Origin of the sequence: Haloarchaeobius iranensis, assembly GCF_900103505.1 — an archaeon.
Classification (GTDB): Archaea; Halobacteriota; Halobacteria; order Halobacteriales; family Natrialbaceae; genus Haloarchaeobius; species Haloarchaeobius iranensis.
In genome coordinates this window covers 111,004-165,820 of the sequence record NZ_FNIA01000006.1, presented here as the reverse complement: position 1 = coordinate 165,820, position 54,817 = coordinate 111,004, and the positions used below count along the sequence as shown (strand labels likewise).

Annotated in this window: 60 protein-coding genes and 1 pseudogene (2 of these 61 running past the window's edge); 36 read left to right on the top strand and 25 right to left on the bottom strand. The window is 69.4% G+C overall.

Annotated elements, in window-relative coordinates; genetic code table 11:
• The 9 genes from BLT27_RS07190 to argF all read left to right on the top strand — a co-directional run.
• Window positions 1-910, top strand: partial view of an argininosuccinate synthase gene (locus BLT27_RS07190; protein WP_089732368.1) — the 3' portion only. It extends 359 nt beyond the left edge of the window; only the last 910 of its 1,269 coding nucleotides appear in the window; its start codon lies off the left edge, out of view; its stop codon occupies window positions 908-910.
• Window positions 885-2,438, top strand: coding sequence for an argininosuccinate lyase (argH, locus tag BLT27_RS07185; RefSeq protein WP_368086027.1), 1,554 nt, complete (start codon window positions 885-887; stop codon window positions 2,436-2,438). The genes BLT27_RS07190 and argH overlap by 26 nt, the downstream gene beginning before the upstream one ends.
• A 194-nt stretch (window positions 2,439-2,632) precedes the next feature.
• Window positions 2,633-2,797 (top strand): lysine biosynthesis protein LysW, encoded by a 165-nt coding sequence (lysW, locus tag BLT27_RS07180; RefSeq protein WP_089732366.1) that lies wholly within the window; start codon window positions 2,633-2,635, stop codon window positions 2,795-2,797.
• Window positions 2,798-2,854: 57 nt separating this feature from the next.
• Window positions 2,855-3,739: a lysine biosynthesis protein LysX gene (gene lysX, locus BLT27_RS07175; RefSeq protein ID WP_089732425.1), complete on the top strand. Its 885-nt coding sequence runs from the start codon at window positions 2,855-2,857 to the stop codon at window positions 3,737-3,739.
• Window positions 3,739-4,863 carry an N-acetyl-gamma-glutamyl-phosphate reductase gene (gene argC, locus BLT27_RS07170; RefSeq protein WP_089732365.1) on the top strand — a complete coding sequence of 375 codons (1,125 nt, stop codon included), beginning with the start codon at window positions 3,739-3,741 and terminating at the stop codon, window positions 4,861-4,863. The genes lysX and argC overlap by 1 nt, the downstream gene beginning before the upstream one ends.
• On the top strand, window positions 4,864-5,739 hold the full coding sequence (locus BLT27_RS07165) for an acetylglutamate/acetylaminoadipate kinase (RefSeq protein ID WP_089732364.1): 876 nt from the start codon (window positions 4,864-4,866) through the stop codon (window positions 5,737-5,739).
• Complete coding sequence (locus BLT27_RS07160) at window positions 5,740-6,873, top strand: aspartate aminotransferase family protein (RefSeq protein WP_089732363.1); 1,134 nt, start codon at window positions 5,740-5,742, stop codon at window positions 6,871-6,873.
• Window positions 6,870-7,973, top strand: a complete 1,104-nt coding sequence (locus BLT27_RS07155) for a [LysW]-lysine hydrolase (RefSeq protein WP_217639104.1) — start codon at window positions 6,870-6,872, stop codon at window positions 7,971-7,973. The genes BLT27_RS07160 and BLT27_RS07155 overlap by 4 nt, the downstream gene beginning before the upstream one ends.
• Complete coding sequence (gene argF, locus BLT27_RS07150) at window positions 7,970-8,905, top strand: ornithine carbamoyltransferase (protein ID WP_089732362.1); 936 nt, start codon at window positions 7,970-7,972, stop codon at window positions 8,903-8,905. The genes BLT27_RS07155 and argF overlap by 4 nt, the downstream gene beginning before the upstream one ends.
• 3 nt (window positions 8,906-8,908) lie before the next feature.
• On the opposite strand, the gene BLT27_RS07145 is transcribed toward argF, so the two are convergent.
• Complete coding sequence (locus tag BLT27_RS07145) at window positions 8,909-9,091, bottom strand: hypothetical protein (protein ID WP_089732361.1); 183 nt, start codon at window positions 9,089-9,091, stop codon at window positions 8,909-8,911.
• A 314-nt stretch (window positions 9,092-9,405) separates the two neighbouring features.
• On the opposite strand from BLT27_RS07145, the gene BLT27_RS07140 reads away from it, so the two are divergent.
• The 4 genes from BLT27_RS07140 to BLT27_RS07125 all read left to right on the top strand — a co-directional run bounded on the left by BLT27_RS07140 (window position 9,406) and on the right by BLT27_RS07125 (window position 11,776).
• Window positions 9,406-9,651, top strand: a complete 246-nt coding sequence (locus BLT27_RS07140; protein ID WP_089732360.1) for a DUF8001 family protein — start codon at window positions 9,406-9,408, stop codon at window positions 9,649-9,651.
• Window positions 9,652-9,700: 49 nt separating this feature from the next.
• Window positions 9,701-10,081: a helix-turn-helix domain-containing protein gene (locus BLT27_RS07135; RefSeq protein WP_089732359.1), complete on the top strand. Its 381-nt coding sequence runs from the start codon at window positions 9,701-9,703 to the stop codon at window positions 10,079-10,081.
• 68 nt (window positions 10,082-10,149) lie between these two features.
• Window positions 10,150-11,409 carry a threonine synthase gene (thrC, locus tag BLT27_RS07130; RefSeq protein WP_089732358.1) on the top strand — a complete coding sequence of 420 codons (1,260 nt, stop codon included), beginning with the start codon at window positions 10,150-10,152 and terminating at the stop codon, window positions 11,407-11,409.
• A gap of 88 nt (window positions 11,410-11,497) precedes the next feature.
• A complete protein-coding gene (locus BLT27_RS07125) occupies window positions 11,498-11,776 on the top strand; it encodes a hypothetical protein (RefSeq protein WP_089732357.1) in 279 nt (92 codons plus the stop codon).
• A 58-nt stretch (window positions 11,777-11,834) separates the two neighbouring features.
• On the opposite strand, the gene serA is transcribed toward BLT27_RS07125, so the two are convergent.
• The 3 genes and pseudogenes from serA to BLT27_RS07110 all read right to left on the bottom strand — a co-directional run.
• On the bottom strand, window positions 11,835-13,418 hold the full coding sequence (gene serA, locus BLT27_RS07120) for a phosphoglycerate dehydrogenase (protein ID WP_089732356.1): 1,584 nt from the start codon (window positions 13,416-13,418) through the stop codon (window positions 11,835-11,837).
• A gap of 177 nt (window positions 13,419-13,595) precedes the next feature.
• Window positions 13,596-13,889, bottom strand: coding sequence for a DUF424 domain-containing protein (locus tag BLT27_RS07115; RefSeq protein WP_089732355.1), 294 nt, complete (start codon window positions 13,887-13,889; stop codon window positions 13,596-13,598).
• A 2-nt stretch (window positions 13,890-13,891) separates the two neighbouring features.
• Window positions 13,892-14,617 (bottom strand): annotated as a pseudogene (locus BLT27_RS07110) (tetratricopeptide repeat protein); the annotation flags it as partial.
• 121 nt (window positions 14,618-14,738) lie between these two features.
• Between BLT27_RS07110 and thpR the strand changes: the two are divergent.
• The 8 genes from thpR to BLT27_RS07070 all read left to right on the top strand — a co-directional run bounded on the left by thpR (window position 14,739) and on the right by BLT27_RS07070 (window position 20,221).
• Entirely contained in the window at window positions 14,739-15,293 is a 555-nt protein-coding gene (gene thpR / locus BLT27_RS07105) for an RNA 2',3'-cyclic phosphodiesterase (protein ID WP_089732353.1), read from the top strand.
• A 99-nt stretch (window positions 15,294-15,392) separates the two neighbouring features.
• On the top strand, window positions 15,393-15,545 hold the full coding sequence (locus BLT27_RS07100; protein WP_089732352.1) for a 50S ribosomal protein L39e: 153 nt from the start codon (window positions 15,393-15,395) through the stop codon (window positions 15,543-15,545).
• Complete coding sequence (locus tag BLT27_RS07095) at window positions 15,545-15,823, top strand: 50S ribosomal protein L31e (RefSeq protein ID WP_089732351.1); 279 nt, start codon at window positions 15,545-15,547, stop codon at window positions 15,821-15,823. The genes BLT27_RS07100 and BLT27_RS07095 overlap by 1 nt, the downstream gene beginning before the upstream one ends.
• Window positions 15,824-15,830: 7 nt before the next feature.
• Entirely contained in the window at window positions 15,831-16,496 is a 666-nt protein-coding gene (locus BLT27_RS07090) for a translation initiation factor IF-6 (protein WP_089732350.1), read from the top strand.
• A 239-nt stretch (window positions 16,497-16,735) separates the two neighbouring features.
• The gene (gene rpl18a, locus BLT27_RS07085; protein ID WP_089732349.1) at window positions 16,736-16,912 is read left to right on the top strand and encodes a 50S ribosomal protein L18Ae; all 177 of its coding nucleotides are present in this window, start codon (window positions 16,736-16,738) and stop codon (window positions 16,910-16,912) included.
• A complete protein-coding gene (gene pfdA / locus BLT27_RS07080) occupies window positions 16,909-17,376 on the top strand; it encodes a prefoldin subunit alpha (protein ID WP_089732348.1) in 468 nt (155 codons plus the stop codon). The genes rpl18a and pfdA overlap by 4 nt, the downstream gene beginning before the upstream one ends.
• Before the next feature lie 6 nt (window positions 17,377-17,382).
• Window positions 17,383-18,546 carry a signal recognition particle-docking protein FtsY gene (gene ftsY, locus BLT27_RS07075; protein ID WP_089732347.1) on the top strand — a complete coding sequence of 388 codons (1,164 nt, stop codon included), beginning with the start codon at window positions 17,383-17,385 and terminating at the stop codon, window positions 18,544-18,546.
• 265 nt (window positions 18,547-18,811) lie between these two features.
• Window positions 18,812-20,221, top strand: coding sequence for a signal recognition particle protein Srp54 (locus BLT27_RS07070; protein ID WP_089732346.1), 1,410 nt, complete (start codon window positions 18,812-18,814; stop codon window positions 20,219-20,221).
• A 15-nt stretch (window positions 20,222-20,236) separates the two neighbouring features.
• Here the strand turns inward: BLT27_RS07070 and BLT27_RS07065 are convergent, their stop codons facing one another.
• Window positions 20,237-20,575 carry a hypothetical protein gene (locus tag BLT27_RS07065; protein ID WP_089732345.1) on the bottom strand — a complete coding sequence of 113 codons (339 nt, stop codon included), beginning with the start codon at window positions 20,573-20,575 and terminating at the stop codon, window positions 20,237-20,239.
• A gap of 142 nt (window positions 20,576-20,717) precedes the next feature.
• Between BLT27_RS07065 and BLT27_RS07060 the strand changes: the two genes are divergently transcribed.
• Entirely contained in the window at window positions 20,718-21,434 is a 717-nt protein-coding gene (locus tag BLT27_RS07060) for a class I SAM-dependent methyltransferase (protein ID WP_089732344.1), read from the top strand.
• Between the two features lie 44 nt (window positions 21,435-21,478).
• The gene (locus BLT27_RS07055) at window positions 21,479-22,453 is read left to right on the top strand and encodes an ornithine cyclodeaminase family protein (RefSeq protein WP_089732343.1); all 975 of its coding nucleotides are present in this window, start codon (window positions 21,479-21,481) and stop codon (window positions 22,451-22,453) included.
• 323 nt (window positions 22,454-22,776) lie between these two features.
• Here the strand turns inward: BLT27_RS07055 and surE are convergent, their stop codons facing one another.
• A complete protein-coding gene (gene surE, locus BLT27_RS07050) occupies window positions 22,777-23,625 on the bottom strand; it encodes a 5'/3'-nucleotidase SurE (protein ID WP_089732342.1) in 849 nt (282 codons plus the stop codon).
• Window positions 23,626-24,190: 565 nt separating this feature from the next.
• Here surE and BLT27_RS07045 point away from each other — a divergent pair.
• From BLT27_RS07045 to ligA, 4 genes are read left to right on the top strand one after another with little or no spacing between them, the layout of a single operon-like run.
• The gene (locus tag BLT27_RS07045; protein ID WP_089732341.1) at window positions 24,191-24,769 is read left to right on the top strand and encodes a magnesium transporter; all 579 of its coding nucleotides are present in this window, start codon (window positions 24,191-24,193) and stop codon (window positions 24,767-24,769) included.
• A complete protein-coding gene (locus BLT27_RS07040; RefSeq protein ID WP_089732340.1) occupies window positions 24,770-25,327 on the top strand; it encodes a magnesium transporter in 558 nt (185 codons plus the stop codon).
• A gap of 42 nt (window positions 25,328-25,369) precedes the next feature.
• Window positions 25,370-26,428, top strand: coding sequence for a hypothetical protein (locus BLT27_RS07035; RefSeq protein WP_089732339.1), 1,059 nt, complete (start codon window positions 25,370-25,372; stop codon window positions 26,426-26,428).
• A gap of 46 nt (window positions 26,429-26,474) precedes the next feature.
• A complete protein-coding gene (ligA, locus tag BLT27_RS07030) occupies window positions 26,475-28,565 on the top strand; it encodes an NAD-dependent DNA ligase LigA (RefSeq protein WP_089732338.1) in 2,091 nt (696 codons plus the stop codon).
• Between the two features lie 43 nt (window positions 28,566-28,608).
• Here ligA and BLT27_RS07025 read toward each other — a convergent pair whose 3' ends face one another.
• The 6 genes from BLT27_RS07025 to BLT27_RS07000 form a co-directional block, all read right to left on the bottom strand.
• Window positions 28,609-29,472, bottom strand: coding sequence for an ABC transporter permease (locus BLT27_RS07025; RefSeq protein WP_089732337.1), 864 nt, complete (start codon window positions 29,470-29,472; stop codon window positions 28,609-28,611).
• Entirely contained in the window at window positions 29,469-30,380 is a 912-nt protein-coding gene (locus BLT27_RS07020) for an ABC transporter ATP-binding protein (protein ID WP_089732336.1), read from the bottom strand. Before BLT27_RS07020 ends, BLT27_RS07025 begins: the two co-directional genes overlap by 4 nt.
• A gap of 102 nt (window positions 30,381-30,482) precedes the next feature.
• A complete protein-coding gene (locus BLT27_RS07015) occupies window positions 30,483-31,331 on the bottom strand; it encodes an ABC transporter permease subunit (protein WP_089732335.1) in 849 nt (282 codons plus the stop codon).
• Complete coding sequence (locus tag BLT27_RS07010) at window positions 31,328-32,308, bottom strand: ABC transporter ATP-binding protein (protein ID WP_089732334.1); 981 nt, start codon at window positions 32,306-32,308, stop codon at window positions 31,328-31,330. Before BLT27_RS07010 ends, BLT27_RS07015 begins: the two co-directional genes overlap by 4 nt.
• 158 nt (window positions 32,309-32,466) lie before the next feature.
• Window positions 32,467-32,730, bottom strand: coding sequence for a DUF7967 family protein (locus BLT27_RS07005; RefSeq protein WP_089732333.1), 264 nt, complete (start codon window positions 32,728-32,730; stop codon window positions 32,467-32,469).
• 354 nt (window positions 32,731-33,084) lie between these two features.
• Window positions 33,085-34,353, bottom strand: coding sequence for a tRNA(Ile)(2)-agmatinylcytidine synthase (locus BLT27_RS07000; RefSeq protein WP_089732332.1), 1,269 nt, complete (start codon window positions 34,351-34,353; stop codon window positions 33,085-33,087).
• A 181-nt stretch (window positions 34,354-34,534) separates the two neighbouring features.
• Between BLT27_RS07000 and BLT27_RS06995 the strand changes: the two genes are divergently transcribed.
• The gene (locus BLT27_RS06995; protein WP_089732331.1) at window positions 34,535-35,536 is read left to right on the top strand and encodes a transcriptional regulator; all 1,002 of its coding nucleotides are present in this window, start codon (window positions 34,535-34,537) and stop codon (window positions 35,534-35,536) included.
• A gap of 3 nt (window positions 35,537-35,539) precedes the next feature.
• On the opposite strand, the gene BLT27_RS06990 is transcribed toward BLT27_RS06995, so the two are convergent.
• The 3 genes from BLT27_RS06990 to BLT27_RS06980 are packed head-to-tail and all read right to left on the bottom strand — an operon-like array spanning window position 35,540 to window position 37,566.
• Window positions 35,540-37,117, bottom strand: coding sequence for a bifunctional N(6)-L-threonylcarbamoyladenine synthase/serine/threonine protein kinase (locus BLT27_RS06990; RefSeq protein ID WP_089732330.1), 1,578 nt, complete (start codon window positions 37,115-37,117; stop codon window positions 35,540-35,542).
• Window positions 37,118-37,252, bottom strand: a complete 135-nt coding sequence (locus tag BLT27_RS06985) for a 30S ribosomal protein S27ae (protein WP_089732329.1) — start codon at window positions 37,250-37,252, stop codon at window positions 37,118-37,120.
• 2 nt (window positions 37,253-37,254) lie between these two features.
• Window positions 37,255-37,566: a 30S ribosomal protein S24e gene (locus BLT27_RS06980; protein WP_089732328.1), complete on the bottom strand. Its 312-nt coding sequence runs from the start codon at window positions 37,564-37,566 to the stop codon at window positions 37,255-37,257.
• Window positions 37,567-37,780: 214 nt separating this feature from the next.
• On the opposite strand from BLT27_RS06980, the gene BLT27_RS06975 reads away from it, so the two are divergent.
• Complete coding sequence (locus BLT27_RS06975) at window positions 37,781-40,234, top strand: methyl-accepting chemotaxis protein (protein ID WP_089732327.1); 2,454 nt, start codon at window positions 37,781-37,783, stop codon at window positions 40,232-40,234.
• On the opposite strand, the gene BLT27_RS06970 is transcribed toward BLT27_RS06975, so the two are convergent.
• The 7 genes from BLT27_RS06970 to BLT27_RS06940 all read right to left on the bottom strand — a co-directional run bounded on the left by BLT27_RS06970 (window position 40,231) and on the right by BLT27_RS06940 (window position 45,333).
• Window positions 40,231-40,773, bottom strand: a complete 543-nt coding sequence (locus BLT27_RS06970; RefSeq protein ID WP_245707649.1) for a GTP-dependent dephospho-CoA kinase family protein — start codon at window positions 40,771-40,773, stop codon at window positions 40,231-40,233. The two genes, BLT27_RS06975 and BLT27_RS06970, sit on opposite strands and share 4 nt — an antisense overlap.
• Window position 40,774: 1 nt before the next feature.
• Window positions 40,775-40,972, bottom strand: a complete 198-nt coding sequence (gene spt4 / locus BLT27_RS06965) for a transcription elongation factor subunit Spt4 (RefSeq protein ID WP_089732326.1) — start codon at window positions 40,970-40,972, stop codon at window positions 40,775-40,777.
• Window positions 40,973-41,542, bottom strand: a complete 570-nt coding sequence (locus tag BLT27_RS06960) for a DNA-directed RNA polymerase (protein WP_089732325.1) — start codon at window positions 41,540-41,542, stop codon at window positions 40,973-40,975.
• Between the two features lie 4 nt (window positions 41,543-41,546).
• A complete protein-coding gene (locus BLT27_RS06955; protein WP_089732324.1) occupies window positions 41,547-41,933 on the bottom strand; it encodes a type II toxin-antitoxin system VapC family toxin in 387 nt (128 codons plus the stop codon).
• 3 nt (window positions 41,934-41,936) lie between these two features.
• Window positions 41,937-43,172: a translation initiation factor IF-2 subunit gamma gene (locus BLT27_RS06950; protein ID WP_089732323.1), complete on the bottom strand. Its 1,236-nt coding sequence runs from the start codon at window positions 43,170-43,172 to the stop codon at window positions 41,937-41,939.
• 66 nt (window positions 43,173-43,238) lie between these two features.
• Window positions 43,239-43,445 carry a hypothetical protein gene (locus BLT27_RS06945; RefSeq protein WP_089732322.1) on the bottom strand — a complete coding sequence of 69 codons (207 nt, stop codon included), beginning with the start codon at window positions 43,443-43,445 and terminating at the stop codon, window positions 43,239-43,241.
• A 55-nt stretch (window positions 43,446-43,500) separates the two neighbouring features.
• Window positions 43,501-45,333, bottom strand: coding sequence for an SLC13 family permease (locus BLT27_RS06940; protein ID WP_089732321.1), 1,833 nt, complete (start codon window positions 45,331-45,333; stop codon window positions 43,501-43,503).
• A 101-nt stretch (window positions 45,334-45,434) separates the two neighbouring features.
• Here BLT27_RS06940 and BLT27_RS19675 point away from each other — a divergent pair, with 101 nt between their 5' ends.
• The 5 genes from BLT27_RS19675 to BLT27_RS06920 all read left to right on the top strand — a co-directional run bounded on the left by BLT27_RS19675 (window position 45,435) and on the right by BLT27_RS06920 (window position 48,605).
• On the top strand, window positions 45,435-45,602 hold the full coding sequence (locus tag BLT27_RS19675) for a hypothetical protein (protein WP_175526409.1): 168 nt from the start codon (window positions 45,435-45,437) through the stop codon (window positions 45,600-45,602).
• Between the two features lie 41 nt (window positions 45,603-45,643).
• On the top strand, window positions 45,644-46,615 hold the full coding sequence (locus BLT27_RS06935; protein WP_089732320.1) for a DUF5787 family protein: 972 nt from the start codon (window positions 45,644-45,646) through the stop codon (window positions 46,613-46,615).
• 216 nt (window positions 46,616-46,831) lie between these two features.
• Complete coding sequence (locus BLT27_RS06930; protein ID WP_089732319.1) at window positions 46,832-47,728, top strand: winged helix-turn-helix domain-containing protein; 897 nt, start codon at window positions 46,832-46,834, stop codon at window positions 47,726-47,728.
• 187 nt (window positions 47,729-47,915) lie between these two features.
• The gene (locus BLT27_RS06925) at window positions 47,916-48,104 is read left to right on the top strand and encodes a hypothetical protein (protein WP_175526408.1); all 189 of its coding nucleotides are present in this window, start codon (window positions 47,916-47,918) and stop codon (window positions 48,102-48,104) included.
• Between the two features lie 261 nt (window positions 48,105-48,365).
• Window positions 48,366-48,605, top strand: a complete 240-nt coding sequence (locus tag BLT27_RS06920) for a hypothetical protein (RefSeq protein ID WP_089732317.1) — start codon at window positions 48,366-48,368, stop codon at window positions 48,603-48,605.
• Window positions 48,606-48,638: 33 nt separating this feature from the next.
• On the opposite strand, the gene BLT27_RS06915 is transcribed toward BLT27_RS06920, so the two are convergent.
• Window positions 48,639-49,463, bottom strand: coding sequence for an MBL fold metallo-hydrolase (locus BLT27_RS06915; protein ID WP_089732316.1), 825 nt, complete (start codon window positions 49,461-49,463; stop codon window positions 48,639-48,641).
• A gap of 99 nt (window positions 49,464-49,562) precedes the next feature.
• Between BLT27_RS06915 and BLT27_RS06910 the strand changes: the two genes are divergently transcribed.
• The gene (locus BLT27_RS06910; protein WP_089732315.1) at window positions 49,563-49,928 is read left to right on the top strand and encodes a hypothetical protein; all 366 of its coding nucleotides are present in this window, start codon (window positions 49,563-49,565) and stop codon (window positions 49,926-49,928) included.
• Between the two features lie 12 nt (window positions 49,929-49,940).
• On the opposite strand, the gene BLT27_RS06905 is transcribed toward BLT27_RS06910, so the two are convergent.
• A complete protein-coding gene (locus tag BLT27_RS06905) occupies window positions 49,941-51,281 on the bottom strand; it encodes an ATP-binding protein (RefSeq protein ID WP_089732314.1) in 1,341 nt (446 codons plus the stop codon).
• Between the two features lie 48 nt (window positions 51,282-51,329).
• Window positions 51,330-53,687, bottom strand: a complete 2,358-nt coding sequence (locus BLT27_RS06900) for a flippase activity-associated protein Agl23 (RefSeq protein ID WP_175526407.1) — start codon at window positions 53,685-53,687, stop codon at window positions 51,330-51,332.
• A gap of 189 nt (window positions 53,688-53,876) precedes the next feature.
• Here BLT27_RS06900 and BLT27_RS06895 point away from each other — a divergent pair, with 189 nt between their 5' ends.
• A protein-coding gene (locus tag BLT27_RS06895; RefSeq protein WP_089732313.1) for a thiolase family protein crosses the window boundary here: on the top strand, window positions 53,877-54,817 show its 5' portion. It continues 250 nt past the right edge of the window; only the first 941 of its 1,191 coding nucleotides appear in the window; it begins with the start codon at window positions 53,877-53,879; the stop codon falls past the right edge of the window.

Sequence of the window (54,817 nt, the reverse complement as noted above, 5' to 3'; positions counted from 1 at the left end):
CTGTACCGGCATCGCTCACGGCTGTACGGGCAAGGGCAACGACCAGCTCCGCTTCGAGGCAGTCTGGCGCGACTCCGACCTCGAGGTCATCGCGCCGGTGCGCGAACTCGGGCTCACTCGCGAGTGGGAGCAGGAGTACGCCGCCGAGAAGGAGCTGCCCGTCGAGGGCGGCAACGAGGGCGACTGGTCGGTCGACACGAACCTCTGGAGCCGCTCGGTCGAGGGGAAGAACCTCGAGGACCCGAGCTACCAGCCGCCGGAGGACATCTACGAGTGGACCGACGCGCCCACGGGCGAGACGACGACCATCACCGTCGAGTTCGAGCAGGGCTACCCCGTCTCGGCGACCACGGCCGACGGCGAAGGCGGCGAGCTCGATGCGGTCGAGCTCATCGAGTTCCTCAACGAGTACGCCGGCGCGTACGGCGTCGGCCGCACGGACATGATGGAGGACCGCATGCTCGGCCTGAAGGTGCGTGAGAACTACGAGCACCCGGCCGCGACGGTGCTGCTCACCGCACACGAGGCGCTCGAACAGCTCGTGTTCACCGCCGACGAGCGCGAGTTCAAGCCCCAGGTCGAGCACCAGTGGGCGAAGAAGGCCTACGAGGGGCTCATCGACGCGCCCATCATGAAGTCGCTGAACGCCTACGTCGCGGCGAGCCAGGAGAACGTGACCGGCACGGTGACGGTGAAGCTCCAGGGCGGGACGGTCCGCCCGGTCGGTCGCGAGAGCGAGCACGCCGTCTACTCCGAGTCGGCGGCGTCGTTCGACACGGAGACCGTCGACGGCATCGCACAGGCGGATGCGACGGGCGTCGCCAAGTACCACGGCTTCCAGGCCCGCCTCGCCAACGCGGGCGGCACGGACGAGGACGAGACAGATGTCGAACTCACCGCGGACGACTGAGATGGCCGGCTTCGGCGGCGACGACGGCGAGTTCACCCTCGACGGCGACGACGGCGACAGCCTCGGCGGGAGCGACGGGACCGCGGTCCGCGGCGACCGCTTCAGCGGCGGCCCGGCCCGTGGCTTCCTCTCGTCGCTCGCCGCCGACGAGCGCATCTTCGCGGCCGACGTGGCCGTCGACCGCGCGCACGTCGTCATGCTCGCCGAACAGGACGTCATCGAGGACGACATCGCCGCCGAGATACTCACCGCGCTGAACGTCGTCGAGGTCGAGGGCCACGCGGCCCTGCCCGCGGGCGAGGACGTCCACGAGGCCATCGAGACGGCCGTCGTCGAGCAGGTCGGCCCCGACGGCGGGAAGATGCACACCGCCCGCTCGCGCAACGACGAGGTGGCGACCTGCATCCGGTACCGCCTGCGCGAGGACCTCCTCGACGCGGCGACGGCGGTCTGTGACCTGCGTGCCGTGCTGTTCGAGGCCGCCGAGGCGCACGCCGAGACGACGATGCCCGGCTTCACGCACCTGCAGCACGCCCAGCCGACGACGGTGGGGCACTACCTGCTGTCGTACGAGTCGGCGCTGGCGCGCGACACCGAGCGCCTCCTCGACGCCTTCGAGCGCGTGAACCGGTCGCCGCTCGGCGCGGCCGCGTTCGCCGGCACGCCCTTCGACGTGGACCGCGAGCGCACGGCCGAGCTGCTCGGCTTCGACGAGGTCATCACGAACGCGACCGACGCCGTCGCCGCCCGTGACTTCCTCGTGGAGTCGGCGGCCGCGCTGGCCGCGCTCGCGACCACGCTGTCGGGGCTCGCGGAGGACGTCGTCCTCTTCGCGAACCAGGGCTACCTCGAACTCTCGGACGACTACTCGTCGACCTCCTCCATCATGCCCCAGAAGAAGAACCCGGACACGTTCGAGCTCGTCCGCTCGGTCGCGGGCGACGCCTCGGGCAGTCTGACGGGGCTGCTGACGACGCTGAAGGGGCTGCCCCGCGCGTACAACCGCGACCTGCAGAACGCGACGCCGCACGTCTGGGCGACGGTCGACGCCGTCACCGAGGCGACCGAGGTCGCGGCGGGCGGGGTCGCCACGGCGACGTGGAACGAGGAGACGCTGGCCGCGGAGGCCGGCTCGAACTTCTCGACCGCGACGGGCGTCGCCGACCTGCTCGCGATGGCCGGCCTGCCGTTCCGCACGGCCCACGAGGTCGTCGCGACGGCCGGCGAGCTCGCGAGCGCGGCCGGCACCGAGCCCGACTACGCCATCATCGACGAGGCGACCGAGCAGACCCTCGGCGAGTCCATCGCGGCGTACGTCGAGCGCGAGGCGGTCGAGACGGCGCTGGACCCGGCCGCCAGCGTGACGATGCGCGACTCGGCCGGCGGCCCCGCACCCGACGCCGTCGCCGACGCGCTGAACGAGGCCGAGCGCTCCCTCACCAGCGACCGGGCGGTCGTCGAGGGCATCGCCGAGGGTATCGCCGCCGCCCACGACGAACTCACCGCAGAGGTGACCGACCATGTCTGAGCACGACGCCGCGGTGGCCCCACGCCCACCACTGCCACCAGTCCCCCGACGGGGACGACATATTTAGAACTCGATAGTAGAAACCGGGTTCACACGTTATTGGTCGCTTCAAACCAGTTAGAGGCATTGCTGGTTTTGTAAATTATTTTGTAGGTTCGGAATCTTTAAGTGATGTCGGGCTCGAACGTCAGGTGATGACAGAATGCGTCGAATGCGGGGCAGCACTGTCCCTGCACGAGGACCTCGAAGCCGGAGAGATCGTCGACTGTACCACCTGCGGTGCCGAGCTCGAAGTGATCGACACCGACCCCGTCACGCTGGACGTGGCGCCCGAGCTGGCCGAGGACTGGGGTGAGTAGGATGACGGGGCTGGCACAGGCACTCCCGACGCTGGACTGCGGGTCGAGGTGGGCGGCGTGAAGGTCGGACTGCTCTACTCGCGCATCCGCCGGGACGAGAAGCTCCTGCTCGCGGAACTGCGCGACCGCGACCACGAGGTCGTCAAGATCGACGTGCGGAAACAGCAGTTCGACCTCCACGAGGCCCCCGACTCGTTCGACGGGCTGGACGTGGTGCTCGACCGCTGTATGGCGACCTCGCGGAGCCTCTACGCGACGCAGTTCTGCGAGGCGTACGGCATCCCGGTCGTCAACGCGGCCGAGACCGCCGACATCTGCGCGGACAAGGCGAAGACGAGCCTCGCGCTCGCCGACGCGGGCGTCCCCACGCCCGACACGAAGGTCGCGTTCACGACCGACGCCGCCCTCGAGGCCATCGAGTCGTTCGGCTACCCCTGCGTCCTCAAGCCGGTCGTCGGCTCGTGGGGTCGCCTGATGGCGAAGGTCGAGTCGCGCTCGGCCGCCGAGGCCATCCTCGAACACAAGTCGACGCTCGGGCACTACGAGCACTCGGTGTTCTACGTCCAGGAGTTCGTCGGCAAGCCGGACCGCGACCTGCGCGTCCTCGCCACCGACGGCGAGCCCGTCGCGGCGATGGCCCGCTCGTCGGACCACTGGCTCACGAACGCCGCGAAGGGCGCGGACACCGAGGAGTTCGACCTCGACGACGAGGTCTGCGACCTCGTCCAGCGCGCCAGCGACGCGGTCGGCGGCGGGCTCCTGGGTGTGGACCTGATGGAGACCGAGGAGGGCGGCTACACCGTCCACGAGGTCAACCATACCGTCGAGTTCAAGTCGCTCAACGACGCGACCGCCGTCGACGTGCCCGCGACGGTCGTCGACTGGCTGGAGTCGGTCGTGGAGCCCGGCCTCGACACGGATGCGGCGGAGGTGACGGCGTAGTGGGGACCACCGCTGCGGCCGACGCCGACGCCGAGACGGAGACCGTCACCGCGGGCGTCGTCGGTGGCTCCGGCTTCGCCGGCGGCGAGCTCCTGCGGCTGCTCGACGGCCATCCGAACGTCGAGCTCGTGCAGGCGACGAGCCGCGAGTACGCCGGCAAGTCCATCGGCGGGGTCCACCCGAACCTCCGCGGGCGCGAGCTGCGCTTCTCGGAGCCCTCGGCGCTCGAATCCGTCGACGTGCTGTTCACCGCGACGCCCCACGGCATCACGATGGAGCACGTCGAGGAGTACACGGACGCCGCGGACCTGCTCGTCGACCTCTCGGCGGACTTCCGCCTCGCCACCGAGGGACAGTACGACGAGTGGTACGACGGCCACACGGCCCCCGAGTACCTGGAGGTGGCCGAGTACGCGCTGCCCGAGCTCAACCGCGAGAACCTGGGGGACGCGGACATCATCGCCTCGGGCGGCTGCAACGCGACGGCGACGCTGCTCGGGCTGAAACCGCTCGCAGATGCCGGCGTCCTCGGCAGCGAGGCGCAAGGCGCCTCGGATACGTCGAGCGGCGGTGAGCCGCGAGACGGCGCGGACGTCGTCGTGGACGTGAAGGTCGGCAGCAGCGAAGGCGGCGCTGGCGGCGGCGCGGCCTCCAGCCACGCCGAGCGCTCGGGCGTCGTCCGCCCGTACGCGCCGACGGGCCACCGCCACGAGGCCGAGATCGAGCAGTGGCTCGGGCTCTCCGTCTCCTTCACCTGCCACGCCGTCGACATGGTGCGGGGCGCGAGCGCGACCTGCCACGTCTTTCCGGATGGACCGGTCTCGAAGAAAGAGCTCTGGACGGCCTACCGCGGCGCGTACGAGGCGGAGCCGTTCGTCCGGCTCGTCGCCGGCGGTTCCGGGTCGTACCGCTACCCCGAACCGAAGGCCGTCGCCGGGACGAACTACGCCGACGTGGGGTTCGAGCTGGACCCCGGCAACGAGCGCGTCGTCGTGTTCTCGGCCATCGACAACGTGATGAAGGGCTCGGCCGGGCAGGCGGTCCACGCCGCCAACGTCGCGCTCGGCTTCGAGGAGACCGCCGGACTCGAGTTCGCGGGGCTGCACCCCGTGGGGAGTCCGTAGATGTCGGTTGTGGTCAAAGTCGGCGGTGCGCGTGCCGTCGACCCCGAAGGCGCGCTCGCCGACGTAGCGGACCTCGTCGAGTCGGGCGAGGACGTCGTCGTCGTCCACGGCGGCTCGACCGCGGTCGACGACACCCTCGAATCGCTCGGCATGGAGCCCGAGTACGTCGAGACGCCCGGCGGCGTCGTCGGGCGCTTCACCGACGCGGACGCCGTCGAGGTGTTCCAGATGGTGCTGCCCGGCAAGCTCAACACGGGGCTCGTCGAGTCGCTCCAGAGCGAGGGGGTCGACGCGGTCGGGCTCTCGGGCGTCGACGGCGGCCTGCTCGAAGGGCCGCGCAAGTCCGCCGTTCGCGTCCTCGAAGACGGGAAGAAGAAGATCCGCCGCGGCGACCACTCCGGCACCATCGAGTCGGTGAACGTCGACCTCCTCGAGACCATGCTCTCGGGCGGCTACACGCCCGTCGTGACCGTCCCGATGCTCGGCGCGGAGGGCGACGGCACGTACACCGCGGTCAACGCCGACGCCGACCGCGCCGCCGCTGCGGTGGCTGGCGCACTCGGCGCGGACCTCGTGGTCCTCACGGACATCTCCGGGGTCTACGCGGACCCCGACGACGAGTCGACCCGCATCGACACCGTCGAGACGGCGGCCGACTGGGACGCCCTCGAAGCCGCGGCGGAGGGGTTCATGACCCGGAAGGTGCTCGCGGCCGAGGAGGCACTCGACGGCGGCGCGTCCTCCGTCGTCGTCGCCACCGCGAACGCCGACGCGCCCATCCAGTCCGCACTGGCCGGCGACGGGACGACGCTGCTGCCGAGTGCGCTCGGTGACGACACCGATGCCGACGCCGACGAACCGGAGGTGAGTCAGTAGATGCCCACCGACTTCGTCTTCTCGCGCAAGCCCATCACCATCGAGCGCGGGGAGGACGTGTTCCTCTACGACGACTCGGGCACCGAGTACCTGGACGTGGGCGCGAGCTACGCCTGCGTGCCCGCCGGCCACGGGCACCCCGACGTCGTCGAGGCGGCCCAGTCACAGCTCGCCGACCTCACCTACGTCCAGGGCTCGTACCCGACGAGCGCCCGCGACGAGCTGTACGAGAAGCTGTCGTCGGTCGCCCCGCCGGGGGTGGAGAACGTCTGGCTCTGTAACTCCGGCACCGAGGCCAACGAGGCGGCGCTGAAGTTCGCCCGTAGCGCCACTGACGGGACCAAGTTCGTCGCGACGAAGAAGGGGTTCCACGGCCGGACGATGGGCGCGCTGTCGACCACCTGGAAGCCCAAGTACCGTGCGCCGTTCGAACCGCTGCTCGACGACGTGGAGTTCGTGGACTACGGCGACAGCGAGGCCATCCGCGAGGCCGTCGACGACGAGACGGCCGCGGTCATCCTCGAACCCGTCCAGGGCGAGGGCGGCGTGAACCCCAGTACCACGGAGTTCCTGCAGTCCGCCCGCGAGGCGACGGCGGACCACGGCGCGGCGCTCGTCTTCGACGAGGTACAGACCGGGCTCGGTAGAACGGGGACGTTCTGGGCCTGCGAGGCCGCGGGTGTCGTCCCCGACGTGGTGACGACGGCGAAGGGACTCGCGAACGGGCTTCCCATGGGGGCGACGCTCTGTACCGACTGGGTCGCCGAGGACGCCGGCCCACACGGCTCGACGTTCTCCGGTGGGCCCGCCGTCTCCGCGGCGGCGACGGCGACGCTCGACACCATCGTCGACGCGGACCTGCCCGGGCAGGCGGCCGAGGTGGGCGAGTACCTCGTCGACCGCCTCTCCGAGCTGCCGGTGCGGGACGTGCGCGGCGAGGGCCTGCTCGTCGGCGTCGAGATCGGGCGCGGCGCGAACCGCGTCCTGCGCGACCTCGCGATGAACCACCAGGTCCTCGCGCTGCCGGCGGGGCGGACCGTCGTGCGCCTGCTCCCGCCGCTGACGTTGCGAAAGCGCCACGCCGACGAGGTCGTCGGGGCGCTCGAAGCCACGCTGGAGGTGACGGAGGCGTGAGCGACGCGGCCGACGGTGGCGGGGTCTCCGACGCCGCCGCGCGGGAGCTGCTCGAATCCATGGTCGCCATCCCGTCGCCGACCGGCGAGGAGCGCGCGGCCGCCGAGCACCTGCGCGACTTCCTGCGGGACCACGGCCGCGAGGCGTGGCTGGACGACGTGGGCAACGTCCGCGCGCCGGCCGACGACGCGGTGCTGCTGACATCCCACGTCGACACCGTCCCGGGCGACGTGCCCGTGGGCATCGATGGCCCGGACGAGACCGACGACCCCGTGCCCTGGGGCGGCGACGACGAGGCACCCCAGGATGCCGCCGTCCTCCGGGGCCGGGGAAGCGTCGACGCGACCGGCCCGCTCTGTGCGATGGCCGTCGCGGCGGTGCGGACGGGCGTCTCCTTCGTCGGCGTCGTCGGCGAGGAGACCGACTCCCGGGGCGCGCGCCACCTGGTCGCGGAGCGCGAGGTACCCGACGCGGTCGTCAACGGCGAACCCTCGGGCTGGGACGCCCTGACGCTCGGCTACCGCGGCTTCCTCGCCGGGACCTACCGCGTCGAGACCGAGGCGGGCCACACGTCGCGCCCGGAGCTAAACGCCATCCAGCACGCGATGGCGTGGTGGAACCGGGTCGAGGCCGCGTTCGACAGCCCGGACGATGCCGTCTTCGAGTCGGTGACCGCAAAGCCCGTGGACGTGTCCGGCGGCGTCGCCGACGACGGGCTCTCCGTCGCGGCGACGGTCGACGTGCAGTTCCGCATCCCGCCGGGCAGCAGCGCCGAGGAGATACGCGAGGTAGTCGAGGCCGAACTCGACGCGGGCACCGTCGAGTGGCGCGACGCCATCCCGCCCGTGCTCGACAGCCCGCGCAGCGCGGTCGGGCGAGCGTTCCGCGTCGGCATCCGAGAGCGAGGGGGCTCCCCTCGCCTCCTCAAGAAGACCGGAACGGCCGACGTGAACCTGTTCGCCGGCGCGTGGGACTGCCCGATGGCCACCTACGGCCCGGGCGACTCGGCCCTCGACCACGCACCGGACGAACGCCTCGCACTGCCCGAGTACGACCGCGCCATCGCGGTCCTCGAGACCGTCTGCGACGACCTGCAATGAGCACACACACCGACGTGACATCACCGAACCCAGCACAGCCACCGAAGCACTTCCTCACCGTCGACGACCTGTCGGCGGCCGAGCTCCAGTCCGTGCTCGACCTCGCGGCCGAGTACAAGCGCGCCGTCGAGGACGGCGAGCCCCACGGCGAACTCGGCGACAAGACCCTCGCGATGCTGTTCGAGAAGCCGTCGACGCGAACCCGCGTCTCCTTCGAGACGGGGATGACCCAGCTCGGCGGCCACGCCGTCTTCCTCGGGCCCGAAGACACCCAGCTCGACCGCGGCGAACCGGTGAAGGACACCGCCCGCGCGCTCTCGGGCTACGTCGACGCGATCATGGCTCGCGTGTTCGACCACGACGACCTGGCCGAGCTGGCGGCCTACGCCGAGGTGCCGGTGGTCAACGGCCTGACCGACGACGCGCACCCGTGCCAGACGCTCGCCGACCTGCTCACCATCAAGGAGCTGTTCGGCGGCTTCGACGACGTGACGGCGGCGTGGGTCGGCGACGGCAACAACGTCGCCAGTTCGTTCGCCGTCGGCTGTGCGATGGTCGGCATCGACCTCACCGTCGCCTGCCCCGAGGGCCACGGGCTGGCCGACGAGGTGCTCGAGGCGGCAGCCGAGGTCGGGACCCCGCCGACGGTGACGACCGACCCGGCGACCGCCGTCGCTGACGCCGACATCGTCTACACCGACGTCTGGGTGAGCATGGGCGAGGACGACGACAAGGTCGACGACTTCGACGGTTTCACGCTGAGCGAGTCGCTGCTCGACGGCACCGACGCGAAGGTGATGCACTGCCTGCCGGCGGTCCGCGGGCAGGAGATCACCGAGGAGACCATCGAGAGCGACCGGTCGGTCGTCTGGCAGCAGGCCGAGAACCGGATGCACGCCCAGAAGGCGCTGCTCGCGACGCTCGTCGGGTAGACCTCAGTCGTGGCGGTGGGGCCACTGGCTGGTCTCGACGAAGCTCGTCGACCCACAGACAGCGCACTCCGTCGGGGATTCGTACACGTGGTCGCCGCCGTCGATGTGTTCGGCGACGGTCCCGGCGTACACTATCTGGCAGTCAGCACAGACGTACAGCTCCGGCCGCTCCGGTGAGTGTGCCATACAATAGCTTGGCACTCTGGATAGATATATATGTGGTCTGATAGCTCCGGTAAAGAATGGGGGGTCGGTCCCGGTCGTGTGCTGCCGGGTCGACGCCGTCGTCGCCTCCCCGCTCCCGGTCGACCGGGCCGGCACGATTGTTGAACCCCGCTCACCGGTTCGCGGTCGCTCGGTTCTCCGACGCCACGAGGGGGCCAGTCAGGCCGAACACACTGCCGGAGACGACGCGGGCGGCAGGGCTCATCGCGTCCGGGTGCGGTCACGCCGACCGCGAGGGAAAAGAGCGAAGGTGTCGAAGCGAGCAGCTAGACACGATGACAGAGCCGCTCCGCGCCCGCGCCGGCGAGCTCGAGACCGACGAGATACTCGCCGCCCTCCGGGAGGGACGCCGCGTCCGTATCGTCACCGAACTGCTCGGGTCGGACCACGAGGTGACGCTCAGGCACGACGGCACGATCTTCTACTGCGACACGCCGACGACGCTCCACAAGCACGAGACCGAGGACGAGATGCGGCAGTGCATCGAGAACCAGGGCTACGCGCCGACGCGGGAGGAGTAGCCGGGTCGAGGTGGGTAGCCTTTAGGTCACACCGGCCGTGCGTTCGCCCATGAGCGACGCCTCCCCCGACGACCTCGGCGACCTGCTCGAACAGCCCGAGCCGGGCTTCCGGCAGGTGATGAGCTGCGTCTTCGGCATCCACGAGCACGAGACACGCACGTACCTGCTGCTGCTCGACCAGCCCGGCAGCACCGTCGAGGAGCTGGCGAACCAGCTCGAACGCGACCGCAGCAACGTCAACCGCTCGCTCTCGACGCTGCTCGACCGGGGGCTCGTCGAACGCGAACGCAGACTGCTCGACTCCGGCGGCTACGTCTACCAGTACACCGGCGTCGAACTGCCCGAGGCGAAGGAGATGCTCCACGGGGCGCTCGACGAGTGGACCGAGCACGTCCACGGGGTCATCGAGACGTTCGACGGCGACGCCTGAGCCCGCGAATTCGGCATCACTTCGCACGAACCTGCGCCTTTTTCCCCGCGTAGCGCCACCCCCCCATAATGAGTTCGCTCTCGCTCTCGGCCGAGGCTCCCTCGGCACCGCCGGCCGCCGTCGACGGCGTCTGGCTCGAATGCATCGACTGCGGCGACGCCTACGCGCCGTTCGACTCCGTCCGCTACACCTGTGACTGCGGTTCGCTGCTGGAGGTCCGCTACGAGGACCTGCCGACCTGGGACGACTTCGCCGGTCGCGGCGTCTGGCGCTACGCGGCCGCGCTCCCGTTCGCGGAGGGCGTGAGCCTGCCCGAGGGCGACACCCAGTTCCACCGCGTCCCACGGCTCGAGGACGAGGTCGGCGTCGAGAGCCTCCGTGTCAAGCACGAGGGGATGAATCCCACCGGCTCGTTCAAGGACCGCGGCATGACCGTCGGCGTGCGGACCGCCCAGGCGCTCGGCGTCGGTCGGCTCGCCTGTGCCTCGACGGGCAACACCTCCGCCGCGCTCGCGGCCTACGGCGCACGCGCCGGGCTGGAGACGCTCGTGCTGCTGCCCGCGGGGAAGGTCGCCGCGGGGAAGGTCGCCCAGGCCAGCCTCCACGGCGCGCGCATCCTGGAGGTCGACGGCAACTTCGACACCTGCCTCGACATCGTGCAGGACCTCGCCGAGCGGGGCGAGGCGTACCTGCTCAACTCGCTCAACCCGTTCCGGCTGGAGGGCCAGAAGACCATCGGGCTGGAGATACTGGAGGCGCACAGGGCGGACTACGGCGAGTACCCCGACCGCATCGTCCTGCCGGTGGGCAACGCCGGCAACACCGCGGCGCTGTACAAGTGCTTCCGCGAGCTCGTCCAGGCGGGCGCGATGGACCGCGACGAGGTGCCGAAGCTGACCGGCGTGCAGGCCGCCGGCGCGGCCCCGATGGTCGAGGCCGTCGAGGAGGGGAACGACGAGACGCGGCGCTGGGACCACGTCGAGACGGTCGCGACGGCCATCCGCATCGGCAACCCGGTCAACGCGCCGAAGGCCCTGCCCGGCATCCGCGAGACGGGCGGCACCGCGGTCGCCGTCGAGGACGACGCCATCACGCAGGCCCAGCGCGACCTCGCCGGCGAGGGTATCGGCGTCGAACCCGCCTCCGCGGCGAGCCTCGCCGGTCTCCGCAAGCTGCGCGAGCGCGGCGACGTGAGCGCCGACGAGCGCGTCGTCTGCCTCACCACCGGCCACCTGCTGAAGGACCCCGACGCGGCCGCCGCGGCCGGTGCCGACCCCGAGCCGGTGCCCGGCGACACCGCCGGCGTGCTCGAGCATCTCGGGAGCTGACCGGGACCACTTTCACCCGCCAGTCAGACGGCCGTCGGTCGGGAGTCTGCCGCCGATTTTTGTACCGTGTGACCGTAGCATACTGTCCGTGTCCCGAAACGCCCAACCCGACCCGTCGTCGGCCCAGTCGCGGGCGGAACCGACCGACGAGCGCGACACCGACCACACGCCGACCGACCCCGCGGCGTTGCGTGCGCAGGTCGCGCTCCTCGAACGAGACCTCGAAGCGCGCGAGTCGCAGGTGAACGCGATGCGGGAGCGGTACGAGACCGCGCTCGCTGCCCGCGACCGCGACGAGGACCGCGAGCTCCGCACCGACGGCGGGCGGACGCTCGTCGACCGGCTCAGGCACGCGCTGTCGCTGTAATTCGGCGTCGTTCCGAGAAGGGGGTGTCGTCAGTGGCGGGTCATCTGTTTCCGGTCGCTCAGTCGTCGTCGAGCACGATCTGGCGCACCTCGATGATGCGCTCGTCGGCGAGCAGTGCTTCCATGGCCGCCTCCGGCACCTCGCCGTCGACGTTGTAGACAGTCAGCGCCTCGCCGCCGATCGTCTCGCGGGCGTTGAACATCCCGGCGATGTTGACGTCGTGGTCGCCCATGACGCTCCCGATGAGACCGATGACGCCCGGCTCGTCGGCGTTGCGCGCGACGACCATGCGCCCGTGCGGGATGGCGTCGACGCGGTAGCCGTCGACGCGGACGATGCGCGGGTCGTCGCCGGCGAACAGGGTGCCACAGACGGACACCTCGCGGTCGCCGTCGGCGACCTTCACGGTGACGAGGCTCTGGAAGTCCTCGGCCGAGCGGGTCTTCGACTCGGTGACCTCGACGCCGCGCTCCTCGGCGATGCTCGGTGCGTTGACCGCGTTGACGTGCCACTCCAGCGGCTCGAACACGCCCTTGAGCGCGCTCGCGGTGACGAAGTCGACGTCCTCCTCGGCGATGTCGCCCTGGTAGACGACCTCCACGTTCGAGATGCGGTCGTCGAGGAGCTGGGCGGCGACCTTCCCGGCGGTCTCGGCCAGTCCGATGTAGGGCTCGACGCGCGGGAACGCCGTCTCGTCGATGGAGGGGGCGTTCAGCGCGTTCATCACCGGCTCGCCGGCGAACGCGGCGACGACCTGCCCGGCCGTCGAGGTCGCGACGTTCTCCTGTGCGGCCTCGGTGCTCGCGCCGAGGTGGGGCGTGACGACCACGTCGTCGACATCGAGCAGCGGGTTATCCTCGCTCACGGGCTCCTCCGCGAACACGTCGACCGCCGCGCCGGCGACCACGCCGTCCTCGACTGCCGCGGCGAGGGCGGGCTCGTCGACGACGCCGCCGCGGGCGCAGTTGACGACGTACCCACCTTCGAGCTGGGCGAGCTCGGCCTCGCCGATCATGCCCTCGGTCTCGTCGGTCAGCGGGACGTGGACGGTGAGGAAGTCGGCGCGCTCGAGACAGCCGTCGAGGTCGACCAGCTCGGCCCCGAGCTGGTCGGCGCGCTCCTCGGAGATGTACGGGTCGAACGCGACGATGTCCATGCCGAGCGAGCCGCACTTCTTCGCGACCTCCTGGCCGACGCGGCCGAGGCCGACGACGCCGAGGGTCTTGCCGTTGACCTCGGTGCCGAGGTAGTCGCCCTTGGCCCACTCGCCGCCCGTCAGGCGGATGTGTGCCTGCGGGATGGAGCGGGCCGTGGCGAACGCCATCGCGACCGTGTGCTCGGCGGCCGCGCGGACGTTCCCCTCGGGTGCGTTCGCGACGATGACACCGTGGTCGGTGGCGGCGTCGATGTCGATGTTGTCGACGCCGATGCCGGCCCGCCCGACGATGACGAGCTCGGGGGCCGCCTCGAAGACGGCCTCGGTGACCTCCGTTCCGGAGCGGACGACGAGTGCGTTCGCATCACTCACTGCCTCCAGCAGGTCGTCGCCGGAGACCTCGTACGCCGTCTCGACCTCGTGCCCCGCGTCGCGGAGCACGTCCAGACCCGCGTCCGCGATGGGGTCCGTTACGAGAACCTTCATGCCGCAAGCAACCAGCCCGGCCGGGTTAACGTTTCCTCTAGCGGCCCGCGTTGCGCCGCTGTGCGGGACGTTCTCGGGGAACAGGGACCGGGGCCGACCGCCGGTCGGGTAAGCCGACGCTACCCGTGGCGGGCGGGCGTCCATGGTCGGCACGAACGGGAGCGGTCTGTCCCCGTCCTACCCGAGCCGCAGGAGCTGGGCGTGGAGCGTGTCCTCGATGGCCAGCACGTTCGCCTCCTCGACGATGCCGGCGTCGATGGCGACGGTGACCGAGCGCTCGCCGACGATGTTCGCGACGCTGGCCCGGCGCAGGCTGTCGACCACGGCCGCCTCGTCGACCTCGTCGCCGGCGTAGAACTCCTCGGAGACGGTCAGCGAGAGCTCGCCGTCCTCGAACGTCTCGCCGAGTACGTCCGGGTCGCAGACGGAGACGAGCAGTCCCTCCTCGGTCCGTCGCTCGTTGAGAATCATCCGTCGACGAGTTCCTGCTCCTGCTGCCGGCGGATGGCCTCGGCCTCCTCGGCGATCTCCTCGGCCTCCTGATGTCTATCGAGCTCCTCCAGCGCGCGAGCCTTCTCCTCGAGTACGTCCGCGGTCCGCATGTCGAGGCGGATGGCGTTGTCGAGCGCGTTGAGCGCGTCCTCGGCGAGGCCGCGCTCGAGCAGGAAGAAGCCCCGGTTGTACCACGCCTGTGCGAACCGCGAGTCGAGCTCGACGGCCCGCTCGGCGTGCTCGAGCGCCTGGGAGACGTCGCCGGACTCCCACAGCGCGTAGGCGAGGTTCGTCTCGGCGGAGGCGGCGTGCTCGGAGTCGTCGTCGATGTGCAGCGCCTCGCGGTACGCGCCGATGGCGGCGTCCCACTCCTCCATCTCGGCGTGGGCGACGCCCTTGTTCACCCAGCCCTCCTGCTCGACGAGCTCGTCGTCGGCGAAGCGCGCGGCGCGCTCGAACGCGTCGGCGGCCTGTTCGTGGCGGTTGATGCCCATGTAGTTCAGGCCGACGTCGATGAGCGCGTCGGCGTCGACGTTGCCGCTGTCGAGGTTCTCCCGGTCGAGCATGTCTGTGACGACGCGGGAGTCGACGGGGTCGACCTTGCTCGGGTCGACGCCCAGCTCTGGGGGGTCGAGGTCGAAGCCCTCGTACGGGTCGGAGAAGCCCTGACCCTCGGAGAACTCGTGCGTTCGGTCCTCGTCAGTCATACACCGCGGTTGGCGGTCCGGACGGGTAAGGGTTGCGACGTGCGGACCGGGCGAGAACCCGCTCTCTGCTTGCGATTGAACGGAGGATAGTTTCAAGTCGCAGTCGGGCATCTGGTGGGTCATGCGACTGTTTGTCAGTGTCGATCTCCCCGACGACCTCGCCGACGACGTGGCCTCGGTGCAGGAGCGGTTCGGCGAGGTCTCCGGCATGGACCCGACGGACCCCGAGAGCGTCCACATCACGCTCAAGTTCCTCGGCGAGGTGAGCGAGGCCCGTCTCGGGCGCGTCGAGGATGCCGTCGCCGCCGGCGTCGACCGCGCTACCGTCGAGCCGTTCGAGGCGACGTTCGGGGGACTCGGCGTCTTCCCGTCGCTCGACTACATCAACGTCGTCTGGCTCGGGCTCCGCGACGGGGGCGACGACCTCGTGACGCTCCACGAGGGCATCGAGGCCGAGACGACGGCCATCGGCTTCTCGCCGGAGGCCCACACGTTCACGCCGCACGTCACCCTCGGACGGATGCGACACGCGGGCGGCAAGGAGCGGGTCCAGGAGCTGGTCCGCGAGACCGACCCCGCCGCCGGCTCGATGCACGTCGACGAGATTCGCCTGACGGAGAGCACGCTGACCGACGACGGGCCGGAGTACGAGACCGTCGCGCGGTTCCCGCTGTAGCCCTCCGACGCGGCGGCGATCGGGCCCGGACCGCCCGGTCACGCGTCGCGGCCCGAAAAGAACAACACTATAAACGCGGACGGGGTATCTGCGGGCACTATGGGTAAGAAGTCGAAGGCGAAGAAAAAGCGCCTCGCCAAGCTCGAGCGACAGAACAGCCGGGTGCCTGCATGGGTCATGCTGAAGACCGACATGGAGACCCAGCGCAACTACAAGCGCCGGAACTGGCGGCGTAACGACACCGACGAATAATGAGCGCGAACGACTTCGAGGAGCGCGTCATCACCGTGCCGCTCCGCGACGTGAACGCGGAAGCGAAGCACAAGCGCGCCGACAAGGCGATGTCCCTCATCCGGGACCACCTCGCGCAGCACTTCAGTGTCGACGGCGACGCCGTGCGCCTCGACCCCTCGATCAACGAGGCGGTCTGGTCGCGCGGTCGCAAGAAGCCCCCGAGCAAGCTCCGCGTTCGCGCCGCCCGCTTCGACGAGGACGGCGAGTCGATCGTGGAAGCCGAACACGCGGAGTAACGAAGCCGTGCTACGGACCGCGTTCGCCGGGTCTCCCTACGTCGGCGTCTTCGCGCGGGCCACCGACACCTGTCTGCTGTGTCGCCCCGACCTCGACGAGTCACTCCAGAGCCAGCTCGCCGACGAGCTCTCGGTGCCGGCCATCCCCACGAACGTCGCCGGCTCCTCCACCGTCGGCGCGCTCGCCACGGGGAACTCCAACGGCCTGCTCGTCACCAGCCGCATCCGCGACAACGAGCGCGAGCGCCTCGAGGACGCCATCGACGGCACGCTCGGCGAGCTGCCCGGGCGGCACAACGCCGCCGGCAACATCGTCCTCGCGAACGACACCGGCGCGTACGTCCACCCGGACCTCCCGGACGACGCCGTCGCCGTCGTCGAGGACACCCTCGACGTGCCCGTCGAGCGCGGCGACCTCGCCGGTGTCAGGACCGTCGGCACCGCCGCCGTCGCGACGAACAAGGGCGTGCTCTGTCACCCCAAGTCGACCGACGCGGAGCTCGACGCGCTCGAGGACCTGCTCGGCGTCCCGGCCGATGTCGGCACCGTCAACTACGGCGCGCCGCTCGTCGGCTCCGGCCTCGTCGTCAACGACAACGGCTACGTCGCCGGCGAGGACACGACCGGCCCCGAACTCGGGCGCATCGAGGACGCGCTCGGGCTCGTGGACTGAGTTTCGGCGTTTCTGCCGTCGACTTCGCTCGGGCGTTTACCTCTAGTGTAAACTCTCCGCCGGCGGGACGGGACTTCGAGCGGGTGTCGGCTCGGTTGATTCCGCCGTCGGACGACGGGTTTCGCACCGAACACGCGGCCGTCCGGGCCGCCGCCGACCGGTGCGGGAACACCACTCCGAATCGACACCCGCACGGACAGAAGGGAACATTCTTCCATCTGCCCGACCGAGTAGCGGCCATGAGTCAGTTTACTGTCCGCGGGACGTTCCAGGCACGCGAGGGGGACCGCCCCTTCGAGACGACAGTCGACGCGCCCAACGAGAACGTCGCACGCGAGCACACGTTCGCGACCTTCGGGAGCCAGCACGGTCTGAAGCGCACGCAGATGACGGTCACGGAGGTCGAGGCACAATGATGGGCGGTGGCGGCGGTGGCGGCCAGATGCAGCAGCTCCAGCAGGAGATGCAGGCCATCCAGCAGGAGATCGAGGAGCTCGAGGGCGAGGTCACGGACCTCCGCACCGAGAAGACAGAGATCGACGAGGCCATCGAGGCGCTCGAGACGCTCGAGTCGGACTCGGTCGTGCAGGTGCCGCTCGGTGGCGACGCCTACATCCGCGCGACGGTCGAGGACATCGACGAGATCGTCGTCGGTCTCGGCGGCGGCTACGCCGCGGAGCGCGACCAGGACGGCGCAATCGACACGCTCGAGACGAAGAAAGAGACGGTCGACGACCGCATCGAGGACGTGCAGGGCGAGATCGCCGAGCTGGAGAGCGAGAACGAGAAGCTGGAGCAGCAGGCCCAGCAGGCCCAGCAGCAACAGCTCCAGCAGCAGATGCAGCAGGCCCAGCAGCAGGAAGAAGCCGACGACGAGTAAGCGACGATGTTCGATAGCCTGAAGGAGAAGCTCGGCAGTTTCCGCGACGACGTCGAGGAGACGGCCGAGGAGAAGGCCGCCGAGGAGGAGGAGGAGGCCCCGACCGAGGCTCCCGAGGGCGAGACTGCGGAGGCCGCGACGGTCGCCGAGAGGTCGACCGAGCACGACGCCCCGGCTGCCGAGTCCGCCGTGGCGGAGCCGGCCGCGGAGGACGCCGACGAGGCGTCCACGGCGGCCGACGAGCCGGCCGACGAACCCACCGAGGAGGAGGAGAAGTCGACGGGCTTCGGGGCGAAGATGAAGGCCGCGGCGACGGGCAAGTTCGTCATCGAGGAGGAGGACCTGGAGGAGCCGCTCTGGGACCTCAAGATGGCGCTGCTCGAGTCGGACGTGGAGATGAGCGTCGCCGAGGAGATCCTCGACCGCGTCGAGGAGGAGCTCGTCGGCGAGCGTCGCAAGTTCACCGAATCGACCGGGAGCATCGTCGAGGACGCGCTGCGCGAGGCGCTGCTCGAGGTCATCTCGGTTGGGCAGTTCGACTTCGAGGAGCGCGTCGCCGACGCCGACAAGCCGCTCGTCATCATCTTCACCGGCGTCAACGGCGTCGGGAAGACGACGAGCATCGCGAAGATGTCGCAGTACCTCGAAGAGCGCGGCTACTCCTCCGTACTCGCGAACGGCGACACCTACCGTGCCGGGGCGAACGAGCAGATCGGCGAGCACGCGGAGGCGCTCGACCGGAAGCTCATCACCCACCAGCAGGGCGGCGACCCGGCGGCGGTCATCTACGACGCCGTCGAGTACGCCGAGGCGAACGACGTCGACGTGGTGCTGGGCGACACGGCGGGTCGCCTGCACACGAACGAGGGACTGATGGACCAGCTCGAGAAGATCGGGCGGGTCGTCGACCCCGACATGACGCTGTTCGTCGACGAGGCCGTCGCGGGCCAGGACGCGGTCCAGCGCGCCAAGCAGTTCGACGAGGCGGTCACCATCGACGGCTCCATCCTGACGAAGGCCGACGCCGACTCCAACGGCGGCGCGGCCATCTCGGTCGCCCACGTCACGGGCAAGCCCATCCTCTTCCTGGGCGTCGGGCAGGGCTACGACCACCTCGAACGGTTCGACCCGGAGGTCGTCGTCGGACGGCTGCTGGGCGACGAGTCGTAGCGACCCTCCGTTCTTCCGATTGGTTCGCTCGAAAGAGAGAAGCATCGCCAGGGTGCCATCGGATGATGGAAGTGGGTGGGATGACAGCTGGCGACAGGCTGCACACGTCGGTACGACGACCGGGGGTATAAACGGTCCCAGAAGCCAGTTTCGGTAGTCAAATCGATACGTTGCTCGCGATTCGGAGCGCGCGGCGAGCGGGCGTGCCTCCGGGCTCCGGCGAGAAAAAGGCCTTTAGGCGGGAGTCACGTACCTGCAGTCGATAATGGTACTCGACGATCTCGGGAGCTCTCTCCGAGGCACCCTCGACAAACTCCGCGGGAAGTCACGCATCTCCGAGGAGGACGTCGAGGAGGTCGTCAAGGAGATACAGCGGTCGCTGCTGCAGGCCGACGTGGACGTCTCCCTCGTGATGGAGCTGTCGGACAACATCAAACAGCGTGCGCTGGAGGAGGAACCACCGTCTGGCACGCCGGCGCGTGATTTCGTCCTCCGTATCGTGTACGAGGAGCTGGTCGACCTCATCGGCGACTCGACGGAGCTCCCGCTGGAGGAGCAGACCATCATGCTCGCCGGCCTGCAGGGGTCGGGGAAGACGACCTCCGCGGCGAAGATGGCGTGGTGGTTCTCGAAGAAGGGGCTCCGCCCGGCGGTCATCCAGACGGACACGTTCCGTCCGGGTGCGTACGACCAGGCCAAGCAGATGGCAGAGCGCGCCGAGGTCGAGTTCTACGGCGACCCGGACAACGACGACCCGGTCGACATCGCCCGCAAGGGGCTCGAAGCGACCGAGGACGCCGACGTCCACATCGTCGACACGGCCGGCCGCCACGCGCTGGAGGACGACCTCATCGACGAGATCGAGGAGATAGAGGCGACGGTCGACCCCGACATCTCGCTGCTCGTGCTCGACGCGGCCATCGGTCAGGGCGCGAAGGAACAGGCCCAGCAGTTCGACGAGTCCGTCGGTATCGGCGGCGTCGTCATCACGAAGCTCGACGGGACCGCGAAGGGTGGCGGCGCGCTGACCGCCGTCAACGAGACCGACTCGTCCATCGCCTTCCTCGGTACCGGCGAGGAGGTCCAGGACATCGAGCGCTTCGAGCCGGAGGGGTTCATCTCCCGCCTGCTCGGCATGGGCGACCTGGGCTCGCTCGTCGAGCGCGTCGAGCGCGCGATGGAGGAGACCCAGGAGGAAGAGGAGGACTGGGACCCCGAGGACATGCTCCAGGGCCAGTTCACCCTGAAGGACATGAAGAAGCAGATGGACGCGATGAACCGCATGGGCCCGCTCGACCAGGTGATGGACATGATTCCGGGCTTCGGCGGCGGCGGGCTGAAGGACCAGCTGCCCGACGACGCGATGGACGTCACCCAGGAGCGCATGCGCAGCTTCGAGGTCATCATGGACTCGATGACCGACCAGGAGATGGAGAACCCGCGCTCGGTCGGCCAGTCCCAGGTCGAGCGCATCTCCCGGGGCTCCGGCCAGCCCGAGGAGAAGATCCGCGAGCTGCTCCAGCAGCACAAGATGATGGAGCAGACCCTCAAACAGTTCCAGGGTGGCATGGACGGCGACATGCAGCGCATGATGAAGAAGATGCAACAGCAGGGCGGCGGCGGCGGTGGCGGTATGGGTGGCCTCGGCGGCGGCGGTGGCGGGCCGTTCGGATAATCGGGCGTTCGATTTTCAGTCGTCGTAGTACGTTCCCACCTGGATACCGTCGGGGCCGATTTCGACGAACAGCGTCGGCCCGTCGCCGGTCCACGCGACGGTGCCTTCCGTGTCCCCGGCCGTGACGACGACGCCGGTGTCCCCGTCGGGCAACAGGTCGCGCCGCGAGACGGACTCGCCTGCGTCGAGCGCGAACCGCTCCTCCTGTCCGTCCCACGCCACGAGGACTGTCACAGTCTGGTCGCGCCGGTTGTCGGCCTCGAAGTCGTGGAACTCGCCGCCGACCGAACAGCCGGCGAGCGAGGCGACTCCGGCTCCGGCGAGCGTTTGGAGGATTCGACGGCGTGCTGGCACGTTCTCGCGGTTCTGCGCGGGTGGGGAAGTGCTTTGTCCCGCCTGCCGGACCGGCCGTGTGGACGTTAGCCGTTCACAGCTGTGGCACGTTACCATCTTTCATTACAGTTTTATTACAATTGGGGTGTGCTAGCTCATCTGTATGGCAGCAGACGCACTCGGCACGGCAATGTGGGACTACCAGCGCGGCGACCTCGGCGACTGCTGGTACGTCGACGGCGACGACCGGATGGACGGCCACATCGCGGAGAACTACTTCGGCAGCCACGAGGACTGGGACGACGCGCAGCGCGAACGTCTCGGCGAACTCGACGGCCCGGTGCTCGACCTCGGCTGCGGCGCGGGCCAGCACGTCCGCTTCTTCGAGGACCGCGGAACCGAGGTGCTCGGCGTCGACGTGAGCCCCGGTGCGGTGCAGGCGGCCCGCGAGCGCGGCGTCGAGCACGTCGCCGTCGGGGACATGTTCGCCCTGCCGTTCGAGCGCGACCGGTTCCGGTCGGTGCTGTTGAACGGGACGCAGGTCGGGCTCGCGCAGTCGGTCGCGGGCGTGCGCTCGCTGCTGTCGGACCTCGCCTACGTCACCGACGGCGAGGCCACCGCGCAGGTGGACAACTACGACGCGAGCCTCGTGGACTCGGAGCTGTTCGGCTTCCGGCCCGACCCCCGCGACGGCTTCGCCCATCGAACCTTCCACTTCGAGTACGAGCCGCGCGACGGCGACCGGATTCTCGGCCGGGCGCTGCACTTCCTGCTGTTCTCGCCCGCCCGACTGCGGGACATCTGCGTCGGGACACCGTGGTCCGTGACCGAGGTCGAGCATCGCCACGAGGTGTACTACAACGCCCGGCTGGCGAAGTGAGTCAGCCGGAAACAGTTAACACGGCACCCGGCCACTCCCCGGACATGGTACTCGTACTCGCCGACGACGAGGTCGCGTCGCTCGTCGACCTCCCGTCGCTCGCACCCGTGGTGGCGGACGCGCTCGTGCAGCAGGGTCGGGGCGAGGTCGAACGTCCGGAGCGTCCACACTACGACGTTGGGGCCGGCATCGACGGGTCGGAGCCGCTGGGGATGGGACTGGCGATGCCGGCGTACGTCCACGGCGAGCCGTACTTCGCGACGAAGCTGGTCGGCGTCCACGAGGGCAACGCCGAGCGTGGGCTGCCGACCATCCACGCACAGGTCGTGCTCGCCGACGCGCGGACGGGCCAGCCCGTCTCCTTCATGAACGGCGGGCGCATCACGAACGCCCGGACCGGCTGTATCGGCGGGCTGGCGGCCCGGGACCTCGCGGTGTCGGAACCGCTCCACGTGGGCGTGCTCGGCGCGGGCACGCAGGCGCGCTGGCAGACCCGTGCCATCGCGGCGCTCTGCGATGTCGAGTCGGCCAGCATCTACTCGCCGAGCGACTCGCGGGACGACTGTGCGGCCGACCTCCGTGAACACGACGTTCCCGCGGAGGCGGTCGATTCGGCGGCAGCGGCAGTCGAGGATTCGAACGTCGTCGTGACGGCGACGACCAGCACGGAGCCGGTGTTCCCCGCCGACGCGCTCGCGCCGGGGGCACTCGTCGTCGCCGTGGGCGCGTACACCGTCGAGATGCAGGAGCTGGAGGCAGCGGTGTTCGACCGGGCCGCCCGCGTCTTCGCCGACGTGCCCGCGGAGGTCGCCGAGATCGGCGACCTGCTGGCGACCGACCTGACTGTCGAGGACCTCATCCCGCTCTCGGCGGTGTTCGAGGGCGAGGCGGGGCGGGAGTCCGACGAGGAGATCCTGGTGGTCGAGAGCGTCGGCACGGCCGTCCTGGACGTGGCGGCGGCCGCCGAGGTGTACGAGTCGGCGGCGGAATCGGGAATCGGGACCGAGCAGTCGTTCTGAGGGCTACAGCACTCTGCGGCCGGCTGCCTGTCTACTCGGCTTCGTCCGGCGAACAGGCGACCATCGACGGGGCCGACGCGACGACGGGCTCGGCGTACGAGACCTGCTCGTCGCCGGCACCGACCATGCTCCAGCGGACCGCACCGGTGTCGGACTCGCGAGCTTCGATGGGGTCGCGGACAGCTATCCGTCTTACGTCCGGTCTGGAGGAAGGAATGCGGGACCGTGTACCACCGGTAACATGGTTTTCTCCCCGGCGTCTATCACTCTTCATCCCCTCGACGGTTACCACCGGCTGTTCTTGCGAGACTGGCTGGGGCCTGTCAGGAGAGGTTCAGCTGTTCGACGATGGCGTCGAGCTTCTCGTGGTGGGCGGCCTCGTGCGGCGCGGTCAGCGGTGAGACGCTCACCTCGCCGTCGACGACGGCCCGGCGGTCGCTCCCGACGGGGTAGCGGTCCCGGACCGAATCGGCCTCGGTCATGGGGTTCTCCCAGTTCTCGACGTGCGGCCAGAACTTGTCGTTGAGCGCGACCAGCTCGTCGTCGGCCTCGACGTCGACGGGCAGGTCTTCGACCTCGCTCTCCTCGACGCTCCGGTGTTCGACGCGCACGTCGAAGTCGTCGTGCGGGTGGGTCACCCGGAGCCGCGGGTCGGTCGCGTCACAGGGCGCGTTCACGTTCAGGATGTCGACGGCCTCGAACACGTCAGCGTCGAGTGCGGCCCTGGTGAGCTCCCCGGCGACCCGGGTCGGCTCTGAGAAGTCGAACTCCGCGGCGGGGTGGGTGAAGAACTCGACGTTGTGGTACGCGGAGACCGCGACCGCGGGCGTGCCCAGATACGCGGCCTCGACCGCCGCGCCGACGGTGCCCGAGCGCCCGAGCACGTACGAGCCCATGTTCGGCCCGTGGTTGCAGCCGGAGACCACGAGGTCGAACTCGCGGTCCAGCCCGCGCAGGCCGTACGCCACGCAGTCCGCGGGCGTCCCCGCGATGGCGTAGCCCCACTCGTGCGATTCGCGGGTGGTGTACCGCGAGCGCTTCCGGCCCACGCCGGACTGGTTGTCCGCGGGCGCGACGACCGTCACGTCGCCGATATCGAGGAGTTCCTCGCGGAGGGCGGCCAGCCCGTCGCCGTCGATGCCGTCGTCGTTCGTCAGGAGGATGTCGGTCACGTTACTGGTGCGTTCGGGTTCGACGGGCTAAGTCTTCCCGGAGTCCGTTTCTGAAGGGAGTAGTTGGGTTCGGTTCGTGGGGTAACGGAGGAGTTCGGACCAGTGGGGACTCTCCGTCAGCCGTGGGGCTCGTCTGAACTGGGAACGGTTGGATCGTCCCGTCGTCGGCGACAACCGCTGGTGCCGCAAACAACCGGAAAGCCCCGGGCCTGTCGGCTCGGGAGGCTCGCTGCGCTCCTCGTGCCTGCGGTGCTTGGCTGGCGAGACTCCTCCGTCGTCTCGCTGCTTCCCACTCGGTCGCAGGCTCCCTCGCGGGAACGTCGCCTGCCTTCGCCGACAGCCTCGCCCCTTTCAGTCCACCCCGCGGCACAACACCGCGACCGCCCTCGAACCTCCCCAACCTCCTGCGATGCTCGGTCGCAGGCTCCCTGCGCTTCTCGTCGCTCGCACGAGCCTCGGCTCACGGCCTCGCTGGCGCTCGGCACGCTCGCCAGCCGCGCGCCACCCGGTCGGTCCGCCAGTCGTGGCGTGGTCTTTTATCACCCTCGCCCGTGTGCCGACCCACATGAGCATCCGCGCCGTCGCACGCGAGGCCTACCGCGAGGCGCTGCCCGCGCTGGGCGCGAGCGTCGTCGGGGGGCTGTTCGCCGGCGTGGTGCTGGGCGGGATGCGGTCGGAGCTCCAGCAGGTGCCCGGGCTGCTCGTGCTCGTCCCGGCACTCTTGGCGACGCGCGGCAACGTCTACGGCTCGCTGGGCGCGCGGCTGGCGACCGGGCTCCACCAGGGGCTGCTCGAACCCCGCATCGACCTGGGGAACGAGCGGCTCCGGGGGGCGGTCGCGGCGGCCATCACGAACGGGCTGTTCGTGAGCGTGTTCGCGGCGACGGCGGCGTACGTGCTGCTCGCGCTGCTCGGGGAGGCGGCCGCGCCGCTGCCGACGCTGGTCGCGGTGTCGCTGCTCGCGGGGCTGCTCTCGGGCATCACGCTCACGGTCGCGGTCGTCTCGGTGGTCTTCGTCGGCTTCCGTCGCGGGCAGAACCCGGACACGCTCGTGGGCCCCATCGTCACTACGACCGGCGACGTGTTCGGGATGGCCTTCCTCCTGCTCGCGGCGCGCATCGTGCTCTTCCTCGGGGGTGTCTGAGTGCCCGAACACTGGTCGGTCCGGTCGATCTCGCGGGCGATGCTCCCGCTGTTGCTCGCGCTCTCGCTGGTCGAGCTCGGCTCGGGGCTGGTGCTCGGGAGCTTCGAGGACGAGCTGTTGCGGCGGCCGTCGCTGCTGGTGCTCGTGCCGGTGACCATCGGGACGGCCGGCAACCTCGGCTCCATCCTGGCGGCACGGCTCTCGACGGCGGTCCACCTCGGCACCGTCACGTTCTCGCCCGAGGACGACACGCTCGTCGGCAACGCCGTCGCGACGGCCGGGCTCGCCGTCTCGGTGTTCCCGGTCGTCGGCCTCGGGGCGTGGGCACTGACCGAGCTGACCGTGGGGGCGACGCTCGCACCGACCCGGGTCGTCCTCGTGGCGGCGTGCTCGGGCGCGGTGCTGGCGGTGCTCGCCATCGCGGTGACGCTGCTGACGACGTACGCCGCCTACCGGCTCGGGCTCGACCCCGACGACGTGGTCATCCCGGTCGTGACGAACACCTGCGACGTGCTCGGCGTGCTGGTCCTGTTCGGCGTCGTACTGGTGGTGCTGTAGGCCAGAAGTGTGAAGTTCGGCCGTTGGGAAGTGCAGGCAGATATGCACAGACGCGTCTTCATCAGGACAGCCGCGGTCGCTGGCACGGCGGCCGTCGCCGGCTGCTCGGAGGCACCGGCTGGTGGGGTCGGCGGGTCCGACGACGGTGGTAACGACGGCGGCGGGTCGAGTGACGACGACGGCGGGTCGGGTGGCGACGGTGGCAGATCCGACGACGGTGGCTCGGGCGACGGCAGCGGAAGCGACGGCGGCGAGACCGCCGAGCACATCCGCGCGGCGGTCGGGATGCTCAACCGCGTCGGCTACCGGCTCTCCGAGCTACAGTCGCAGGTGGAGGAGGAGCCGACTGCGGTCGAGCTGGACACCGAGGAAACGCTCGCGGCCATCGACAGCGGACGCTCGGACCTCGACGCGGCGGCCGAGGGTGCGAACTCGGACCAGCAGGCGACCATCGAGTCGCTCCGGGCGCTGGCGACCGTGCTGGAGTCGATGACGCGACTGGTGGACCTGCTCGCGACCGTGGACATCGACGGCCGACTGAGCTCCGTCCAGACCGCCGTCGAGAACGGCGACTACGACGAGGCGCTCGCACGGGTCCGCGAGGCGGAGTCACTCGCAGCGGAGGCTGACGGGCACGTGACGACCGCGGAGGAGGCCAGCGACGCCATTGACCCCGACCGGCTGGCGGCGGTGGATGCGGTCAGCTACGACGAGCTGGAGCCGTCGCTGAACGCGGCCATCCGGCTCGTCGACGGGCTGCTCGCGATGACCCGGGGGTACGAGGCCATCCTGCTCGGACGCGACGACCTCGCGACCGCCCAGGATGCGCTCGACAACCGAGAGTACGACACGGCGGAGACGGCGCTGGCCGACGCCGAGGAGCAGTTCGTCACGGCCGACGAGTACTTCGACGGCATCGAGGACGTGCCGTCGAGCATCGCGACGCACCTCGAGCGGTCGCGCTGTCAGAGCGAGCACCTCGTCGCGGCGACCGAGCACTTCCAGCGGGCGCTGGCGGCGGCCCGGAACGAGGACGTCTCGACCGCACGCGAACAGCGCGACGCGGCCCGGGAGGACCTCCGGCGCGTGGACGAGTGCTGAGTGCGTCGAGCAAGACCTAACCCGGACCGCCGCCAAGCCGGGACCGATGAGTGAGGCCGAACTCGCCGACGACAACCCGTACGTCGAGGACCCGCCGACGACGTTCGAGCCGGCCGAGGAACTGACCGCGGCCGAGGCCCGCGAGCAGGTCGACCTGCTCCGCGAGGCGGTCCGCTATCACGACTACCGTTACTACGTCGACCACGACCCGGTCGTCGGCGACCGCACCTACGACGCGCTGTTCTCGCGGCTGCAGGAACTCGAGCAGGTGTACGACCTGCAGACCGAGGACTCGCCGACGAGGCGCGTCGGCGGCCAGCCGGTCGACGAGTTCGAGACGGTCGAGCACGTCGCGCCGCTGCTGTCCATCGACCAGTCCGGCGACGCCGCGGACGTCCGCGAGTTCGACCGCCGCGTCCGGGAGGCCGTCGGCGACGTCGAGTACGTCTGCGAGCCGAAGTTCGACGGCGTCAGCATCGAGGTCATCTACCGGGAGGGTCGCTACGAGCGCGCGGCGACCCGCGGCGACGGCCACGAGGGCGACGACGTGACCGAGAACGTCCGCACGATTCCGGCGGTCCCCCAGCGACTGCGGGGCGACTACCCGGCGTACCTCGCCGTCCGCGGCGAGGTGTACATGCCGAAGGACGACTTCACCGCGCACAACAAGACCCGCGTCGAGGCGGGCGAGGAGCCGTTCGCCAACCCGCGCAACGCGACGGCGGGGACGCTCCGCCAGCAGGACCCGAGCGTCGTCGCCGAGCGCCCGCTCTCTGTGTTCTTCTTCGACGTGCTCGACTCGAGCCGGGCGTGGGCGACCCACGCCGACGCGCTCGCGTCGTTCCCCGAGTTCGGCCTGCCCCGGAACGACCGCGTCGAGACCGGGTGCGACGTCGAGGACGCCATCGACTACCGCGACCGGCTGCTCGACGAGCGCGACGGCCTCGACTACGAGATCGACGGCGTCGTCGTGAAGGTCGACGACCGCGCCGCCCGCGAGGAGCTGGGCGCGACCGCCCGTTCGTACCGCTGGGCGTTCGCCTACAAGTTCCCCGCCCGGAACGAGGAGACGCGCCTCGCCGACGTGGCGGTGCAGGTCGGCCGCACCGGGCGGCTGACGCCCGTCGCGCTGCTCGACCCGGTCGATGTCGGCGGCGTCACCGTCTCGCGCGCGAGCCTCCACAACCCCGACGAGATAGAGAGCCTGCACGTGAACGTAGGCGACGTGGTGCGCGTCGAGCGCGCCGGCGACGTGATTCCGTACGTCGCGGAGGTCGTCGAGAAGCGGTCGGCGGGGCACTTCGAGCTGCCCGAGACGTGCCCGGTCTGTGACAGCCAGGTCGAGCGCGAGGGGCCGCTGGCGTTCTGCTCGGGCGGGCTCGGCTGTCCGGCACAGCTCAAACGCTCCGTGGAGTACTGGGGCAGCGACACCGGGCTCGACATCGAGGGGCTCGGCGCGGAGACCGTCGAGACGTTCGTCGAGGCGGGCCTCGTCACGGACGGCGTCGCCGACCTCTACGACATCGAGCGCGACGACCTGCTCGAACTGGAGGGCTGGGGCGAGACCAGCGCCCGGAACCTCCTGTCCGAACTGGACGCCTCGAAGGAGGCCACGCTCCCCGACTTCCTCGCCGCGCTGGGCATCCAGAAGGTTGGCCCGGAGACCGCCCGCGCGCTCGCCGCCGAGTTCGGGAGCCTCGACGCGCTGCGGGAGACCGCCGAGAACGGTGACGAGGAGCGCCTCCGGTCGGTCGACGATGTCGGCCCCATCGTCGCCGAGACCATCGTCGACTTCTTCGGGAGCGAGGCGAACCAGCGCGTCCTCGACCGGCTCGCCGACGCCGGCGTCGAGCCCGACACCTACGAGGTCGAGGGGGCGGACGAGCTCGACGGGCTGACGTTCGTCTTCACGGGCGCGCTCTCCGAGTCCAGGAGCGAGTTCCAGGACCTCGTCGAGCGCCACGGCGGCTCGGCCACGTCGTCGGTCTCGGGCAACACGGACTACCTCGTCGTCGGCGAGAACCCGGGTCAGTCCAAGCGCGACGACGCTGACGCGAACGACGTGCCGACAATCGACGAGGCCGAGTTCCGCGAGGTCCTGCAGGAACACGGCGTCGGCGAGTGGGTCGGGGAGTGAGGCCGCGTGCGCCGCGAACCCGCCCGGAGGACACGGGGCGGGATCACAGGTCGGCGGCGTCGAACCGCCAGTAGCCGACGACCAGGGGAACGACCAGCCAGACGCCGAGGACGACGAAGCCGAGCCAGTCCTGCAGCAGGAACGAGCTGCTGTCGATGCTCACGGACGCGGACTTCGGCAGGACGGCGTTCCGGGCGACGTTGTACGCCGACGTGGGCGCGAGCCGGGTGACGACGTAGTACCACTCGGGATACTCCGCCGGGGACACGGGGAGGGACTGGTCGGTGACGTAGTAGTAGCCGAACAGCGTGACGGTGGGGACGAGGTCCCAGAGCACCTCGAGGACGACGAAGACGGAGATGGCGCCGGCGGTCGCCTGCGTCGTGGTGTTGGCCATCGCGGAGACGCCGACGACGATGCTCACGTACACCAGCGCGTAGAGGACGGTCAGCAGTGCGAAGAAGGCGTACTCGGTGACGACGACGTTCACGCCGAGGGCGAACGCAACGACGAGCGCGACGGCGAAGCCGAGCAGGACGGGGACGGCGAGGACCGCGGTGCGCCCGAGGACCTTGCCGAGCAGCACGTCCAGCCGGGAGTGAGGCAGGCCGAGCAGGAGCTTGATCTGGCCGGACTCGCGCTCGCCGGCGATGGCCTTGTAGCTCACGACGAGCGCGGTGGCGGAGATGAACAGCGTGGTCGCGCCCGCGAGGAAGATGTAGAGGTTGAAGCTCACGCCCTGCTGGGCCGCGGCCGCAGCCTCGTCGCCGGCGAGCAGGCCCTCGAACGCTGAGAACGCCCAGACCATCGCGGAGATTAGCAGGACGTACAGCACCGAGAGTATCCACAGCACCCTCGAGCGGCTGGCGTCCTGGAAGTCCTTCTTCGCGACGAGCGCGAGACTCATGCACTCACCTCCGTGTACTGCATGAACAGGTCCTCCAGCGAGGTCTCCTCGGTGGAGAAGTCGACGACCTCGTGGCCGGCGGACTCGAATGCGTCGAGGACGTCCATCTTCACGTTGCCCTGACAGGAGATGGTGAGCGTCGCACCGTCGACGGCGACGTCCTGGACGCCGTCGACGCTCTCGGCGGCGGCGAGGGCGTTGTCGTCCGGCGGGGTCGAGAGCGTCACCGTCAGCGTCTCTCCGCCGGCAGTGGCGTCGCGGAGGTTGTCGATGGTGTCGACGGCGACGAGCTCGCCCTCGCTGAGGATGCCGACGCGGTCGGCGACGGCCTCGACCTGCTCGAGGATGTGGCTGGAGAAGAACACCGTCGCGCCGCGGTCGACCTCCTCGCGGATAATCTCGCGCATCTCGCGCGCGCCGGCGGGGTCGAGGCCGGTCGTGGGCTCGTCGAGGACGAGGAGGTCGGGCTCGCCGGCGAGGGCCATGGCCAGCACGAGCCGCTGGGTCATCCCCTTGGAGTAGCCGCCGGCCTTGCGGTCCGCGGCGTCGGCGATGTCGACCCGTTCGAGGAGGGTCATCGGGTCGTCGTCGCCGGCCTTGGAGTCGATGGCGAACTGGACGTGCTGGCGGCCGGTCAGCCGGTCGTAGACGTGGTAGCCGTCCGGGAGGATGCCGACGCGCCGCCGGACGGCCTCCGGCTGGCGCTGCGGGTCCATCCCGAGCACCGTACAGGAGCCACTGGTCGGGCGGACGAAGTCGAGGAGGATGTCGATTGTGGTGGACTTGCCGGCTCCGTTGGGGCCGAGGAAGCCGAACACCTCCCCCTCCTCGACGGTCATGCTCAGCTCGTCGAGTGCGGTGACCTCGTCGAACCGTTTGGTGACATCGTCGAGTTTGATGGCGGCCATGTGTGTGCGACGCTACGAACAGTCAGGACATAAAACAGGTAGACGAGTTACCGAACCGGAAAAACGGCTTCCGTGTCCGTGCTCCGTCTCCGAGCCGGTCGCTCAGAGATCGGCGCGGTTGAACCGGAACGCACCGACTGCGAGCGGGACGACGAGCCAGAGGGCCAGCCAGACGAAGCCGAACCAGGGCTCGAGGTAGACCGCTTCGGCGGTGCCGCCGATGACCTCGCCGGTGGTGCTCGCGCCGTCGAGGACGGTCGCGAGGGCGGACTGGTAGGCCGCGCTGGGCGAGAGGCTCACGATCCCGAAGTACCAGGTCGGGTACTGGGTGATGGTGGCGGGGAGCGCGAAGCCGTTGGCCACGTACACCGCGGCGGTGGCGACCGCACCCCAGAGGAGCTCGACGACGACGAACGTGCCGAACGCCAGGGCGGCGGCCTTGCCGCTGGTGGAGACGCTGGCGGAGATGCCGACCATGAGGCTCACGTACACCAGCGCGAACAGCAGGGTCACGCCGACGAACAGCGCGTAGTCGACCAGCGAGTACGCGTCGTACAGGGCCACGATGACCCCGAGGGCGACGACGAACCCGAGGACGATGGAGACCGCGAGCGTCGCGGTCCGTCCGACGACCTTGCCGAGCACGACGTCGAGTCGGGAGTGGGGCAGGCCGAGCAGGAGCTTCACGCTGCCGGAGTCACGCTCGCCGGCGACGGCCTTGTACGCCAGCACCAGCGCCGCGATGGAGACGAACAGCGTCGCCGACGAGGCGAGGAAGTCGTACAGCCCGAGCGCGGTGAGTTCGGGGTCGCCCGCGCCGAGGGCCTCGATCTCCGTGTACACCCAGGCCATGCCGGCCGCGAACAGGACGAACAGCCCGGTCAGCAGCCAGAGCGACCGCGAGAGGCGGGCGTCCTGGAAGTCCTTCCGTGCGACGGCGGTCCAGCTCATTGCTCCACCTCCATCGCCGCATCGGTCGCCGGTTCGGCCGCGTCGTCGCCCGACTCGGCCGGTTCGTCGCTGTTGCCCGTGTACTTGAGGAACAGGTCCTCCAGCGAGGTGCGCTCGGTCGTGAAGTCCGAGACGTGCAGGCCGGTGGCCTCGATTGCGTCGAGCACGGCGGTCTTGGCGCTCGAGATGCAGTGGACCGTGATGGTGGTGCCGGTCACACCGACGGAGCTGATGCCCGGGAGCGCCTCGATGGCGTCGAGCGTCTCCGCGGTCGGCTCGGCGTCGACGGTGACCGTCAGGGTCGCGCCGTCGCCCACGCTCTCGCGGAGGTTGTCGATGGTGTCGACGGCGACGAGTTCGCCCCGGTTGAGGATGGCGACGCGGTCACAGACGGCCTCGACCTGTTCGAGGATGTGGCTGGAGAAGAACACCGTCGCGCCGCGGGCGACCTCCTCGCGGATGATCTCGCGCATCTCGCGCGCGCCGGCGGGGTCGAGGCCGGTGGTGGGTTCGTCGAGGACGAGGAGGTCGGGATCGCCGGCGAGGGCCATCGCCAGGACGAGGCGCTGGGTCATCCCCTTGGAGTAGCCGCCGGCCTTGCGGTCGGCGGCGTCGGCGATGCCGACTCGCTCCAGGAGCGCCATCGGGTCGTCGTCGCCGGCCTTGGAGTCGATGGCGAACTGGACGTGCTGGCGGCCGGTCAGCCGGTCGTAGACGTGGTAGCCGTCCGGGAGGATGCCGACGCGCTTTCGGAGCTCGACGCTCTCGTGCTTGGGCTCCATCCCGAGCACGCGAATCTCGCCGCCTGTCGGCCGGATGAAGTCGAGGAGCATGTCGATGGTGGTGGACTTGCCGGCCCCGTTGGGGCCGAGGAAGCCGAACACCTCCCCCTTCTCGACGGCGAGGTCCACATCACGCAGTGCGGTCACGTCACCGAACTGCTTCGTCACGTTGGTAAGTTCAATTACAGAAGCCATAATAGATATACGTCTTTCGAATATTTATAGGTACTCTGATTGGTTGTGTCACGGTCTTAAAAACCGTGAGAAGTTCGAATATGGGTGAAAACGAGTTCTCGTGTTCGGTTTCGTATCTTTCGCCGGAATCAGTTCGGGCTTCTGATGCGCGCCCGGTGTCAGATCTCCTCGTCGGGCTCGTACGACTCCGCCGTGCGGGTCGCCTCCAGCGCGTAGCGCTCGCGGGTCTCCTCGTCGGGCGTCTCCTCCAGCTCGTCGGCAGGGAACTCCGCGCCCGCCGTGACCGGCGACCGGCGGACGGCGTGCTCCGAGCGCTCCTGCTGGCGGTACAGCGTCCCGTCCTCCGTCGCGTAGACGACGGTGACGAGGTTCCGGTCGCCGAACGAGCGCTCCACGAGCCAGCACTGCACGGTGTCGGTCATTGGACCGGGGTTCGGGTGGGAGGGGTTTGTCGGTGTCGGTGCTGGGCGTATCCGTCGCTTCGACTGGGAGTCTCGGCTGCATCTCCGTTGGCGAGGTATCGGAGACAGAGCACAGTCGGAACACCGTCCGGGTCGTGGGAGTCGTTGGTGACGAGGACGGCCAGAAAGCCCCTGCTGGCTCGACTCCCGGTGCTCGTTTCGCTCCTCGCTGCGCTGCGGTGCTAACTTCGCCCGAGTTCGCCGAGCCAGCAGCCCCTTTCAGTCCTACCGTCGGAGCAAGCCCCGACGAGCCCCCGTTCGCTCGCGGGCTTCGCCACGCGAGCCAGCTCCGCGCCGTATCGGAAATCCCCCAGCTCAGCGCTCCGGGTGCGTCTCGGCGTCGAACCCACCTCTCACGAGCGGTTTGGCGACGTGTCGGCGGGCACACGGCGGCACCTCGTACCAGCCGGGTTCGAGGTCGCGCTCGACGGTGGTCTCGACCTTGCCATCGGTGCTAGTGCCGCAGTCCCGGCAGCGGTAGCCCTGGTTCCGGCCCGCGGACTCCATCGTCCGGCCGCAGTCGGGACAGGCTGGGGTCACGTGCTCGGTCCGGTCCAGCTCTCGTACCGCGAACTTCTCCAGCTTGAGGGTGCCGTCGCTCACCTCGCCACAGACGGTGAGGCGGTCGCCGGGCCGGAGCGCGCGGACGCGGTCGCGGAACCGTTTGGTGGGCTCGAAGGCGGCACAGTCGACGCGGGGGCCGTCCGGCTCGCCGAACGCGACGAAGACGTGGCCGCCCTCGCGGGTCTCCGGCTCGTCGAGGACGGTGCCGTCGACCCGCCACCCCCGCTTCGGGTCGAGCGCGCCGAGCTCGCCGGCGGCGAGGTGGGCGTCGGTGCCCTGGTTGGTGACGAACAGCCGCGAGTCGTGGACGGGTTCGCTCTGAACCTCGCTCGCGAGCGCGCGGACCGCGTCCGGGTCGTCGCCGCGGATACCGTGAAGGATTGGGCAGGGTGTTCGGGGGACACAGACGGCCTCGCCCTCGACGCGGTCGACGGTGTCCCAGGCGTCGGGGTAGTGGCGGTCCGCGGCCGCGAAGAGGGAGTCCAGGTCGACGTCGCGCTCCGTGCCCAAGCGGTCGGGCTCGCGGTAGCTGATCTGCTCGTACGTCCAGTCGTCGAAGGCGGCCCACGCCCCGACGGCGGCGAGCGCGCCGACGGTGCCGCGGGCGTTGCCCCGGCCGCCGTGGCGGTAGCCGGACTCGTCGGCGAGGGCGACGGCGTCGTCGATGGCGTGAATCTCGCGGAGCGCGTCGCGGGCGAAGGCGGCGACGCCATCCGACACGCGCTCGGGGCTTCCGGGGGCGACGACGAAGCCCGGGTTCGTCCGCGGGTCGTCGGTCTCGGCGACGGCGAGTTCCTCGCGGGCGATGGCCGCGGCCCGCTCGGGCGGGAGGTCGCAGTGGACCGCGAGTGCGGCGTTCCCCCGCGTCTTGTGCTCGACGGCGGGGTTGAGCCGGACGAGCAGGACGCGGACGACCCGGCCGCCCGCGGCCGATACCCGGTCCGCGACGCGGCTGGCGACGTACGTCGTGCACATCCCCAGCTCGCGGGAGTCCGTGTCGTCCAGCCCGATGACGGTCATCGCACGGGGGTAGCGGGGGCGTCCGGTAAGCGCTTTCGGGAGCGTGGTGACGGGTCGCGAGCCCGCGGGCGCGGCTGACCTGGTACTTGAACCTTCCCCTCGAGTCCGCCCGGAATCACCGGACATCGGGTGTTTGCGCCCGACACAACACATATATGCGAAGAATCGATTACGTATGGGTATGTCCCGGGATGCACTGGTCGGTAACCTCACAGCAATGCTCCAGGACGCGGGCTTCGCCGTGAGCGACCGGTGTGCCATCCGACCCAAGAGCTTCGACCTCGCGGCCCGCCGTGGGGAGGACCTCGTCCTCCTGAAGGTGCTGTCGAACATCGACGCGTTCGACGCCGCGACCGGCGCGGAGATGCGTCGGCTGGGCGCGTACCTCAACGCGACCCCGATGGTCATCGGCCTCCGGACCCGCGACGAGGACCTGGAGTCCGACGTGGTGTACTTCCGCCACGGCGTGCCCGTCTTCGCCCCCGACACCGCCATGGGCCTGTTCGTCGAGGGCGTCCCACCACTCGTCTACGCCGCGCCCGGCGGCCTCTACGTCAACATCGATGGCGACCTGCTCGCAGACGAGCGCGAGGAGCAGGACATGAGCCTCGGCCAGCTCGCCAACGAGCTCGGCGTCTCCCGTCGCACCGTCTCGAAGTACGAGGACGGCATGAACGCCTCCGTCGAGGTCGCGATGCGTCTGGAGGAGATGTTCGACGCACCCCTCACGGCCCCCGTCGACGTGCTCGAAGACGGCGCCGACGAGGTGCGCGACGCCGAACCGACGCCGGAGGACCCCGACGCGGACCCCGACGACGAACCCATGGTCACGGTGATGACCCGTGTCGGCTTCGACGTCCACCCGACGACGCGCGCGCCGTTCAAGGCCGTCAGCGAGGACCACGAGGCCAGCGACGACGCCGACGCGTGGGACGTTCGCGAGGACACCATCCTCACCGGCCACTCGGCGTTCACCAGGGCCGCCGAGAAGCGGGCCAGAATCATGGCGTCCATCGGCGACGTGACCCGCACACGGTCGGTGTACTTCGTGGACCGCTCGAAGCGCGAGTCCGTCGACGGCACCGCTATCGTCGAGCGCGAGGAGGTCGAGAAGATGCGCGACGCCGAGGAGCTTCGCGAGCTGATCCGCGAGCGCGCCGACGTCGAGGAGCGGCCCGCCTGATTCTCACCGGTACCGACCGCGGCCTTCGACGTCCTGTAGCCGCGTGAGCACCGCTCCGTCGCCGACCGCCCGGTAGCCGTCGCGGACGGCGGCCCGCAGTTCGTCGGGCGCGTCGGCAGTCCCGACGAGGCTCTGGTCGAAGACGTGCAGGTCCATCGCGTAGTCCTCGACGTGGTCGGTGTGGTAGCCGAGCCCGAAGTCGACGAGGTAGGTGCGGTCGTCGTCGCCGGCGACCCGGACGTTTCTGGTCGTCGGGTCGCCGTGGACGAAGCCGGCGTCGTGGATGGTCGCGAGGTGACGGCCAACGTCGCGGACGCGTGCCGTCGAGAGGCCGTCGCGCAGGTCCGCCGTGCCGACGTGCTCGAACTCGATGGTCGCCGACCGGACATCGATGTCGCGGACGACCGGTGTCGGGACGCCGGCCCGCCGGGCGAGGCTCGTCAGCCGGGCCTCCTGCACCGTGCGGTCGCGCCGCAGCGTCGCGTCGAGCTCGGGGTGACGGTACGTCTTCGGCAGGCGCCGCTTCGTCACGTGGTCGTCGTCGAACTCGACGACCGCCTCGGCACCGCGAACGGGCCCGGACTCCGGAGCGATGGCCACGTCCTCGTCGTCGCCGCGCCAGGTGACGGGCACCTCGTCGGGCCGGAAGTTCGGGTCGACGCCCGAGTCGGAGACGGCGAGGGTGTCGTCCGCCGCGTACATCTTCGCGCCGAGGACCGCTATCATGCCAGCGTTGTCGCGCAGGAACCGGGGTTCGGGCGCGAAGAAGTCCGCGCCGCGTTGCTCGCACATCGCCTCGAGCATCTCGCGGAGGCGGGCGTTCTGCCCGACTCCGCCGCCGAGGACGAGCTCGTCGCTGCCGGTCAGCGACAGCGCACGTTCGGAGACCTCCGTGAGCATCGCGAAGATGTGCTCCTGCAGCGAGAAGCAGACGTCCTCGACCGGCGTCCCCTCGTCGTAGGCCTGCTTCGCCGCCGACATGATGCCCGAGAAGGAGAAGTCCATCCCCTTGACGACGTAGGGCATGTCGACGAATTCGCCGTCCTCGGCGTGGGCCTCGACCTTCGGGCCGCCGGGGTGCGACCAGCCGACGTGGCGCGTGAACTTGTCGATGGCGTTGCCGACGCCGGTGTCCATCGTCTCCCCCAGCACCCGGTAGCGGCCGTCACGGTAGCCGAGCAGGTGGGCGTTCGCGCCGCTGGCGTTCAGACAGACCGGCGACGAGAACCCCGAGCGATGGCGCCCGATCTCCAGGTGGGCGACCATGTGGTTGACGCCAACGAGCGGCACGTCGAGCGAACCCGCGAGCGCCCGCGCCGTGGTGCCGACGATGCGGAGGCAGGGTCCCAGACCGGGACCACGCGAGAACGCGACGGCGTCGATGGGGCCGTCGACCTGCGCGAGGACGCGCTCTACGACGGCCGGGAGCGCCGCCTGCATGTGCTCTGCGGCTTCGCGCGGGTGAATGCCGCCGCTCTCCGGTTCGTAGGCGTCAGATTCGATGAGAACGGCGTCGGCCTCAGCGTCGTAGCAGGCGGCACTGGCGCACCAGGCCGTCCCCTCTACGCCGAGGACGCGCATCTACTCCCACTCGGTGTAGGAGCACTTCCCGCAGTGTTTGCGGTCGCCGTAGTCGCCGAGGAACGTGTCGCCACAGCGCGGGCACAGCTCTCGCTCGGCCTCGCCGTCGTCGTTGTAGTACTCGTAGCGTGCCATCGTCAGGCCTCCTCGGCTTCCTCGCCGGCCTCGTCGGCGACGATCTTGTTGCGGTCGAGCATGTGGTCCTGTTCGACGTCGCGGGCGCGCTCTGCGGTGTCGTACACCTTCGCGTGGCCGACGGTCTTGCGCATCCCGAACTTCGTGTCGAGCGTGCGGATGACGACCTCGTCCGCGTCCTTGTTCAACATCGCCGCGAGGCTGTCGCGAACCGAAAGACGAGACGGGGTCGCTTCCTCGTGAACCATCTCGAACTTCACGTCCGTTCGGTGCAACATGGGGTTCTCCTCCTCAGAGAGTATCTCGATGTCCATGGTATCCAGTTACCTAATCTACCCCGCGAAGCGGGTAAAAGGATTTCGAAGTGGGAGGTTCGACCGCTGAGGCGACTGGTGACCGGCGGCGAACGACCTGGCGAGCAGTAGCGACGTTCCCTGCCGACGTTCTCCACGGTCCTCGGTACCGTAGTTCGGTTCGAGTGACAATAACTGCCGAGAGCTTTATCAATCACCCACTGAATTCAACTGTATGTTCCAGTTCGTGCGGATGCTCGTTCCGAACGCGATTCGGAAACGGTATGCATTGAAGTTCGCAATCGCACTCGTTCTCCTCGGCGTCGTCGTCGGCGCGGTCGGGCTCGCCGCGACCGCGCAGGTCGAACAGGAGGTCAAACAGGGGACCAACGACGAGTACGCCATCCTCGCGAATCAGGAGGCGAACGAGCTGGCGAAGTGGAACGAACGGAACCAACAGCTGACCCGTATCATGTCGACGTCCGAGACGGTCGAGCGCGGCAACATCTCCCGTATCTCGTCGATGCTCTCACAGCGCAGCACGCTCGAGGACGTCGAGGCTATCGAGTACATCAGCCTCGACGACCGGACGATAGAGGCGAGCACGCGCGGGCTCGAGGGCCAGAGCGTCGACAGCATCGGGATGTCGTCCACCAGCGCACTCGACGGTATCGAAGGGACCGAGAACCCCCGGATGGTCGACGTCTACCAGAACGGCCAGCTGCAGGCGGTCACCTACGCCGCGGCGACCGGTGACGGACACGCCATCCTCCTGACGATGAGTGCCGACGCCTACTCGCTGAACCTGCGCGGTACCGTCGGCGACTCCGGCGCGACCCTCGTCATGGACAGCGACCGGAACATCCTCTTCGACGACCAGTTCGCGTCGCTGTTCTTCGGCCAGACCTACGACGCGAACCGTGCCGGGGACATCACCGGGGTCGCCGGCGGCAGCAGCAACGACAGCGCGGCGCTCACCACCAGCTCGCCCGACAGCGTCCTCGACAGCAGTTCGTACGGTCTCAGAGGCGGCTACGTGGTCGGCTACGCACCGGTCGAGGGCACTGACTGGGTTGTCGCGGTCCACAAGCCCCAGGACGATGCCTACGGCGTCGTCTCCGACATCTCCCAGAACGGGCTGTACGTCACCGGTGGCATCGTCCTGCTCATCGGTCTCGTCGGCGCGGTGCTCGGTCGGAACACGTCGGCCTCCATCGACCGCCTGCGCAGCAAGGCCGAGAAGATGGAGGAGGGCGACCTGAACGTCGACTTCGAGACCGGCCGGATCGACAACATCGGCCAGCTGTACGCCGGCTTCGCGTCCATGCGCGACGCCCTGCGCGAGCAGATACAGAACGCAAACGAGGCCCGTGAAGCCGCCGAACTCGCCCAGGCCGAGGCGGAGGAGATGAACCGCCATCTGGAGCAGAAGGCCGACCAGTACGCCCGGGTGATGCAGTCCTGCGGGGACGGTGACTTCACCGCCCGCATGAACGCCGAGTCCAAGTCCGACGCGATGAGCGACATCGCGACCGAGTTCAACCAGATGATCGGCGAGATCGAGACGACCGTCGAGCGCCTCAAGCGCTTCGCGAGCGAGGTCGCGACTGCGTCCGAACAGGTGACGGCCTCCAGCGAGGAGGTCCGCTCCGCGTCCGAGCAGGTCACTGAGTCCATCCAGGAGATTTCGGACGGGGCGGAACGGCAGAACCAGAGCCTCCAGAACGTCAGCGGCGAGATGGAGAGTCTCTCGACGACCACCGAGGAGATCGCGGCCTCCTCGAACGAGGTCGCCGACATCGCCGAACGGACCGCCGAGACCGGCCGTGCCGGTCGTGACGCCGCCGGGGACGCCATCGAAGGGATGCGCGAGATCGAGACGGACTCCGAATCGGCCGTCGACGCCATCGACCAGCTCAAGGCCGAGATGCAGCAGATCGACGAGCTGACCGAGTTCATTACCGACCTCGCGAAGGAGACGAACATGCTCGCACTGAACGCGAACATCGAGGCATCGCGGGGTGCCGGCGGCAACGCCGACGGGGAGGGTGAAGGGTTCGCGGTCGTCGCCCAGCAGGTCAAAGAGCTGGCCGAGGACACGAAGGAGGCCGCCGAGGACATCGAGGAACGCCTCGAGCGCATCCAGGAGCAGACCGACGAGACCGCCGAGGAGGTCGAGAACACGGCGGCACGTGTCTCACAGAACGTCGAGTCGGTCGAACGGGCGGCCGACGCACTGGACGAGATCGCCGAGTACGCCCAGGAGACGAACACGGGCGTCCAGGAGATATCGGCGGCGACCGAACAGCAGGCAGCGTCGACGGAGGAGGTCGTGGCGATGGTCGACGACGCGGCGACCATCTCCGAGGAGACCACCAGCGAGGCCGAGAACGTCGCCGCCGCCGCGGAGGAGCAGACCACCGCGCTCACCGAAGTGTCCAACAGCGCCGGCTCGCTCAGCCAGCAGGCGTCCCGCCTGAGCGAGGCGCTCGACCGCTTCGATACGGACGCCTCCGACAGTGCGGAGGGCCTGCTCGGCGAGGAACTGCAGCTCGAGGACTCGCTCGACGGCCAGCCGACGCAGGACCCGGCAGGGGACGACCCGGGGACGGTGCTGGACGGTCCGGCCGACGAGCCCGCGGCTGACGACGTGGAGTTCGAGTTCGGCGAAGGTGCGGACGAGGACTAGAGCAGCTCGGCGACCCGTTCGTGGTCGCCGTCCATCCGGTCGAGCAACGACCGCATCTCGCGTTTGTTCTCCGGCGTTACCTCGACGTGGACCATCCCCTCGTCGGGCTGTCCGTAGACGACGCTCGCACCGTCGGGCGCGAGCAGTACCGCGGGCAGGGTCGCGAGGTCCTCCTCGCCGTCGACGAAGATGGTCGTCGCCTCGCCGTCGGCGAGCGCCTCGCGAAGCGCGACGAGTAGCTCCGCGGTGATGGTCCCGGCCGGGTTCGGCACGGTGACGTCCGCGTCGACGACCGCCTCGCGGACGGCCTCGTCGACGGGCGCGCGTTTCGTCCGCTCGTCGACCAGGGCTACGTCCGGCTGTCGCCCGGCGCGCACGAAGTGGTAGGTGACGATGTCGCCGACCGCGACGAGCGGCCCGGTGACGTCCTGCAGAAGGGTGTTCGCGTCGGTCTCGACCGGTCCCAGCGGCTCCTTGAACGCGCTGCGGAGCGACTCGGGGAGCGTGAGCACGACCGTTCCGTCGCTGTCCCCGCTCACGTCACCGAACCTTCAGGGCGTACTTGCCGGGCTCGGTGACCTCCATCTCGGTGGCGATGTCGGAGCGCTCGGGGTGGGCGATGATGACGTAGCCCGCCCAGTCCTCCGTCAGCGAGCTGGAGCCACAGGACTCACACGTCGCGTTGTTCGGCTCGTTCACCCGGTGGCACTCGCGGCAGACGACTCTGTCTTGGGCCATCTAATCACCCGCCTGCGCTTCGCGCTTCTGTCTGTCGTCCTCGAGCCAGCCGTGCTTGCCGAGGCCGGGCTGTTTCGCCGTCAGCCCGATCTTCGAGTCCCGCGGGTTGCGCTCGTCGATGCTCTTGGTGACGATGCGCGCTCGGACGGCGTCGTCGACGCCGAGCGTTCGGTTGGACTCGCTGGAGGCGAGCTGCTGGTTCTCGTGGTCGAAGGCGAGGTACTCGTCGGAGATCTGCGAGACGTGGAGCAGCCCGTCGACCGGGCCGATGCCGACGAAGGCACCGAACTCGACGACCTCGACGACGGTCCCGTCGACGACCTCCTGCATCTTCGGGTCGAACGTGACCGCGTCGAAGTCCGCCTCGTAGTAGACGCCCGGGCGGTTCGGGAGGACGGTCCCCTCGCCGATGTCGTGCACCTTCGTGACGGTGACGACGCTCCCGACGTCCTCGTCCATGCGACCTTCGAGCTTGTCCTGCAGCAGTTTCTTCACGAGGTCCGGGCTGACGTCCCCGAGCTCCTCCGGCGGCACCTCGACCGTGTCCTTGAGCCTGACGCGTTTGTACATCTGTTTATGGTTGAGTTATTGCAAGTTTGTTCTTGCCCCGTAAAGCTATTACCGGAACGCCCGCGTCGAGGACGCGGTCGCGCAGGGGCAGGTCGTTGGTGACGACGTACGCGGCGTGGCCCTCGCGGGCGAGTTCGACGATGGCGTCGTCTGCGTACGATTCCTCCGTGTCGACGACGAGACAGCGTTCCGTGACGAGGTCGTGGCCGACGTTCGCCGCCGTGCCCTCCTCGCCGCCCTTCTCGGAGAGCCGGCGCAGTTCCTCGACGACTGCCTGCGGCGCGACCGGGTCGACTCCCTCGACGAGGCGGTCCAGCTCGTCGAACAGCCGCACGTCAAGCTCGACGGGCATCATGAGCGCACTCGTATCGAGAGCGACCCGTGTCGACATCGGCTATCCCTGGAGCGTGCCGACGCCGATGAGCCGCCAGCGTGCACCGACGCGACGGTTGATGGCGATCTTCGCGCCGTCGGGGGCACATACCGGCCGCTTGAGGTTGACCTCGCACTCGCCCTCGCGGGCGGAGGTGACCGCACCGACCGTGGTGGCGGTGCCGACCGTGAGCATCAGCGGCTCGCCGGTGTTGATGTCCTCGACCTCGCCCATGTCGTCGCCGACGACGCGGTCGAGCAGGTCGACCGACATCGTGAACGCCTCCCACGTCGGCGGGAGCTTCCCCGGCGGGCCGGCGATCTGGCCGGCGAGTGCGTCACCCTTCGTGTAGGACGGGTCGAGGCCGGTCCCGACGCCGAGCAGGCCACCCGGCGAGGCCTCGTCGACGGTCTGGCCGCCGGCCTGGAGCGAGCGGACGGTCGTCTCGATGGGGCGGTACTCGGTCTGTCCGCCCTCCTCGACCTCGCGCCCCGGGCGGACCTCGATGTCGTCGTCGTCGTTGAGTCGGCCGCTGACGAGCGAGCCGCCGATGACGCCGCCCTTGAGTTGGTCCCAGGTCGTCCCCGGGCGGTTGATGTCGAACGACCGCGCGACGTGCATCCGTGCATCGGCGTCGGGGTCGCGGTCGGGGGTCGGGATGCGCGTCTCGATGGCGTCGATGAGGACGTCCATGTTGACGTCCTGCCCGGCGCTGACCGGGATGACGGGCGCGTCCTCGGCGACGGTGCCCGAGACGAACTCCTTTATCTGCTCGTAGTTCTCGCGGGCGCGGTCGGCGTCGACGAGGTCGACCTTGTTCTGGGCGATGACGATGTTCTCGATGCCGATGATGTCCAGCGCCATCAGGTGCTCCTCGGTCTGGGCCTGAGGCACGTCCTCGGTCGCGCTCACGACGAGGACGGCACCGTCCATGATGGCCGCGCCGGAGAGCATCGTCGCCATCAGCGTCTCGTGACCGGGTGCGTCCACGAACGAGACCGTGCGGACGACCTCCGTGTCCACATCGTGTTCCTCGCAGGTGTCCGCGACGGTGTACGCATCGGGCTCCTCGCACTCGGGGCAGCGGCGGAACGTGGCGTCCGCGTAGCCGAGGCGGATGGAGATACCACGCTTCATCTCCTCGGAGTGCTGGTCGGTCCACTCGCCACTGAGCGCCTGCACGAGTGTCGTCTTCCCGTGGTCGACGTGGCCGACGAGTCCGATGTTCACCTCCGGTTGTTGGTGGTTTCCTGCCATATCGAGAGTAATCTTGGCTACGACTACCCCTGTGCGCTTGATAAACCCACCGTTCTCAGACGCCCGTTACTCGGCCGTCTCGGTTCCGCTCGGCCCCGAATCGTACGCCGCCAGCAGGAGCCAGAACGGGGTCACGACCACCGCGCCGAGGCCGAACACCATCGACACGACCTGCACCAGGTCACCGGTGGCACCCTGTGTCGTCAGGATGAGGATGCCGAGCTGGACCACGACGATTCCGAGCAGCGGGGAGGTACCGTTGGATGAAGCCATTGGCGATGGTCGTAGTTGACGATTGATACTGGGTGTGGTTTCGGCGGTCTCGGCCTCACCCCGGCGGCCACAGTACGCCGATACCAAGCGTCGTCACGACCGCGAGGAGCAGCTGCAGCGGCGCGCCGACCCGCAGGTAGTCGGTGAACCGGTAGCCGCCGGGGCCGTACACCATCAGGTTCGTCTGGTAGCCGATGGGCGTCATGAACGCCGTCGAGCCCGCGAACGTCACCGCGAGCACGAACGAGAACGGGTCGCCGCCCAGTTCGGTCGCGGACCGTGCCGCCACCGGCACCAGCAACGCGACGCTCGCGACCGGCGTGATGACGTTCGCGAGCAGCCCCGTCAGCACGTAGAACACGCCGACGACCAGCAGCAGGTCGGCGCCCTCGGCCAACAGCACCAGCAGCTCCGCGAGGTAGCCCGCGCCGCCGGAAGCCCGGAGCGCCGCCGACAGCGGGAGGATGCCCGCGAGCAGGAAGACGACGTTCCACGACACCGCGTCGTAGGCGTCGTCGATGTCGAGACAGCCCGTGACGACCATCGCGACGACGCCCCCGAGTGCCGTGACGACGATGGGGAAGTGCGTGAACGCCGCGAGCCCGATGACGGCGAGCAGGATGCCGATGGCGACGGGCGTCTTCGGGGAGAGCCGGGGGTTCTCCGTCTCGCCCGCCGGCCCTCTCGTCACGAGCACCTCGTCCTCGTCCGCGAGGAGTTCGGCAGCCGTCGAGGTGGCGTAGACGAGCAGCGAGTCGCCGCCCGAGAGCTCGAAGGCGTCGAGGCGCTCGTGGGTGACCTGGCTCCCGCGCCGGATGGCCATGACCGTGCTACCGTACCGCTCCCTGAACCGGAGCTCCGCGAGCGTGTCGCCGACGAAGTCCGACTCCGGGGGGACGACGAGTTCGAGCAGTTCGCCACGGATCCACGGCGCGCTGAGGCTGTCGCCGGTCACCTCCTCGCGGGGGAGCTGCCGGAGGTCGTACGCCTCCGAGAACCGGTTCACGTCCTGCAGGTTCGCCCGGACGGTGAGCACGTCGCCGGCCACGATGTCGCGGTCGCTGCCCGGCGCGATGAACACCTCCTCGTCGCGGACGAGCTGGAGCACGTCCACGTCGAGCTCCATCGACGTGAACGCGTCCTCGACGCGCTGGCCGACGAGCGCCGAGGACTCCCGCACCCGGACCTGTGCGAGGTAGTCGGTGACCTCGTACGTGTCGGTCACGTCGAGCGTCGGCGGCACCCGGTCGGGGAGCAGGTGCGGCGCGACGGTCAGCAGGTAGACGCTCCCGACGAGGAGGACGACGATGCCGAGCGGCGTGAGTTCGAACATCCCGATGGGGCCATGGTCGGGCACCAGGTCCGTCGCGACGAGGTCGGAGGCGACGATGTTCGTCGACGTTCCGATGAGCGTCAGCATTCCCCCGAGCATCGCAGCATACGACAGCGGGATGAGGAACTTCGACGGCGAGAGGTGGCTGTCCTCCGCGAGGTCGCTGATCATCGGGATGAAGACGGCGACGACGGGCGTGTTGTTGACGAGGCCGGCGAGCGGCCCCGTCGTCCCGACCGTCGCCGCGAGTACCCGTCGCTCGTCGCCACCCGTCACGCGGGCGAGGAACGCGCCGAGCCGCTGGACGGCGCCGGTCCGCTGGACCCCCTCACTCAACATGTACATCGCCATGATGGTCACGGTCGCGGCGCTCGCGAACCCGGAGATGGCGGTCGCTGCATCGACCGTAGTCCACGGCTCGAGGACGACAAGCGAGACGAGGACGGCCAGTGCCGTCACGTCCGGCGAGACCACCTCCCTCACGAACGCGAGCAGCGCCGCGGCGGTGAGGCCGAACACCACGAGCATCGCGGTCGTCGGTTGTGGGACCGCCATTGTCCGTCGTTCTCCCGTCGAGCAAAAATAGCTACCCCATCTGCCGACGGAACCGGTACAACTCCGGGTATATGTCCTCGTGGCCGTCCGCCAGTTGTTCAATGGGCACCACCCGCTCCACCACCGCCGGTATCGACTACGAGCCCGTCCCCGTCTCGAACCTCGCCCGGTTCGCGCTCCCGCTGCTACTGTTCACCTGGGCCGGCCTCCTCCCGGTCGTCGTCGCCGGCCTCGTCTTCGGCGTCCGGGCCATCGGCGCGTCGCTCTGAGCCGGAGACGGACTTTTACTCCCCCGAGACCAACTCCTGCTGTGCGCGAATTCGCGTTCGAACAGCGGCTCTGTGTCTGTCTGGAGCGGGCCGTCGACGGCGTGCTCGCACGACAGCTCGGCGGCGGCGTCCACAGCGCACGGCGAGTGCTCGACGTGGTCCTGGTCGAGCCCGGGCCGGCGTTCGACGACCGCGCTGCCATCACCGAACGGACCATCCCACACCGGGCGATCGAGAGCGACGTGGGCCGTGGCCGCTCGCGGGACTGGCGCGGGGCGTTCGACCTGCCAGCGGAGCGAGCCCAGGGCATCGTCGAGCGCGCGGTCGACGTCGGTTTCTTCGAGCGCGACCCGCCCGCGGGAGCCGAGCACGTCCGGCGAGCGTGTCGCTACCCGGACGGCTGGTTCGACCGGCTCGTCGCCGTCGAGAACAAGCCCGACCTCGGGACGCCGGGCGACCTGGAGACGCAGCTCCTGAAGGACGTCCGACTGGGCCTCGTCGACGAGGTGGTGCTGGCGACGGCGAGTCACGTCACCCGGGCGCACCTGAACCGCATCCCCGAGGCTGTCGGCGTCTGGCGCTTCGACCCAGAGACGCTGGAGCGTACCGTCGTCAGGGAGCCGAGGCCGCTCGACGTGGACGCGTACGGGACCGAAATCGTCGAGGAACACCCCGGCTGGACCGAGGTTCACGTGGCGACGCCCACCGCCAAGGAACGGGCTCGACGGCGGCTGGCCGAGCGTGCCTACGGCAAGGGCTGGCGCGTCGACGAGTTCCCGGGCTGTGCGCGGGTCCGGGACGAAGCCGTCGCTGGTGGTGGCGGCCTCCCGCACTGCGAGTGGAAGGGACGCGTCGTCGACCCGGGGAACGAGTGTGACCCGGACTGTCCGGGGTTTGAGGAGGGCGAGTCGCCATCGGTCGACGTGTCGGGCGAGCGCGACCGACGGACCGGCTGGGTGGCGGAGCCGGACGGTCTGGCCAGCAGACAGGCCGGGCTGGACCGCTTCGGCTGACCGAGGCCGTCGCGACTGGCTGGCGAACAGACGGCACAGTCGGCGGGGAACGGGCCGGGGTGCCGTACGACCGCTGACCGGCCCGTCTCGACTCGTCAGGGCACGCCCTCGTTGGTTCCGTCTTCCCGTTTGAATCCTCGGCCGAAGACCTGTCCGAAACTCTACTAAAACGGAGTTGAGGGAACGCTTTACTCGACCGCTGTTGAAATACTGTCCATGAGCAAACCGGACATCAACGAGTGCGAGACGTGCGTCGCGCCTGCGGAGGCGTTCTCGGTGGTCGGCAACGAGACGCGGCTGTCCATCCTCGAGGCGCTCTGGCAGGCGGACGACCGACCGGTCCGGTTCTCGGACCTCCGAGAGACCGTCGAGATGCGCGACAGCGCCCAGTTCAACTACCACCTCCAGCAGCTCACCGACCAGTTCGTCGTGAACACCGACGACGGCTACGACCTGCGCTACGCCGGGAAGAAGGTCGTCCGCGCGGTCATCGCCGGCGAGTTCAACCAGAACCCGCGCTGGGGCCCCCACGAGCTGGACGCCGACTGCGTCACCTGCGGCGGGTCCCTCGTCGCCGTGTACGAGGACGAGTGCATCGCGGTCGACTGCGCCGACTGCGGCCACCCCCACGGCGAGTACCCGTTCCCGCCGGGCGGTCTGACCGACCGCGACCGCGACGAGGTCATGCGCGCGTTCGACCAGCGCGTCCGGCACCTCCACTGTCTCGCCGCGGACGGCGTCTGTCCGGAGTGCAGTGGGAAGATGACGAGCCACGTCGAGCGCGAGGGCGACTGCTGCATCGGCTCGGACGTCCGCGTCGAGCACGTCTGCCAGCAGTGTGGGCACTCGCTCTGTTCCGCCATCGGCCTGGTGTTGCTCGACCAGTCCGACGTGGTCCACTTCCACCGCGAGCACGGCGTCGACCTCAACGGCACGCCGTACTGGGAGCTCCCGTGGTGCGTCTCCGACCACGGCACGACCGTCCACTCGACGGACCCGTTCTCGGTCACCGTGACCATCGAGCTCGGCGGCGACTCCCTCGCGGTCACCATCGACGACGACCTCGCCGTCGCCGAGGTCGAGCGCACGGCCGCGGTGCCGGCCGACGACTGACCTGTCCCGCCGTCTCGTCCCCGTCCTGCCGCCTTGCTCACCTGCCAGCAGTTGGTGTAGAGAGTTTCAGTATCTCCGTTTACAGAAATATCCTCCAGGTGACACTTATGGGGTCGGCGTGCATACGACTACATAAGAGCAGATGAGTACGACCACCCACACTCGAACCGAGTACAGCCGTCCGACCGTGTCCGTCCCACAGGGTCTCGGTCGCGCACTGTTCGCCCTCGTCGCACTGCTGACCGGTGCGGGGCTGGCCGTCAGCTTCGTCCCGGGCCTGCTGTTGGTCGCGGGCCTCGCCCTCTGGGCGGGCCTGCTGGCCCTGGTAGTCCTGGCGCCCGTCGCCGTCGTCCATGCCGTCGCCGCGTCCGCCTGACGACTCGACGACGACCCTGTCATCCCACCCCTGTCGGTCCGGCCGTCCCATGTCGTCCTCGCTGACGTTCACACGCCAGTCGGCAGACCCCTGTACAGCCGAGTGGCTGCCGTCGTTCCCCCGGGCTCTCTCGACCCAGTTCCTTCCACGCTACCTCCCGAGACGTAGCTCGGCCAGTGGTGAAACGAATTTCAGTACACGAGCTTACAGAAATGTTTTGCAGATTACACTTATGGGGTCGGCGGGCATACGTATAGTTGAATGAGCACGAACACCACCACCGCGCTCGGCCCGAAGAACAGCACTCCCACCACCACCGTCCCGCAGGGACTCGGCCGCGTCCTGCTCGCACTCGTCGGGGTCGTCGCGCTGCTGACGGTCGCGCTGACGCTCGTCCCCGGTCTGGCCCTCGCCGTCGGCCTGACTGTCTACGCCGCGCTCCTCGTCGGGGTCGTCGCGAGCCCGTTCGCGCTCGTCCACCTCGTCGGCGAGGCGCTCTGAGCGGATCGGGCACACGGCCGCGACTGTCATCCTCTACAGCTCGTACGTCTCCCCGTCGACCGCGATAGCGTCGTCGAACGCCTGCTCGACCGGGTAGAAGTGCGCCGCGTGGACGACCCGCGTCACGTCGGCGTCGATGTCCTCGCCGAGCGCGAGCGCTCCCTCGTAGGTCATGTGCTTCGTGCCGAACGTCCGGAACACGCCGTCCGCGTCCGGATGGTCGCCACCCAGGGGATGGTGCTCGCAGAGCGCCGCCGGGACGATGCCGTCGGCGAGCAGCAGGTCCGGGTCCCGGAGCACGTCGCGTGACGCCTCGCCCAGCGCGTAGCTCGTGTCGCCCGAGATGGCGAGCTTCGCGCCGGTTTCGGGGTCCTCGATGGCGAGCCCGTAGCAGACCAGCGGCGGGTGGACGACGGGGACGAGCGTCACCCGCAGACCGCAGGCCTCGAACGGCTCGAACGCCGTCTCGTGGTTGACCGTCACCGCATCGAGGTAGTCGTACTTCCGGTCGACGGTGTCGGCGACGCTCTCGCCCGTCTCGGGGTCCGTCTCGTCCGCTGCGTACACCTGGAGCCCGTCGAACAGCCGGTAGGCGTTACCGAGCCCGTCGAGGTGGTCGAAGTGGATGTGCGTGACGACCGCGGCGTCGGGCAGCTCGACGTCGTTGTGGAGGAACTGGTAGCGGAAGTCCGGGCTGCAGTCGACGAGCAGCGACTCGCCGGTGCGCTCGTTGCGGACGTGGACCGAGAACCGGGTGCGTTCGACGCCGCGCTCGACGGCCGCCTGGCAGGTGTCGCAGTCGCAGCCGGGGGTCGGCGTCCCCGTCGTGTCCCCCGTTCCGAGCAGCGTGACCAGCATCGTTCCGCCCTTTGCAGTCGGGAGCGAAAAAGGCGCGGGTTGGCGGTCGACAGGACCGTGACGCCAGTTTCTTGTCGACACGACGCCCGCTTCGACCCGATGGACGACGGCAGGAACGGAGCCGGCACGCTCACCGCCTCGCCGGTGTTCGAACTCCTCCTGTTGCTCCTCGTGGCGCTCCCGTTCGTCGTCGTGCTGGCCGACAGCGGGACCGTCGCGACAGGCCCGCTGACCGTCGCGGCGGCCGTCGGTGGCGGCTGGGGCCTGCTGGTCGGTCCGCGCGGTGACCTCGGCTTCGGCTGGGTCGACTGGCGGGGTCGAATCGCGGTGCTGACCGTGCTGGTCGCCCTGCTCGCGGGGACTGTCCACCTCGTCCACCCGCCGCTGTCCGTCTACGCGAGCGCATCGCTCGGCCTGGCAGGTGGAATCGCCGCCGTCAGAGTGGGTCGACTGGTCGCAGGATAGTCCGGACGACGGTCAGTCGTGGCTGTGGTCGTGGTCGTGCCCCGAGCCGTCGCCCGCGATGTCGCCACCGGCGACGAGCGCGTCGTGGTCGCCCTCGATCATGTCCATGTTCTTCAGGTTGTCCCGCTCCTCGAAGTCGGCGACCGCGGCCTCGAGGTCTGCCTGTGTCAGGGTCGTGCGCTCCTCGGTGAGCGCGTCGAGGACCGCCTCGCGCATGACCAGCCGGAGGTCGCTCCCGGTGAGCCCCTCGGTGATGTCGGCGATGGCGTCCGGGTCGAACTCCTCGATGTCCATCGCGCGGGTGATGATGCGGAGGATGTCAGAGCGCATCGAGTGGTCGGGCTTGGGGAAGTTGACGATCTCGTCGAAGCGCCGCCAGGCCGCGGCGTCGAGCTGGTCGGGGTGGTTCGTCGCGCCGATGAGCAGCACGTCGTCCTGGATGAGCGAGATGTCGTCGATGCTCTTCAGCAGCGTGTTGACGGCGCGCTTGATGGCGTTGTGCTCGTCGCCGCCGCGGGTCTTCGCGACGAAGTCGAACTCGTCCATGAACAGGATACACGGCGAGAGCCGCTTGGCCACCTCGAACGTCTTCTCGACGTTCTTGGCCGTCTCGCCGAGGTACTGGCTGGTGATCATCGAGAGCTTCACCTCGACGAAGGGGAGGTCGAGCTTGTACGCCAGCCCCTTCGCGGCGGAGGTCTTCCCGGTCCCCGGCGGGCCGACGAACAGCAGCTTGCCGATCTCGCGGAGGCCGATCTCGGCGAGGTAGTCGCGGTGCTCGATGGCCTTGACGACCTTCTGGATCTCACCCTCCTGCTCCTCGGTGAGGACGATGTCGTCGAGCGTCTGGTCGATCTCCTCGGGGGCGCGGATGTCGACGAGGTCGAGCATCTCCTCGTCCTCCTCGTCCTCGAACATCTCGTCGAGCAGCGAGTCGATCCAGACCCGGTCGGCCTGGATGGGTCGGTTCGCCTCGCGGGCCTCCTCGTAGGTGACGTCGTCGAACGCGTCGTCGAACTCCCAGGCGAGTGTCGGGTTGCGGCGGAGCGTGTCCGCGTCCACGCGCTCGAGGAACCAGTTCTCGGCCATCTCCGGCTGGGTCAGCTTCAGCTTGCCCGAGAACTCGTCGCGGTCGGTGAACAACAGCTCGGAGACCGCATCCCAGGGGTGGTCGATGCCCGTCGCCGCCCGGGTCGTCTTGTTCGTCACCGTGAGCGGTCGCTCGACCTCGCCGTCGGCGTAGAACACGCGCCGGAACCGCGGCGGGAGGTCGTTCTCGTCCAGCTCGCGGTTCTCGGTGTAGACGTCGGCGGTCAACAGAAACTCGACGACCGATAGCGCCGCGTTACTCATTCCTTCAGAGGTTGACGCCACGGCCGCTTAAGGCCGTCGGAGCGCCGATTACGACCCGAGAACGGAGGACTCGCTCGCTCCGGCCGGCCGCGCCGCGCGTCGGAGCCAGCCGTCGCCGACGGCGCTCCGGGCCACCGTCTGCCGGTGGTCGGTCCAGGACGTCGACGCCGCCACCGTCGACTGGGAGCGCTCGGGCGGCGGCACGTCCGCGGTCCCCGACAGCGCCGACTCGTTGACGTAGACGACGAAGGGCGTGCCGGGGCCGAGGTCCTGGTCGGTCCGGTTCACCGTGGCGAAGCGCTGGAACTCGCGGGCCTCGTAGCCCTGCTCGATGAGCCACTGGTGGATGTCCTCGGCGTCGTCGCCGTTCTCGCCGTTCCCGATGGCGACGACGACCGGCGCGTTCGTCCGGTTGACCTGTCGGAGCGTGATGGCCGTGTCGTAGACGAAGCTCTCTCCGTCGGTCTGGTTCGCGCGGTACTGGTAGGTCTCCATGTACCACATGAGCGTCCGGCGTTCGTAGTAGCCGCTGGAGGCCGGTGGCTGGAAGTCGTCGCTGATGTTCGACGTGTAGTACTCGTTGCCGTAGAACAGCACGTCGACGTCGTCTGGCCCGCCCTGCTCGCGACCGATGCGCTCGACGTCCTGCAGGGTGTCCTTCAGGTCGGTGCTGGAGGACTGGGCGTACTGGACGAGCATGTTGTCGGGGTCCTGGTCGTTCACGTACACCAGCCCGACCGCCGTCGTTGCGACCTGGCCGGAGACGAGCAGGAGGACGACGACCGTCAGCGCGACGCCGACGGGGTCGTCGTCGGTGAACGAGTCGACGCCCCAGCGGAAGACGATGCCGAGGCCGACCGCCGCGGGGATGGCCAGCGCGACGATGGCGTGGGTCGTCGCCCAGCCCGCGCGGATGTCCGTCGCGATGGGGTAGCCGAGCACGCTGACGAAGCCCCAGTAGGACGCGAGGGCGACGAGGTCGCGCGGGCCGTCGCTGCTGTAGCGGTCGACGACGAACCCGATGATAGCGAAGGCACAGAGCACGAGCGCGGCCGCCTCGAGCACGTTGACGTAGTGCTCGAAGAACGCGAGGTAGGAGTTGCCGTGGTCGCTCGCCCACTGACCGGTGAACTCCTCCCACGAGCCCACGATGGACTCCCAGACGACGGCGACGAACATCTCGGGGTCACCGCCGGCGAGCTGGCCGAGGGAGTTCCACAGCCCGATGTTCTGGCCCGCCTGCCCCGGCCCGGGCCAGCCCGCCGCGTTCTGCTTCGTGTAGCCACCGCCGCGTGGCGCGTAGAACAGCACGATGATGGCGAAGAACTCGACGACGAGGCCGACTGCGACCACGACGGAGGTCCAGCCCGTGCGCCACCAACCGATGTGCCGGTCGATGAGCGCGTTCACGTTCCCGCCAGCGAGCTCGCCCCACGAGCCGCGGAGGTCGAACGGCAGCACCCAGTCGAGGTAGTCGACGAACACGCCCCAGACCGAGAGGTCGTCGGTCACCGGCGCACGGAACAGCCGGTGGTCGAGCAGGAGTGCCGCTGCGCCCAGCCAGCACAGCGGGTAGAGCAGCGCGTTCTCCTTCGTCGTCAGGGCGAGCGCGAGCGTCGCGACCCCGGCGGCGAGGTACCGGCGCTGGCGCTCGTCGTAGTACCGCAGGAAGAACCCGACGGTGAACGCGACGAACACGACGAGCGGGATGTCCGAGCGCATGAACCGGGAGTAGTACAGCAGCACCGGGTTGAACGCCAGGAACAGCCCGAGTGCCACGACCTCGGTGTCCCGGAGGTGCTTCCGGTAGAGCCACGCGGAGAGCGGCAACACGGCACCGAGGATGGCGACGGGGAGCCGGGCGGTGAAGTCAGACGGCCCGAGCAGCTGGAAGACGTACTTGTCGACGTGGAACAGGAAGGGGCCGTGGACGATGGGGCGGTACTCGTACGCGCCGGTCTCGAGGTAGCGGACCACCCAGTAGGCGACCCGCCCCTCGTCCTGGTGGACGAGCCGCTCGCCGAGCCACGCGAGCCGCGCGGCCAGGCCGACGGCGACGATGAGCACCAGCGCGCCGAGCGTGCGCGGGCTCGACGGCCAGGGGTACTCGTCGTTGCCCGCGAGCCCGCCCGGCTCGGGGTCGGTGCTCCGGTCGTCGTCGGGCTCGCCGACGGCGTCGTCCGCCTCGGTGACGGCGTCGGCGGTCGTCCACTCACTCCACTCGTCGTCCGTCGCCTCGTCGTCGGCGCCGTCGACGGGGTCGTCGCCGACTGGCGCGTCCGGGTCGGCGGCTCGGTCGCTGTCGTCGGTCCCATCGCGGTCGTCCGTCGGGCGGGACGACGACCCACCGTCGGCGCGGAGTGCGTCCGCGGGACGGCTGGAGGGCGGCGTGGGGTCGTCGGTCATTACTCGCTTCCAGCGAGAGCGTGCCTAAACCCTTTTTGGGTTCCGTTCGGTGGACTGGTCGCCGGTATCCGACGGCGTGTCGGGTGGCTGGGACGATTCGGGCGGCTCCCGAGCGGGCAGAATAAACTCCCGACACGATTACTGCCCGTTCAGCCGTGATTTAAGGTGGTGCCTCCCCTCGCTACTGGTATGCCAGCGCACACGCCCGTCATCGCAGCAGCGTACCGGACACCCCAGGGTCGCCAGGGTGGCGTCTACGAGAACACCCGTGGCGAGGACCTCTCCACCCCGCTCATCGACGAGATACTCGCCGAGAACGACCTCGCCGGCGAGGACGTCGACGACCTGATGTGGGGCTGCGCCCAGCAGCGCGGCGAGCAGGACAACAACGTCGCTCGCATCATCGCGCTGATGTCCGAACTCGGCGAGGGCGTGCCCGCGACGACGATCAACCGCTGGTGCGCCTCCTCCATGCAGGCGGTCATCTCGGCGTCCGACGCAATCGCCGCCGGCAACCGCGACTGCATCATCGCCGGCGGCTTCGAGAACATGACCCGCGTGCCGATGGGCGGCGGGATGGACAGCCGTGCGTTCCACCCCGCGTTCCAGGAGATGTACAACATGGTCGAGCTCCAGATGGGCATGACCGCCGAGAAGGTCGCCGAGGAGTTCGACATCTCGCGCGAGGCCCAGGACCGCTACGCCGTCCAGAGCCACCAGCGCGCCGCCGCGGCCACCGAGGAGGGTCGCTTCGACGACGAGATAATCCCCATCGAGGCCGAGGTCACCGTCGAGGAGGACGAGGACGGCGAGCCCGTCGAGACCGAGACCCGGACCATCACCGAGGACGAGGGCATCCGCCCCGGCACCGACTTCGAGACCCTCCAGAGCCTCCCGCCGGCGTTCATGCAGGACATCACCGCCGGGAACTCCAGCCAGATCTCCGACGGCGCGGCCGCGACGCTCGTCACCTCGAAGGAGTTCGCCGAGGAGCACGACCTGGAGATACTCGCCGAGGTCGGCATGAACAACGTCGCCGGCGTCGACCCCACCATCATGGGTATCGGCCCGGTCCCCGCCACCCGCGGTCTGCTCGAGCGCAACGGGCGCGACATCGAGGACTACGACCT

Coding starts and splice junctions, on each gene's coding strand:
- rpl18a (WP_089732349.1), top strand. CDS start 16,736: ATGAGTCAGTTTACTGTCCGCGGGACGTTCCAGGCACGCGAGGGGGAC.
- BLT27_RS06910 (WP_089732315.1), top strand. CDS start 49,563: ATGGACGACGGCAGGAACGGAGCCGGCACGCTCACCGCCTCGCCGGTG.
- pfdA (WP_089732348.1), top strand. CDS start 16,909: ATGATGGGCGGTGGCGGCGGTGGCGGCCAGATGCAGCAGCTCCAGCAG.
- BLT27_RS06945 (WP_089732322.1), bottom strand. CDS start 43,445: ATGGCTTCATCCAACGGTACCTCCCCGCTGCTCGGAATCGTCGTGGTC.
- BLT27_RS06995 (WP_089732331.1), top strand. CDS start 34,535: ATGTCCCGGGATGCACTGGTCGGTAACCTCACAGCAATGCTCCAGGAC.
- BLT27_RS07010 (WP_089732334.1), bottom strand. CDS start 32,308: ATGGCTTCTGTAATTGAACTTACCAACGTGACGAAGCAGTTCGGTGAC.
- BLT27_RS07000 (WP_089732332.1), bottom strand. CDS start 34,353: ATGACCGTCATCGGGCTGGACGACACGGACTCCCGCGAGCTGGGGATG.
- BLT27_RS07095 (WP_089732351.1), top strand. CDS start 15,545: ATGAGCGCGAACGACTTCGAGGAGCGCGTCATCACCGTGCCGCTCCGC.
- ligA (WP_089732338.1), top strand. CDS start 26,475: ATGAGTGAGGCCGAACTCGCCGACGACAACCCGTACGTCGAGGACCCG.
- BLT27_RS06940 (WP_089732321.1), bottom strand. CDS start 45,333: ATGGCGGTCCCACAACCGACGACCGCGATGCTCGTGGTGTTCGGCCTC.
- BLT27_RS07070 (WP_089732346.1), top strand. CDS start 18,812: ATGGTACTCGACGATCTCGGGAGCTCTCTCCGAGGCACCCTCGACAAA.
- BLT27_RS07160 (WP_089732363.1), top strand. CDS start 5,740: ATGCCCACCGACTTCGTCTTCTCGCGCAAGCCCATCACCATCGAGCGC.
- BLT27_RS06905 (WP_089732314.1), bottom strand. CDS start 51,281: ATGAGTAACGCGGCGCTATCGGTCGTCGAGTTTCTGTTGACCGCCGAC.
- BLT27_RS06960 (WP_089732325.1), bottom strand. CDS start 41,542: ATGTACAAACGCGTCAGGCTCAAGGACACGGTCGAGGTGCCGCCGGAG.
- thrC (WP_089732358.1), top strand. CDS start 10,150: ATGAGTTCGCTCTCGCTCTCGGCCGAGGCTCCCTCGGCACCGCCGGCC.
- BLT27_RS19675 (WP_175526409.1), top strand. CDS start 45,435: ATGGGCACCACCCGCTCCACCACCGCCGGTATCGACTACGAGCCCGTC.
- BLT27_RS06955 (WP_089732324.1), bottom strand. CDS start 41,933: ATGTCGACACGGGTCGCTCTCGATACGAGTGCGCTCATGATGCCCGTC.
- BLT27_RS07025 (WP_089732337.1), bottom strand. CDS start 29,472: ATGAGTCTCGCGCTCGTCGCGAAGAAGGACTTCCAGGACGCCAGCCGC.
- BLT27_RS06915 (WP_089732316.1), bottom strand. CDS start 49,463: ATGCTGGTCACGCTGCTCGGAACGGGGGACACGACGGGGACGCCGACC.
- BLT27_RS06980 (WP_089732328.1), bottom strand. CDS start 37,566: ATGGACATCGAGATACTCTCTGAGGAGGAGAACCCCATGTTGCACCGA.
- BLT27_RS07045 (WP_089732341.1), top strand. CDS start 24,191: ATGAGCATCCGCGCCGTCGCACGCGAGGCCTACCGCGAGGCGCTGCCC.
- BLT27_RS07115 (WP_089732355.1), bottom strand. CDS start 13,889: ATGATTCTCAACGAGCGACGGACCGAGGAGGGACTGCTCGTCTCCGTC.
- argF (WP_089732362.1), top strand. CDS start 7,970: ATGAGCACACACACCGACGTGACATCACCGAACCCAGCACAGCCACCG.
- BLT27_RS06990 (WP_089732330.1), bottom strand. CDS start 37,117: ATGCGCGTCCTCGGCGTAGAGGGGACGGCCTGGTGCGCCAGTGCCGCC.
- BLT27_RS07015 (WP_089732335.1), bottom strand. CDS start 31,331: ATGAGCTGGACCGCCGTCGCACGGAAGGACTTCCAGGACGCCCGCCTC.
- thpR (WP_089732353.1), top strand. CDS start 14,739: ATGCGACTGTTTGTCAGTGTCGATCTCCCCGACGACCTCGCCGACGAC.
- argH (WP_368086027.1), top strand. CDS start 885: ATGTCGAACTCACCGCGGACGACTGAGATGGCCGGCTTCGGCGGCGAC.
- BLT27_RS06950 (WP_089732323.1), bottom strand. CDS start 43,172: ATGGCAGGAAACCACCAACAACCGGAGGTGAACATCGGACTCGTCGGC.
- BLT27_RS07060 (WP_089732344.1), top strand. CDS start 20,718: ATGGCAGCAGACGCACTCGGCACGGCAATGTGGGACTACCAGCGCGGC.
- BLT27_RS06975 (WP_089732327.1), top strand. CDS start 37,781: ATGTTCCAGTTCGTGCGGATGCTCGTTCCGAACGCGATTCGGAAACGG.
- BLT27_RS06930 (WP_089732319.1), top strand. CDS start 46,832: ATGAGCAAACCGGACATCAACGAGTGCGAGACGTGCGTCGCGCCTGCG.
- BLT27_RS07020 (WP_089732336.1), bottom strand. CDS start 30,380: ATGGCCGCCATCAAACTCGACGATGTCACCAAACGGTTCGACGAGGTC.
- BLT27_RS07135 (WP_089732359.1), top strand. CDS start 9,701: ATGAGCGACGCCTCCCCCGACGACCTCGGCGACCTGCTCGAACAGCCC.
- BLT27_RS07140 (WP_089732360.1), top strand. CDS start 9,406: ATGACAGAGCCGCTCCGCGCCCGCGCCGGCGAGCTCGAGACCGACGAG.
- serA (WP_089732356.1), bottom strand. CDS start 13,418: ATGAAGGTTCTCGTAACGGACCCCATCGCGGACGCGGGTCTGGACGTG.
- BLT27_RS07055 (WP_089732343.1), top strand. CDS start 21,479: ATGGTACTCGTACTCGCCGACGACGAGGTCGCGTCGCTCGTCGACCTC.
- ftsY (WP_089732347.1), top strand. CDS start 17,383: ATGTTCGATAGCCTGAAGGAGAAGCTCGGCAGTTTCCGCGACGACGTC.
- lysW (WP_089732366.1), top strand. CDS start 2,633: ATGACAGAATGCGTCGAATGCGGGGCAGCACTGTCCCTGCACGAGGAC.
- BLT27_RS07165 (WP_089732364.1), top strand. CDS start 4,864: ATGTCGGTTGTGGTCAAAGTCGGCGGTGCGCGTGCCGTCGACCCCGAA.
- BLT27_RS07100 (WP_089732352.1), top strand. CDS start 15,393: ATGGGTAAGAAGTCGAAGGCGAAGAAAAAGCGCCTCGCCAAGCTCGAG.
- BLT27_RS06900 (WP_175526407.1), bottom strand. CDS start 53,687: ATGACCGACGACCCCACGCCGCCCTCCAGCCGTCCCGCGGACGCACTC.
- BLT27_RS07145 (WP_089732361.1), bottom strand. CDS start 9,091: ATGGCACACTCACCGGAGCGGCCGGAGCTGTACGTCTGTGCTGACTGC.
- BLT27_RS06985 (WP_089732329.1), bottom strand. CDS start 37,252: ATGGCACGCTACGAGTACTACAACGACGACGGCGAGGCCGAGCGAGAG.
- BLT27_RS07005 (WP_089732333.1), bottom strand. CDS start 32,730: ATGACCGACACCGTGCAGTGCTGGCTCGTGGAGCGCTCGTTCGGCGAC.
- BLT27_RS06920 (WP_089732317.1), top strand. CDS start 48,366: ATGAGCACGAACACCACCACCGCGCTCGGCCCGAAGAACAGCACTCCC.
- spt4 (WP_089732326.1), bottom strand. CDS start 40,972: ATGGCCCAAGACAGAGTCGTCTGCCGCGAGTGCCACCGGGTGAACGAG.
- BLT27_RS07035 (WP_089732339.1), top strand. CDS start 25,370: ATGCACAGACGCGTCTTCATCAGGACAGCCGCGGTCGCTGGCACGGCG.